Here is a 52,267-nt window from a genome sequence, read left to right on the forward strand (position 1 = left end):
ATTACGGTATACTAATGGTTTCAGATGAAGTTCAAGCTGGCATGGGTAGAACTGGGAAGTGGTTTGCAATAGAGAATTGGAATGTAACCCCAGACCTTATCACGGTGGCTAAGGGGATTGCCGCTGGGCTTCCACTTGGAGCTGTGATCGGTAGAGCTGATGTTATGTCTCTGCCGAGAGGTAGTCATGCATCCACATTTGGAGGTAATCCAGTTTCATGTGCTGCTGCATCAGCTGTTATTGATGTTATTGAGGAGGAGAAGTTGATGGAGAATGCCATTAAAGTTGGGGATTACACCATGAAGAGGTTTAGGGAGATGGCTGAGAAGATCGAGCTTATAGGTGATGTTAGGGGTAAGGGGCTTATGATAGGTGTTGAGCTGGTTAGGAATAGGAAGAGTAAGGAGCCAGCTGTTAAGGAGCTTGAATCATTCCTAATGAATTGCTTTAAACGTGGTGTTGCAGTTATAAGTTGCGGTATTTCATCGATTAGAATAGCTCCACCACTGAACATATCCATTGAATTAATGGATAAAGCTTTGAACATTATGGAAGAAGTTTTGTTGGAGATTGATAAGAGCCGTTTAAAGTAGCTCTTCAATTCTACTCTTAACTTCACTTATTTTTCTTGAAATCGTTTTCCCATCGATCTTCTTTGAATCCATAACTATCCCCACAACCTCCCTCCCCCTCTCCATCCCCTTTGGAAGTCCATATAATTCTAGGAAGGCATCTTTCAATATGCTTAGAGCCATGAGCATCCTCCTCTTCACCTTCCCCTCCAATTCATACTTCTTCATTTTATTATACCCATATTCTATTCCATCTATCAGGCTCTCTGTGAATTCCTCGTATATGTTTTCAGGTCTATAGTATCCCCCATGAAGGCTCACTATTTCATTGAAGGCTTGAAACCCTTCCCACGTATGCATTTGTGAAATTACTTCCGGAGCATTCAGTATCGTTGTACGTTTTATCTGTGAAATTATGAATTTCTCCGCTGATGGTAGTGGGTTCATGATATGCCATAAGGCATAGTATTCTTCCATCTTCATCCTCTCAAATTCCTTTCCACCCATTTTCCTCGTTAAATGGAAGTCTGTTATGTATGTTTCCTCCAGCCCCACTACATGGTTTGCCAAATGGGAGTTTGTATATATGCCCAATCCACTTGCATCAAACACCGTTCCATGTATTATACCATTTTCGTGGAGTAATCTTAGATTATATCCGCATGATGATCCAAGCCATTTAAGATATGCTTTAACCTCCTTAACGTTAATTATCTTCTCCACTTTTGGCATTAATAGTCCGTATAGTATTTCATCTGCTCTCACATCACTTACATTCCTATAGAATATGCATGCCCCACGCTGCTCCCATGCGCTTTCCTCAAGCATCTTTATGAGTTCCCCACGTCCACCACTCATAATCTTGTTTGTAAGTTCATATCTATCCTTAATCTTCAGCAGTTTTATCCTCTCATAGTATCCTAATCCTATGGGTTCTGGAACTGGGATTCTCAGTTCCCTTAACATTATCATATTGTTTAATTCCTCTTCAGCCTCCTTGGGGGTCATGAATCCCCACATTAACTGTCCAGTTCCAATATATTCGTTTGTGAAGTAGTATGTGTATATGGTGTTGTTCTTGTATATTGGTTTGACATCTTTGAAGGGTATTCCTATCCCCTTCAATTTTACCACATACCCATCCTCCAAAACTTTTATGATGGATCTAAATCCACTTACATACCCCTTATATGTTGGGAGATCCTCTTCGGTTTCGCATAGTATTGGCACTTTATCTTTGCCATGTGGATATAGTTCCGGTTTTATAAGTTTTGTTTCTCCGTCAATGATGTAGTATTCCCTAGGCTCTCCTCTAAGCAATCTAACAATTCTTTCAGGGATCATACAAACTTAAATTCTCAAAAGCCCCATTTAAATAATTGTTTGGTGACCCCCTTTGGGTAGGGTGAGGGTTAGGGATATTGGATTAAGGATAGGTGTATTTGATACTGGAGCTAGTGATTCGATAGTTGATGTTAAGGGGGTTATGGTTGGACATTACACCATCATTGAGGGTGAGGGGAAGCTTATTCCAGGTAAGGGTCCAATTAGGACTGGTGTAACCGTGATATTCCCACATGAAGATAGGAATGTTTTTAAGAGTAAGGTTGTAGCAAGTTCATTTGTAATTAATGGTTTTGGTAAACCCATTGGTTTAATTCAATTGAATGAGCTTGGACAATTGGAAACACCAATAGCTTTAACCAACACATTGAATGTGGGTATAGTGGCTGATGCAATCATAGAGTATATGTTAAGTTTAAATCCAGATATAGGTGTTAGTACTGGCACTGTTAATCCAGTTGTATTGGAGTGTAATGATGGATTCTTGAATGACATTAGGGGGAGACATGTTAAGCATGAACACGTCTTTAAAGCTATTGAAAATGCTTCCTCAAACCCCGTTGTTGAGGGTAATGTTGGGGCTGGAACTGGTATGTCATGTTTCGAGTTTAAGGGTGGAATAGGCTCTGCTTCGAGGGTGCTACCCAAGGAGGCTGGAGGATACGTTGTGGGTGTACTGGTTTTATCCAATTTTGGTCGTAGGGAGGATTTAACTATAGCTGGAATTCCCGTTGGGTTGAAGTTGAAGGATTACGGTGTTAGGGGTGGTGATGGAAGTGGATCTATAGTGGTTATAGTGGCTACAGATGCACCTTTAACTGCCAGGCAACTTCATAGATTAGCTAAACGTGCAACTCATGGTATTGCGAGGACCGGTGGATACTCATCCCATGGTAGTGGCGATTTTGTTGTGGCATTCTCCACAGCTAATAGGATACCACATTATGAGGAATCTCCAACCCGTGAACTTCAAGTGTTAAGTGAGGGGTATATGTCGTACTTGTTTAAAGCTACTGTGGAGGCCGTTGAAGAAGCCATTTTGAACTCAATGTTTATGGCTGAAACGATGGTGGGTAGGGATAATCATGTTAGGTATGCTCTTCCAATAGATTTAGTTGTCGATTTACTGGAGAAGCATGGCATCATTAAAGGTTAACTTAAATTTCAACACTCCATTTTTCAGATATCCTTTTAAGGTTTCTGAAAGCCATCCTCTTTTCCTCCTCATCCCTCCTTATAGCTTCCACTATGTTCCTCAATTCCAATATTACTTCATCGTAATGCTTCTTGGATATCGGATATGGAATTCCATCTTTACCTCCAACTGTATAAGACCACTTCACTGGATCATATATGTGTGTTACTGGATCCCTCTTTGATGGTGGCTCATTATATATGAGCTCTGAGATTAATGATAAAGCTCTAATGGTCTTTGGACCTATGCCTGGATGTAGCAAGAGGTTCTTGAAGTCTTCCACCTTAACGCTATATATTTCCTCAAGTTTACGCCAATCAATCCTCTTCTCATCTATTGGTTTATATATTATGTAATCCTCACTGCTAATCCTTCTATTGGTCGTTATGGATTTGTTTATCCATTTATCGATCCCTTCACTTCTGCATAGTATTCTATTTGCTTCAGCTAAGTATCTCCTTATCTTCGTAGGCCCCTCATTAGCTATGTCCACTATGGTTTTCCTAGCCTCCGCACTCTCCCTATCCACTAGATTTAACACTCTTTCCATCTTTATTTGACATGATATTGCTTTATGTGGTTCTTCAACCATATCCCTTATATCCTCTGAGAACCAGTGGTATCTCCTTGCATATTTTAGGTTGATGTTCATTCCTTGCTGTATTACGCACCATTTCCCTTCTCTAGATATTAGCATTGCATGATGGTATATTGTGAATCCATCTTGTAATGCTACATTATCCACCTTTGCAGTTAATCTACTATTCTCCTCAAGTTTGGCTGTATCCTCCTCATTTAACCCGAACTTGTTAGATATGCTTTTTATGTCGTTTATGGTTTCAAGGCTCTTCCTACCTTTACCCCCAGCTAATGCTAAATTTATTTCCACTTTGTTTAGTGCTTCCCTTAAAACTCCACATGTCACTGTAGTTGACCCTGAAGAATGCCAATCAAATCCTAGAACATTGCTGAATGCTTGAAACCATATTGGATTGCTTAACCTCTCCATTATCTTCAATTCCCCAAATTCATTGTACATTATTTCAAGCATTTCAGATGCCAATTTTACCATTCTCTGGAAGAGCCATCTTGGGGCTTTACCATAATGTAATGGTAATTCCGCTATTCCAGATATCCCCATAGTGTATCAATTCCAAATTTTACATTACAAACTGATGTAATTTTAACTTAAATTTCTTCTTCCAATAATCCAATCAACTCTTCTATTCTCCTCCTGTTCTCTTCCAACATAGCCTTCCTAAGCCTATCCTTTAGAGTTCTCTCAACCTTTAAGCTACTACCTTCAAGTATTCTTTCTATCTTCTTATTCAGCTCCTCCCCCTCCTCATCGAAATCTGTGAGTATTGCAACTTTAAGTCCCATGTACTTCATGTTTAGATCTTCTATTAATGTTAGTAGTGGTTTATGTGTGTCTCCTAGAGCTATTATGTTGGTTTTGCATCCAAGCTTCCTCAAAACATACCTATCCCTTTTACCCTCCACTATTATTAGATCGACATTTTCATCCAACTTTTTAAGTGCTTCAATTATTTCCATTCTTCTTTCGATAATCTTCCTCTTACCCTTCATCTATTTCCTCCTCGCATGGAATATTATGTGGCGTAATTCTGGTAGTAGCAGTTTTTCTAAGGCTATGGGTATGGCGTTTGGAGATCCAGGTATTGCAACAAGTAATCTCCCATTTAGAATTCCAGCTGTGGCTCTTGACATTATTGCTGCAGACCCTATCTCCCTATAACTTAGCATCCTAAATATCTCTCCAAAACCCTCCATCTCCTTTTCCAAAATTTCCATTATAGCTTCATATGTTAAGTCTGTTTTGCTTAATCCTGTTCCACCTATGAATATTATTGCATCATCCCCCTCCTCAATCCTCTTCTTTGCCCACATTTGTATAATCCCCTTATCGTCTGGCACTATCTCCTTACATGTAACCGTATATCCATATTTCTCAATTATCTTCTTAGCTATTTCTCCGGATTCATCTTCAAATGGTTCTCCCCGAATCTTCTTCTCATATCTCGATGTGCTCACAACTATTATTGCAACTTTTACTTCCTTAGCCTCCTTCAATGCCTCCTCCTTATGTTTTACGCTCAAATTCTTACCCCCTATAAATTCTTGTTCCAGTTTTCCCCTCCAATGCTTCTGCAGCCTTCTCCAATGATGTTATTATTGCCATTTCTCCACCCCACTCTATAAATCTTATGCAGGCTTGTATTTTTGGTCCCATACTTCCAGGTGGGAAATGTCCTTCCTCATAATACTTCTTAGCTTCCTCCACAGTCATTTTGTCAATGTCCACTTCGTTTGGTTTCCCAAAATTCAATTTAACCTTTTCCACATCGGTTAGTATTAGGAGTATGTCTGCATTTATTATCTCTGCAAGTTTTTCACCCGCCAAATCTTTGTCTATGACCGCTTCCACGCCAGTGTATTCATCATTTTCTAAGGTTACAGGTATCCCTCCTCCCCCGGATGCTATCACTATTACTCCTTCATCCACAAGTCTCTTTATAACTTTACCTTCAAGTATCCTTATTGGTTCTGGTGATGGAACAACCCTCCTATAAGTTTTCCCCACTCCAATTTTAACCTTCTTTATAGTCATTCCCATACGAATCTTCTCTTCAGCTTCCTTTTCATCGTAGAATGGTCCTATGGGTTTTGTTGGATTTTTGAATGCTGGATCATCTTTATCTACTTCCACTTGCGTTATTATCGTTGCAACCTCCCTCTTTATCCCCCTCTTCATGAGTATATTCTTTAAAGTTCTCTGAATGAGGTATCCTATGTGTCCTTGTGTCATAGCTCCTAAAACGTCTAAAGGTTGAGGAGGTACCTCCTTTGCTGCTGCTTCTTGTTGTATTAATAGATTTCCAACTTGCGGCCCATTTCCATGCGTTATCACTATATCATATCCCATCTCTATTAACTTTACAAGCTCTACGCATGTCTTATAAACGTTCTTCAATTGTTCTTCATATGTACCCAGCTCATCAGCTTTCTTTATTGCATTTCCACCAAGTGCCACCAGTATTCTCTTATGCATTCCGCATTCACCTCGTTGTTGAGACAAATCATTTATCTTGATTTCTAGTTATATATATTGTTGGTTTGGTGGTTTTACTTGCAAAAAGTTAGTTACGGCTTCGCTGCCTTCATAATAGCTTTAATTTATTTTGGGGTTATCTTCATAATGTTTTACCTTGGATTTCATATTGGACTGCTGGATATGTTCTCCGGCTTCCTCTTAGCCTTATCTCTTTGGACTCTAACATATGGTTTGAAGTTTGCGTCTAGGGATAGTTTCTGGATTGTTAATGGTTTCATTTTGATGTTTTTCTCTGCCAGCATGCTGGCTTTCTCTCTTACTGGTTCAGGTTTGCTGTCCATTGGGGTTTTATTGCTTTGTCTTGGAATACTTGGACTTCTTATGATTTTAAGGTGATCACATTAATTCAATAATCTTCTTCACGACGTCTTCAACTTCTTTCAAAATTTTCCTTTTCAATGTCAAGTAGTTTATGATTCTGCTTTTCCATGATAGCTTCATTCTGAAGCCACATGCGAAGGGGTGTCCTCCACCACCAAATTCCTCTGCTATCTTTAATAGGTTTATATTCTTTGACTTGTTCCCTATGTATAGTGAGATTGCATCATCCTTCCTCCAGACCAGTGTGAAGTCTAGGTTGAATTTTTCTGAGACTCTCTTAGCAAGCCAGCTTTTAGGCGTCTTAGCCCCCCTTAAATCAATTAATCCAAACTTTAATCCGCTTTTCGTTTCATATACTCTTGTTTTATTGTATGCTTCATTAACGTCACGTTCAGTCCTCCTCTTTATTTTTTCAGCTTCCCTTGCTATTTCCTCATCCCAGAATATTCCATTTGAGAATTTTATTAGAAGCTTCTCTTTCCACCCATTTTTGAAGCTTAATGCTCTTAGTATGAAGCTTTCATTGAATTTGTCTGTTAATGCATCGATGTCATCTGCGTATTCAGCTATCTTCCTGGATACCTCATCTTCCTTCATGAATTTCTCGTAGACTATTCTTGCGGCACTTGGAGTCTTTTCCACTATTATTGAATCTACTGACTTCATTACTTCATTTATATCTTCAGCGCTCCATTGATGATGATCCATCCATACTATTCTTTTCCCTTCACTACTAAGCTTTTTAATTATGCCCTTAGTATTCTCAGAGTTTTTTACGTTTATGGATATGTCTGTTATGTATATTTTTTTCACATTTTTATTGTTCATTAGCTCTTTAAGCTTTTCTGGTAGTGCTGATGGACCTGTGAATTCTACCTCTATATCATTATCTTTTATGTTCATCTTTACTTTTAGGTATCTTAGCAATATGGCTGCGGAGGCTATTCCATCTATGTCGCCATGGGTTAATATTACGGTATCCCTCATTTTCATCCCTTACTTCATTGAACATTGCATGTTTTAATTAATAGTTGGATATCCTTAATTTATACTCTTCTTCTAATCCCCCTCATCATTGAGCTTACTCCAATTATAAGTATGCTGGCTCCACCTATTATCACTAGAGCTATCCCTATGTCTTGTTCTAGGGTTAACAGTATTATTCCAAGGAATAGTATTAGTATGGATATTGCTGGCAATATTGTTCTTTCACTCATACATATTCCTCCATAATGTTTTCCAATTCAATACTTTTCACTGCATCCACTATTTTCCTCATTTTATCATATATCTTTTTCAGTGCTTGTAGATCGTCGTAGCAGTGTTCTATTATGAGTTTCATGGCTTCTTGATCTCCAGCTATTGCCTTCATATAGTATGGTGGCATATCCCTCCCCTTCAATTCAACCTTCTTTGGTATTCCCATATACTTTGCCACCGCATCTAGGCTGTATTCGCTTAGTCTGAGTAGCTTCTTTGCATACCTGTATAGATCTACGTGCTCTTTTAGAATTATTGGTGTTGGATCAATGTTGTGTATTATGGCTCTAGCTATGAGCATTGGAATGTCGAATGCCAATCCATTCCATGTCACTATTGTTGTGGCATTTGATAGTTCATTGATGCTCTTCCTTATGAGTTCAGCTTCTCCCTCTATGACGCTTCCCTTCAGGAATTCATGGCTCCATTTTTCATCATCCCACATTATTCCAATTCCAACTATGAATCCACTATCTGCTGTTAATGATGTTGATTCAATGTCTAGAAATGCTATTCTACCCTTTTCACTCATGTCTAAAATTATGCCTCTTCCTGTTTATCTTGTTTTCCATTATTCATATTTCATGTTCAAAGTACTTTTGTAGCTTGTTGATGTTTTCCATGCGCTTCCTATTGTGCTCTTCCATGTATCTAATTAATGTTTTTGTTAGCATATTCTTGCATTCTCCGCAGAGTATCTCCCCCCTTCTGCATTTCCAGTAATGTTCCTCGATATCCTTTACGTCTTTAAAGTGGAATATTGAGAGCCATTCGTAGACCACGCATTTCTCAGCTTCACCTCCAAGCTTCCTCTGCTCTTCCACGGTTGCTCTTCCACCGGTGAATGCTGCCCAAACCTTGCTTCTTATGGTTTGTGGTGTGTCTGTTATGAATATTGATGTTTCTGGTTTTGATGCTGACATGGGTTCCCCTGTTAATCCTCTTATGAATTTTATGTATAGTGATGCTGGTTTGAATACCCTTAATTTGCCAGCTATGTCTCTACTTAGTCTCATGTATGGGTCTTGATCCATACCTATTGGAACTACCACCGGGTATCCATACATGATTGTTGGTCCAAGTATATGTGCTGCTTGTGTTGCTGCATAGAATATTTCACCTATATTTACTTCATCGGTGAATCCGAATGTCGCTTTCACAGTATTGTATGTTAAGTGTTTTGAGAAGCTTACTGCAAGTCTATAAACCCATCCACTTCTAGTTGATATGTATAGTTTTGTATCCTCCTCTTTGAATCCCAGTGATATTATGCTTAGTGCATTGCTTAAAGCGTACTTGTATGCTACGTCTAAGCTTTCCACCTTTTGGAAGACGTATTTCTCATCATCTGATAATGGTATGAAAACTTTTGCATTCAATTCCTCTTGTAGATACTTTATGAATTCGAATAGGACTAGGTGGCCCATATGAAGCTCTTCCGATGGCCCTCTACCTGAAACTATGGCTAGAGTTTTACCCGTCCCCCCTTCTTCTAGGTATTTGTCGAAATCTCTATGTGCAAACACCATTTTGAGTTGTATGAATTTGTGTTTGTTTTTGAATTTTCCAGCTAATTCCTCATTAAATTCTTTTGCTCCGAATACCTCTATAAGCTTCTCATAGTCTGAGCTCTTCTCAATACTCTTCGGTGTGCCAAACGCTATCCCTCATACTCATCATGGATATTTATATCTAAATGTAAACTTTTATACTTTATTTTTGGTGGCATATGTTTGAGGGTTGCATATGCCTTTTCACCAGCATCTATATCCAGCTTCTTCTCCCCACATATTGTTGATAATCCATTGGAGTGTGGAGCTATTGGTGGGGGTTTCCCCCTAAATGTTGGGGTTAGGGTTAGAGTGGGGGTTGAAGATTCCAGTAATGGCTTTTCCCTAGTATCTAGGGTTAATGGTAGATTTTTTGACTCATTTATTGTGGGTAAGGTTTTGGAGCTTCTTGGGGTGGTTGGTGCAAATTATCATGTTGAGGTGGATCAATTTATTGATGTGCCTGTGGGGTGCGGTTATGGGACTAGTGGTGCCAGCGCTATCGCTGTAACTATGGCTTTATGTAAGGCTTTGGGGTTTAAGAAGACTTTCATCGAGATGGCTAGGATAGCGCATCTCGTGGACTATTACTGTGGCACTGGATTGGGAACTGTTAGTGGGGTTTGTGGTGGTGTTGGTGGAGTGAGAATTATTGTTAAGCCTGGGGGTCCTGGATATGCTATTGTGGATAGGATATTCATACCAAATGATTGCTATATAGTTTCAGTAGCCTTCAATCCAATTGATAAAAGAAGGTTTCTTAGGGATAGAAGTTTCCTCAGTTTTATAGAAGTTCTCGGTAGACGTGTGCTTGATGAGGTTTTGAGGGATCCATCTGTGGAAGTCTTCTTTAAATGTTGTAGGGATTTTGCTTTGAAATCTGGTTTCATGACTGCGAGGTTGAAGTATTTGTTGGATGTTTTGGATTCTGCTGGATTCAATTTAGCCACTCAAAACATGATTGGTGAAGCTATTCACATCCTCGTATATAAGGAGGATTTAGATAGAGTTAAAGATATACTTAAGTTTCACTTAAGTGATGATGGTATTGTGGTTATTGCTGGAGTTGATGATCGAGGCCCAAGATACTTGGATGGATTGATGGTGTCGTAGCCTTGAGTTTAGGAATCGGCTCAAGATTCCTTAATTTGAAGGTTAATGAAACTCTTTGGATAGCTGGTCCAGCTAAGATAGTTGTGGATAGTGGGATTGTTGAAGTTTTTGGAGCTAGGATTGTTAAAGGTGAATCCATAATTGTTAAGCGTTGTAAATCCATTTATTTGAAGGCTTTAAGTGACTGTAGAATTGGGGTTTCCAGTGGAGCTTATGTCATGGCCGTTGAGGATGATGGCATTCCAGATGATTGGCGTAAGTTGGTTTCAGAGATATCTAATGTTAAGGGTAAAGTTATGGTTTTAGGTGGTTTGGATTCTGGTAAGAACACACTTGTAACATTCCTCTCTAATAATCTCTTCAATAATGGTTTTAAGGTTGGAGTTTTGGATGCTGATGTTGGTCAGAATGAGTTGGGTCCACCAACAACTATGGCTCTCGGCCTTGTTAAACGTCCAGTTTCCTCATTGGATCAGTTGGATGCTGTTGGATATGTTTTTGTGGGGTCCACATCCCCAGCTAATGTTCGTGATAGGGTTTTTAATGGTTTAAGGAAGCTTATGGATTTATCCAGTAAGTTTGAGTTGGATTACCTCATAATAAATACCACTGGATGGATATCCAATGGTGGAGTTGACTTCAAGATAGAGAAGATTAAACTCGTTAAACCTGAAGTGCTTATAGGGATTGAGCGTAGTGGTGAGCTTGAACCAATATTTTCATCAATTAAAATGGATTGCAAAATTTTTAGGGTTCCATCTTCCAAGAGGGTTAGGGCTAGAGATAGGTTTGATAGGAAGATTATTAGGCAAATGAATTACGTTAAGTGGTTTGAGGATGCTTCAAACAAGAAGTTTTCAATCGACGAGTTCATTGGATTTGAACCAAACATATTTCAAGGCACTCCAATGGGTAATGGTGAAATCGATTTAATCGGTAAGATTTTGGGAGTTAAAGTTGCTTGTTCAATACGTAGGGGCGATGATATAATAGTATTCCCGTATTCGGATCTAGATTTCAATGAGGATGTTAAGGAAAGGGTTATTGAAGAATTTAATGCTAGGAGATGTTTAATAATCCCCTTCACACATCTAATTCCACTCCTCGTTGCCTTTGAAGATTCAAATGGGGTTTTTATGGGTTTAGGAATATTGACTAACATCGACTTTAAGAATAGAGTCCTCCAATTTTACACAAAGGTAAATATTGGAGGGGGAGTTAAAGTCGTTTTGGGTTTAATCAGAATTAACCCAGTCAATTTTGATGAAATTGGTTATTCCAAAATACCATTAAACTGATATGCATTTATCTTTAATGGTTAGCTTTTTATCTGAATTTCCACAATTTTATCTTGATCTAAATGACCATCAAACTCTATCTTGAAGATTCATATATCAAAAGTTTTAGAGCTAAAGTTTTGAGTTTAGAGGAAACTGATGGTTCATTTAACCTATGTTTGGATAGAACTGCATTCTATCCGATTAGTGGTGGTCAGGATCATGATACCGGGGTTATAAGGGGTGTTAATGGATCCTTTAAGGTTTTGCGTGTGGATGAGCTTGATGATGGTAGTGTGGTTCATAGTGGTTTTCTTGAGGGGGTCATCAAAGTTGGGGATGATGTTGAAGGTGTTATAGATTGGGATAGGAGGTATAGGTTGATGAGGATGCATACAGCCGCCCACATATTGATTCAATCCGTTAGGAGCATTTATGGTTTAAATGTGAAATGTGTTAGTGCGAGTAAGAGGGTTGATGGTGGACACATGGACTTCTCCACTTCAATACAGAGGGATATGCTTAACAAAATTGAGGCTTTAGCTAACAGTATTGTTAATGAGGATAGGCCTGTAATCATTCGCTATATGGGTTTAGAAGAGGCTGAATCATATGTGTCGAGGTTTGGTGAATCCTTAGAATTGTATTTGAGAAAGCATGATGTTGGGGAATCAATTAGGATCGTTGAGGTTAAGGATTGGATAGCTATCCCCTGTGGTGGAACTCATGTTCATAGCACTGGTGAGATTGGCTCTATAAAAATTTTGAAGAGGGAGAGTAAGGGTAAGGGGGTTACGAGGATATACTTTGATGTGGCTTAGTTTGAATTTCTGAGAAGAGTTTTATCTTTTCAAGAAGGCTTTTCATTGAGTATCTTAGTGAGAAGTGTAGCTCTGGATTATAGTATCTTGTGTTTAGTTTCCTATCCAGGTATCTCCTAGATATCTCCTCCAACCCTAATCCCAATACATCCACTTTATCTGAAGCATATGTGAATGTCCATTCTCCACCATATGCTGGTACATAGCTGGCATATATGCCTACATACTTGAATATTTCCTTCAATATTTCCTGGATTTCCAGTATCTTTCTCCCATACATTTCATATCCTGATGATTGTAGGAGTAGTATGCCATCCTCCTTCAGTATCCTCTTAATTTCTTTGAAGAATTCTTTCCCATATAATTGTATGGATGGTCCTGATGGTTCTGGGTCTGTTAAATCCATTAGTATAATGTCGAACTTCTCTTTAGTTTCCTCCACATATTTCTTCCCATCTTCAATCACTATTTCCACTCTTGGGTCTTCAAATGCGCCTCTAGGTATGTTTGGCATATATTCCTTAACGGCCTTAATCACCTCTTCATCTATTTCCACCATTATAACCTTCTTCACACATTCATGTTTTAGCACTTCCCTTAATACTCCACCATCTCCTCCACCTAGTATGAGCACCTTCTCCGGGTTTTCATGGCTTATTAATGTGGGGTGTACGTGCATTTCATGGTATAAATGTTCATCTAGTTCTGATAATTGTATTAGATCGTCTAGTACTAGGCATCTTCCATACTCCTCGAAATCCATTACCTCTATCTTTTGATATTTCGATTGCTTTGAATACACCTTATTCTTAATTTTTAGCATTTTATATGTTGTTGGCGATGTTTTCTCCATGTAATATCCATTTATGTATGGATTTTTGAAGCTTGAACCACTCATAATGGTCAATTTGAATTTAATGGATTAATTCAAATATAACTGTTACCATAGTTTTATTGGTGTAATCTTTGAGGGAATTCCTATTTGAAGGTAGGGATATGCTTGTGGGGGATGTTCTTAGGGTTTTAGGTTTCTGTATGGGTAGACTTTGGTTTAGTGAGCTTGTGGCTGAGGTTAATGCATTTAGGTCTACATTGGGTGATGCATGTGTTGATGATGATAGTGTTAGAGATGCTTTGAGGGTTTTGGAATCTTCTGGTGTGGTTGTTTGTGAAGAGAGGTTGAGGAGTCAGTTGATTGGTGATAGTGTTCCCGACATCTTAATATCCATAGTTGATTATGGTTCTTTGATGGATTTATTGAAGCTTGATAGGAGATATAACGAGTATATTTATAGGTACCGTTCATCCATTACATGATTTCCATAACCTCTATACTGTCATGAGACTCCTCTTCCTTTCCAAAATTAAGCTCCTAATATGGTCTGGGTTTGGAGATCCAAGATTCTTCTTCAGCTTTAAATATTCTTGAACTCTCACTGGTACGTTTATATTTACACCCAATTCCTTTTTGAGGATGCTTAAAGCTTCTTGTATGTCGTTGTCCGTTTCCCTTAATGCTTTAGCCATCATTTGATGGACTTTCCTATATGGTATTCCACATTTCACAGATATTAATTCAGCTATTTCGGCTGCTATTACTGGGTTGTTCTCCACATCTTGCCTTGTTCTTCTATCGTTTACCTTCATTCTTCTTATGGCGTCTTCAATAACTCTTATTGAATCTTTAACCATTTTTGTTATATTCCATAGGTGTTTAGTTACTTCTTGTAGGTCTAGGTTGTATCCTGATGGTACCCCCTTAATTATCGCCATTATGGCTGTGTTTTCCCCAATGGTTTCTCCTGCTTGTGCTCTTAATACTTCCATGGTTACTGGATTCTTCTTGTGGGGCATTATGCTACTTGTTGCGAGATGGCTTTCTGGGAGTTGTATGTAGTTGAATTGGTTGGTTGACCATATTACGAAGTCTTCTGCTATTCTACTCAATGTTACTTGTAGTGCTGTTAGTATTGATGATGTGATCATAATGAAGCTCCTACTACCAGTGGCTCTAATGGTGTTTACTATGGTTTTACTCATTCCAAGCTTTTTCGTCATCCTATCTCTATCTATAGTCACTATGCTTCCAGCTATGGCTCCTGCCCCCAGTGGGGATTCATCTATCACTTTGCTGTTAATGTAGTTTAGGAGATCCTCATATCCCTCCATTTCTTCCTCTATGTATAATAGGTAGTGTGCCAGTGTTGTGGGCTGGGCGGATTGTAGGTGTGTGAAGCTTGGCATTATCATATCTACGTATTCTTCAGCTCTTTCTATTAACGTCTTCCTGAATTTCCTAATCTCTTCTATTATTTCAGAGATCTCCCTTTTCAAATGTAGTCTTATTGCTGTGGCTACATGGTCGTTTCTACTTTTTCCAAGGCCTATCAATTTGGCTTCTTCTCCAATCTCCCTTTCTAATGCAATTTCTATTGCTTCATGAATGTCTTCTGCATAATCTTTTAGATCAAATATTTTTTGCGGGTTCTTCATTATTTCGTCTAGTGCTTTTATTATTCTATCCCCCTGCTCCTTACCAATTAAATTCTGCTCCATTAATTCTTCCACATGAACTTTTAGGGCTGTGATTACTTCTAATGTTATTTCAGCATCTTCTTCCATTGAGCTTTCATATTTCATCAGCCATTCTTCATGTTTTCCAAGGAGCCCCCTTCTATACATTCTGCTCTATGAACCTCCATGAATCTTTAACTTTTTATTTGCAATTACTGTTTGCATGCCCCAAATCTCTATGAACCCTTCAGCCATTTTCTGGTTGAATTTGCTCCAAGCTTCATATGTTGCCAGTTCCTTGCTGTATATGCTGTACTCTGATCTTCTACCTACACATATCATTCCACCCTTGTATAGCTTCACTTTAACTTCTCCATTCACCCTTTTCTGTGTCTCGTTTATGAAGGCTTCCAGAGCTTTTCTGAGGGGGTTCATCCATAATCCAGCGTATACTAGGTTTGTCCATTCATCATCAACCAACTTTTTGAATTGTAGTTCTTGTGTTGTTAGGGTCATCTTTTCAAGGTCTTTGTGGGCTTCTATCGCTATTAGTGCTGCTGGTGCTTCGTATACCTCCCTAGACTTTAACCCCACAACTCTATCTTCTATGTGATCTATCCTACCAACACCATGTCTTCCACCAATCTCATTTAATTTCATTATTAGTTCCTTTGGTTTCATGGTTTCCCCATTTATCTTTGTGGGTATTCCATTGTTGAATGTTATCTCTATTATTTCCGGGTTTTCTGGGGCGTTCTTTGGGTTTACTGTTATTTTGAATATTTCTTCTGGTGGTTCTTGGTATGGGTCTTCGAGTACTCCGCATTCTATGCTTCTACCCCATAGGTTTTCATCTATGCTGTATGGGCTTTCGCTAATCTTTACTGGTAGCCCCTTCTTTTTTGCATATTCTATTTCCCAATCCCTCGTCAGCCCCAGCTCCCTTACTGGAGCTATTACCTTTATGTTTGGGTTTATGGCTTTTATTGTTACATCAAATCTTACTTGATCATTCCCTTTACCTGTGCATCCATGGGCTACGGCATCAGCCCCCTCCCTTTCCGCTACTTCCACAAGCTTCTTTGCTATTAGTGGTCTTGATATTGCGCTTGATACTGGATACTTCTGTTGGTATAGTGCATTTGCCTTTAATGCTGGTAGTACATAATCATTTACGAATTCATCTCTTGCATCTATATTGTAATGTTTTATTGAACCAGCTTTCAGTGCTCTTTCCTCTATTTCCTCATAATCCTTTTCTTGTCCAAGGTTTAGTGTTAACGTTATTACTTCGGCATTATACTTTTCTTGTAATATTTTTAGTAGTACTGTGGTGTCCAATCCCCCTGAATATGCGAGTACAACTTTCATTTATGATTCGTTTTAGGGGGTTTATTTTCCATATTTTATATGTTTTGTATTTTTTGAATCATTTTTGCCCTTCTTGTGTTATGTTTGTTCTATGCTTTATTATCATGTCTTCTATTATGTTATATGCTTTTTGAGCATCTTTCCTGTCAACTATTAGTATGGTGTCTTCGTGGCATGATATTATTTGTGTTATGTTTATTCCATTCCAAGCCAATTGAGTTGTTACGTATGAAACAAATCCCGGTATTTCTATGACTTCCATTGGGCTTACTATTATTATGGCTGATTGATCATCTATCATCTTCTCCACATTCTTCTCGCCGCCAATTTCCTTTATGACTTCATCTACGACTTTTTTGTCACAGCTTATTGTAAAGGTTCTTGTGCCTTGTGTTAATTGGAAGAATCTGGATTTTGATGCTATCCTCATTAATTCCCCAAGCTTATCTACGAGTAATGCTTGTTTAACTGTTACAACTACTATGTCGCTTTTCAATTCCACTGTGCTCTTCTTTAGTAGCCAGCTTATCCTCCCCTCCATTAACTTCCACTTTTCAGATATTTCTTGTGAGAATCTTATCAGTGCAACTTTTATGGCTTCTTCTCTAACCTTCTTCCCCTTTAATACATTTTCAACTTCACTTTTTATTAGGGTTGCCAGTGATGAATAGTTTAGTATGTCCATCTTCATGCAGTCAATTATGCTTGGATGCTGTAATATTATGCTTTTTGTCACTTCAGCTATTGATGGTTGATTATCTCTTTGCATTTTCAGTTTACCCCATTTGGTTACGTAGTTTAGTTTTAAGTTTAATAAATGTTGTGTGGTTTATGTTTTATCCTGGCAGTATTGCTATTGCCTCCACATTATCCTTTCCAATCCTCTTTATCCCTTGTTTTACGTTTGGTGGGACTAATATTATGTCTCCAGGTTTCACGTCCTTCTCCCATCCTTCGAAGACTACTTTTCCCTCCCCTTTTAAGACTATTATTATTTCTCCATGTGGGTGTGAGTGGGGGGTTACATCTCCCTCTATAACCACATATCTGACTATTGCTGGTATCCCCATTTCCATGTTTGCTAATGTTTTCCTCCTACCATATTCCGTCTTCTCCCATTCCAATATGTTCATGCTCTTTACACTCAAATTAATCCCCTCTAAACTCTCTTTTAACTTCTTCTAGTAGGTTTTTGTCTAGTAATAAGTCCATGGCGCTTCCAACTAAAACCTTTGTTGATAGTATTGTCCTCCTCTTCCCCTCTTCAGTCATGGTTGCTTCTGCGAATTCCCTTGAATGTCCTGGTATATTTTGATCTGTTATTGGTATGGATGCTGATATTGCTGGAACCACTTGCGTTACGTTTCCAAAGTCTGTTGAGGCCACAGGCCCCCTCCTCAAATATTCTTCCATTGGCATTACTTTGAATCCATTTTCTTCGAGGTTTTTGTCTACAATGTCTGCAAGTTTATGGTATATCCTCTTCTCCCTGTATAGTGGGCCTACTTCCTCCACCTCATATTTTGCTTCCGTCATTATTGCAGCCCCCCTTATGCAATTGAATACCTTTTCTTTGAGGATGTTTAGGTAATCTATGTCTGCTGCTCTTATACTTATCCTTGCTTCGGCGTAATCTGGGATTACATTTGATGCTTCTCCACCTTTAACTATTATCCCATGTATCCTTGCATCTCTTCTAATGTGCTGTCTGAGGGCATCTATCCCCCTGAACATTATCATAACAGCGTTTAATGCGTTTATCCCCATTTCTGGATTTGCAGCTGCATGTGCTGTTCTCCCTCTAAATACCACTTTGAAGCTTTGTACTGCAAGGGCTTCAGTTCTTGTGGCTGCATATCTACCGGCTGTTGGATGCATCATTAGAACTGCATCTATATCTTTGAATACCCCCTTTTCAACCATGATTATCTTGCTCCCAGCGTATGGTCCATTGCCTTCCTCAGCCGGCGTCCCTATTACCATTATTTCCCCATTAATTTCTGGTATGATTTTTGATATTGCTATGGCGGCTCCCACTGCTGTGGCTGCTATTACATTATGACCGCATCCATGACCTACTCCAGGTAGTGCATCGTATTCAGCTAGGAATGCTATTTTCGGTTTCCCGCTGAGGCCTGTGAATGAAGCTTTAAATGCTGTTTTCATTCCGAGGAGTTCTCCTTCGATTTTGAATCCATGTTTGGCTAGGGTTTGTGTTAGGAGGCTGTATGCTTTGTATTCTTCACTTCCAAGTTCTGGATTTCTATATAGGTATTCGCTTATGTATAGTATTTCATTGCTCAGTTTATCCACCCATGATAATGCTTCCAACTTGTAATTCCTATTGCCACTATTCAACTTGCTTCCACCTTACTATAGACTAATTGATGGTTTTACGATGTATTTAACGTTTATTGTGGGGTGTGCATACAAATTTATTTTCATTTGAACTTAACTTATTGATGTGTCTGTTGTAATTTCCCCTGAGGTTAAGAGTGTCTTTCCAGATATACGTTTATGTTCAGCTTTAATTAGAGGGTTGCATATTGATGAGCATAATTCATCTCTTGATTTGGAGGTTAGGAGGGTTGAGGAGGATTTTAGGCGTAGATTATCCCTTGATGCTCTTAAAGATTACGGTAATGTTAGGGCTTATAGGGATTTCTATTGGCGTATTGGCATAGATCCCACTAAGCAGAGGCCTGCTGCTGAAGCTTTAATTAGGAGGGTTTTGCAGGGGAAGTCTATTCCAAGGATAAATGTGGCTGTTGATTCTATAAATTTGGCTTCAATGATGTTTGTTGTATCTATAGCGGCATATGATTATGATAAAGTTGTGGGTAAAGTTGTTTTGAGATGGTCTAGGGATGGTGAGCTTTTCATGGGTATTGGTGATGTGGAGGCTAAGCCTATCCCTAGACAGCTGGTTTTAGCTGATGATGAGAAGATACTTGGCTTGTATCCGCATAGGGATTCTGAGCTTTCAAAGATAACCCTATCCACTAGGAATGTTCTTCTTATCTCATGTGGTGTGCCTGGGGTTCCATTGGATTCTCTACGTAATGCCATTATCTTCGCTTGGAAGCTTCTTGAAGATTATTGTGGAGGTAAATGTGAATGGTTTGATTGCATTTGATTCCTCCTCATCCAAAGCTCCTTTAATATTGGTATGCTTGAAATCTTCTCTTCCTCCATTAAATCCCAGTATATGCCCTTAGGCTTCTCTCTAACCCTATTCGTTTTAATTATTCTTGTGGGGGTTATTATCATATCCACTGGAACATCGTATGGTTCAACTTTGAACTCGTAATCCACAACTTGTATATCATGTACTGTTGTAACTACAGGTGTATCCTCCGACACTTTACCATACTCCCTCATTAAACCCCACTCTATTTCTGAGTATCCCTCCCCCTTCCCAATTCTATCCCCATTCATATTTACAGCTACGCTTCCAACAACCACCAGATCTATTTTTGGTATGTCTTTTGGATCTGTCTTCAACCCATATTGGAAGCCTCCCTTTATTGTGGATGCATAGTCGTAGAGTCTTTCATCTATCCTCTTAGGGTCTAGTTTTAGGAATCCATTTGAGATTCTCGGTGTTGGCATTATGAGGGTTTTCCCATGCATTAAAGCATATCTTCTCACGGGTCTTTGGGGTGAATCTGGGTTTACCTTTACAACTTCAGCCTTCTTCCATAAATCCAGTTGTATTAGATTTTTTGCAGCTTCCTCTGCTCCTATGAAGTTTGGTATTCTACCATATGCCCCTGGGAATAATGCGATTCCAGTTTCCGTCATCTTCCTCCATATTTCGTTTCTAATTTCCTCTTTCGTTATCTGCTTATCCTTCTTCATTTCAAATTACCCTTAATGATAATTCCACAATTCTTATGGAGTTGTTTAATGCATCTAGAATCTTCTTCCTATCTCTAAGTATCTTTGTTTCCCATAGTCTAACTTCATCACTTCTACCCTTCACTTCCATTATCTTGTTTACGGATTTGTATAGTATTGGTATTGGTTTTCCAGTTAGGTAGTATCCGTATGGATCGTAATCGTATCTTCCAGCTTCCGTCATTATGATGTTTGATAGTTCATGGCTTATCCTCATTAGAGCTTTGTTTACTATTTCAGCTTTAACTTCAACTTTCTCCATGAACCCACTCTCTTCACCTTCCTCCTCAATTTCCCTTGCAGCTTCCTCAAGCTTCCCCACAAGCTTCAACAATGTTTCACATCTCTCTACTGTATCGCCTATACTTATACTAGTCGTCTTCTTAATGGTTTCATCATAATTCTTTAAGTTGGTTAATAGCGTTTTTACAAGTTCTCCTTCATTGTATGGTATTATCAGTTTATTGCATAATCTTAGTATTAGTTTTATGTAGAATTTCATGTGCATTTGGTAGAGTTCTGGGTCTAACTTGTCTATGGTGTCTGCTTCACTATGTATCCATGGACTTAAACTTGCATAATTCAGTTCCCTCAACTTTTCCTCAGTGTATTCTGTGCTGAATGATATGTATGGTACTCCAATCCCCATGAAGGATTCATCTCCACCCATGTATGGTTGTTTCCAAACCCCACTCCTACCCCAAACTTCTTCAACTATTTTCAATGTGAAGTCTTTTAATTCAATTGAGCATCTGACCGTTGGGATTTCAGTTCCAATTATTCCGGGGTTATCTATGTTTACGTATGCAATGCAGTTTTCATCTATCATGTTCCAGTATGTGTCAACAAACCATGCGGATCCAGCTGCTTCAGCTATTTCATGTCCATCCCAGAATCCAAATATTATATTCCTCCTCAAATCCCCCTTACGTTTAGCTAGTACTCTGGCTATTTCCATCATCATCGCGTTTCCACTTGAATTGCATATTGCAGTTTTACCCCAAGCCTCCAAGTGTCCCCCAACAACTATGAAATCCTTCTTCTGCAAGCCTAGATCAGCCATGGGTTGTGTTGCCATTACCCATAGGTTTTCTGAAGCGCCTCTAAGCCAAACCTTCACTTTCCCATGTTCCTTCAATAGCTTTTTTAGGTATTCCCCTGCAGCTCTAGTTATGCTTATGACCGTTATCTTGGGTATCCTCTCCCATCCTTCTGGTGTGGGGTTCCCCCAAACTGATTTCACAGCCCCCTTCTGTATTACTGGGTTGTCCATGGAGCCCCAATTCATTATTACAAGTGCTTTTGCCCCCTTTTCATATGCTATTCTGGCTTTTTCAGGTCTTGGTGGACTCCAACTCATTTCCACTAGTACTATCTTCCCCCTAACATCTATTCCCTCGTAATCTTCGTATCCTCCAGCCCCCGCATATATTAGTTCTCCAGTTATTCCCTCCATTAGGGTTGACATTATATGTCCACATGGCTTTGCCTCTATAACCCTTTGTTCGGGTTCTATCACCCTCATTAATGCATCTTTTGGGTAGCTGTGATATATTGGGAATTTATCGATCCAAGTTTTCAAGCCGTACTCGGATAGTTTCTCAATTATGTATTTTGCCGCCCTTTCAATTTCCATACTTCCAGCAATTCTCTCACCAACTTCTTCAACTAGGAATTTTATGTGTTCGAAAGCCTTTTCTATAGAGGCTTCCCCAATTATTTCCTCTTCCAGTTTCTTCATTTCTTCATTCCACATACACATTAACTTCTATGAATAGCTTCATATAATGATTACCACAGATGTTTATGTGGTGTCAGCATGTCTCATAGCGAATTGGTTAAAGCTATAGATGAATCTTCTTCGGAAATAGTTTCCTTCCTTAGATCCATAATTAGGTTTAATACTGTTAATCCACCTGGAAATGAGCTCCCCCTAGCTCAGTATATATGTGATTACATGTCCCGTGAGGGGGTTGAGTGTGAGGTTATTGAGTCTGGGGATGGTAGGGGGAATGTGATTGCAAGACTTCCCGGTGAAGATGATTCTAAACGCCTCCTATACCTTTCACATTTGGATGTTGTCCCAGCAGTTAATGCTTCACTTTGGAGTCATGATCCATTCTCCGGTGATGTTGAGGGTGATTGGATATATGGTAGGGGTGCATTGGATTGCAAGAGCCTTGTTACCGCTGAAGCCTTCTCCCTAATAATGCTTAAACGTTTGGGGATTAAGCCGAAATACACGTTGATATTTGCTTCCACAGCGGATGAAGAGGCTGGTGGCTGGAGGGGGGTTGGGTGGATTGTATCGAAATTTCCGGAGAAGGTTAAGGCTGATTATGTGATAAATGAGGGTGGTGGTTTAGCCATTAGGGGGAGGGGTGGTAGGATCATCTATTTGGTGGATGTATGTGAGAAGGGGTATTGCAATGTTAAGATTAAGGTTTCAGGTAAGGGTGGGCATTCTTCAACTCCATATACAACTGGGAATGCATTGTACTTGATGGGTCTCATCATTAAGAAGCTTTATGAGTATGAACCCCCAACGTACAAGTTTAGCTTGGTGGAGGAATGCATTAAGAGTGTTTTTGAGGGGATTGCTGGGCTACCTGGATCCATTATTGCACGAATGATATTTTCACCCATGCGTCCATTGGCAATGGCTCTCCTCTCAAAATTTAACCCTAACATCACTAGATTTCTCAAATCACTCATGGGTTTAACTATTGCTCCAACCATTGCTAAGAGTGGTGAGAAGGAGAATGTTATTCCAAGCTATGCTGAGTTGGTGGTGAATTGTAGGCTTCTACCTGGTCAAGATGATAAGTGTGTTTTATCTGTGGTTAGGGATGCATTATCTGGTATTGGTGGATTTGAAATTGAGAGTTTAGGTTGGTTTCCAGCTTCCTATTCCGATATTGATTTGAAATTCTTCAATTCCATGGAGTCCACCTTAAAACTGTTAATGCCAAAAGTTGATGTTAAGTTGGCACCATTCGTAATGCCCGGCTCTTCTGATAGTAGGTTTCTGCGTAGTCTTGGAGCTAAGGTTTATGGCTTTTCACCTATGAATCCAAATCTAAATTATGTTGAGTTGATGAATTTGGCTCATGGAGTTAATGAGAAGATTGATGTTAATAGCTTGTTGCTTTCAACGAAGTTTTTAGCAATCCTCCCCCTAACCATGAACATTTAAGCCTTCACCTTCATTCAGAATTCCCATTAGAATGTTTATTATGTCTTTAACGAATTTCATGCAAAACCTCTCCTTAACTTTTTCCACTCTAAATTTCTCCCTATCTTCAGCTCTACTCAGCTTTAATCCTATGAGTTTTTCGCAATCTATCTCCCCATTCCTATTCTTGAATTCCATTATCAGTTTCTGCACTTTTCCTATGCATTTCTCGTATCTTTCCGTGTCATTTGGGTTTGATCTACCATAAATTAATCCGATAATCATAATTCCCCCACTTATGGCTCCACATACATCCCCCATCCTACCAATTCCTGCGGAGAATCCTGTGGCTATTTTTGGGATGATATTTGTTTCGATCTTTAGGTGTTTGCTCATGGCCAATACAATGGATTCCGAGCATGTGTATCCTAAGCTCATGTTACTTAGCGCTTCTTCCACAACATTCTCCTCATCCCCTTTCATCGTCCCCCCACCATAATGCATGTGTAGTTAACTATAATTAGTTTTAAGGATATATTTTGTTTTGATCTGTTATGTCCCAGTTAAGTGATGTTTTGAGTATTATGGATGAAGCCTTCAAGGGAGGGGTTGAGTCGGATTTCACTGAGATTAGGTTTCATAGGAGGCGTGAATTATCGGTTCTCGTTAGGAATGGGGAGGTGGAGAGGGTTGGTGGAGGATCTATTTCAGGTTTCTGTGCTAGGAGTCTTGTTAATGGTGTGTGGGGCTTTTCATCCACAACGGAAATCTCCAGTAGTGGTGTTAAATCCATCATTGAATCTTCAGTGAAGTCTGCTAAAGCTCTCATTGGGCGTAGTGTTAGGAGGGTTCAATTGAAGGATAGGAAGACTTTTAGGGATACATATATTACGCCGATGAAGAAGGATCCATTGAATTTGAATGTTGAGGATATGGTTAAGGAGTGTCTTGAAGTTCATAAGTTCATTAGAAGCATATCCCCACTAATAACCTTAGACTCCATTAGCATGGGCGTTATCGACGATTACCATGTATACTCCAGTAGTGATGGTTCTTTCATAATTCAGAGGATTGTTAGATGTTCTGGTGGATGTTCCGTTACTGCTAGGGAAGCTGGGAACATTGCCACTGGATATGAGAGTGTTGGAGCTCAATCTGGTATGGAGATATTTGAGGAAACACCATTAATTGGAGCCGCTGAAATTGCAGCTAAACGTGCTGTTAGGTTGGTGAATGCAAAGCTTCCTAAGGGGGGCTTTCATAAGGTAGTCTTAGATAAGGATATAGTTGGTTTATTGGCGCATGAAGCTGTAGGTCATACTGCTGAAGCTGATCTAGTTTATTCTGGAAGCTACCTTTCTGGGAAGATTGGTGTGAAGATAGTTTCCCCACTGATAACATTAGTTGATGATGGTAGGTTTGAGAGGGGGTTTGGAACTATGATGTATGATGATGAAGGTACACCCACGCAGAAAACGGTCATAATTGATAAGGGGGTTTGTAGTGGATACCTGCATTCTAGGGAGACTGCTTATGAAATGGGTTTTGAGCCCACTGGGAATGCTAGGGCTTGGACTTTTGAATATGACCCAATAATTAGGATGAGGAACACGTACATTGAAGCTGGGAATTATGAATTTGAGGAGTTGCTTGAAGATGTAGACTATGGTTATCTACTTATTGGTGGTAGGGGTGGTCAAGCTGATTCGACTGGTGAGTTCATGTTTGGTGTTCAAGAAGTTGTTGAGATAAAGAATGGTGAGCTTGGTGAGCATTATAGGGGGGTTACAATTAGCGGTAATGCCTTTGAAGTTTTAAGTCTCGTTGATGCTGTTGGGAAGGATTTTGCTTTGCGGAGGGGGATGTGTGGTAAGGAGCAACCAAACTTTGTTGGTATGGGTGGACCCAGCCTTAGGACTAAGATAATTGTGGGTGGAGGGAGGTGAATGCAAAATGCCTTCAACCTTTGAGATAGCTGAGAAGGCTGTTAGAATCACTTGTAATATGGGTGCAAATGAAGCTGAAGCCTACGTGGAGCGTAGCAAGGTTTTAGAGGTGTTCTTGGAGCGTAATGACTTCAAAACCGTTAGGGTTAAATGGCATGCTGGTATAGGCATTAGAGCAATATACAATAAGAAGGTTGGCTTCTCATATGCTTCAAGCTTAACATCCTCAAGTGTAGAGGAAGTTTGTAGAGAGGCTTTCAAGAATGCTAAGCTTTCACCTGAATTGAAGGATTGGGTTTCACTGCCAAGTCCAATGCCTCTACCAAAAGTTGAAGGCACCTTCTGCAATGAAATTGCCAATATCTCTGAATCGCAGCTTGTGGATCTCGCCAAGAGGGGGTATGAAGCTATATTTGAAGCTGATAAGAGGGCTAGATGTGATGATGGCAAGATATCTGCAGTTGTTGAGGAGACTGTTATAGCTAATAGTAATGGTATCCTTGTTGGAGAGGAGGGGACTGCGATAAGTGGTTATATTGTTTGTGTGGCTTCTGAAGCTGGTAAAACTTCAAGCTTCGCCACTAGTAGTGGTAATGCTAGGATGTTATCACAATTTAAACCTGAAGATATTGGGCGTGAAGCTGCATTACTTGCAGTTAGATCTCTTAATCCACGTAAAATTGAATCCTTTAAGGGTAAAGTGTTGCTGGAATGGATGCCGGTTACAAGCATAATGCTCCCAGTAATTGGGTTTAGTGTTAATGCTGATATGGTTCAGAGGAAGAGTAGCTTATGGGCTGGGAAGATTGGTGAAAGAGTGTGTTCAAGTAATATTAGTATTGTGGATGATGGAACTCTTCCGGGAGGGATGGCTACATCAAGATTTGATGATGAAGGTGTGGCTAGGAGAGTTACTCCAATAATATCCAATGGTGTTTTGAAGAGTTACCTCTATGACTCATATACTGCATTTAAGGAGTCTAGGGAGAGTACTGGTAATGCTGGTAGAGCATCCTATGCCTCCATGCCATCAATATCATTTTCAAATGTGATTTTCAATGAGGGGGTTAAGAGCATTGATGAACTCATTTCAGAAGTGGATAGAGGCCTACTTGTTGGTAGGTTTAGTGGGAATGTAGAGCCTGCATCTGGAATATTCTCTGGAACTGTTAAGCAGAGTGTATACATTGAGAATGGTGAGGTCAAATTTGCAGTTGAGGAGACCATGATATCTGGGAATATATTCCAACTTTTAAGTGGAAATGTGGTTTTAGGGAAGCCTAGGAGGATGCTGGGAGGTGCACATGTCCCTCCAATATTGCTGGAAGATGTGAACATAATATCTAAAACATAAAATTTTTCTCTCCATTAGTGGGATAGTTAATTGTAGTGTTTAGTCATGTTTACAATACATATTTTGAACGTTAAGGATTGGTTTAACTTCCTAAATGAGTTTACAGCCTTCTTGAAGAGTGATGAATTTCTCAAAGCATCAAGATTTTCAGAGGTTAATTTGAAGATGCGTTTTCATGGTACTTTACTCTTGGATGTTGATGGTGTTAAGAGTGTTGGGGATTTTGAGTATTGGGATATTTATGGTGATGGTGCTCCAATAGGGTATCTTGAAGTTGCATATATGGATCAGCATTTCTTCGCCCTCTCCGTGGAGGCTATAGATGCACTTCTAAGTGATGATGAGTTGAGGGATTTCATGTTGAGTGGGGCTAGTTGGGCTTCACCAGTTGCACCAATATCCCTATCCTTAACATTTGATGTTTCTGATGATGTTAAGAGGTTAATTGGGAATTTCGTTTCAAATTATCGTGACGATTACCCAAACAATATTGCTAGGAAGTTTGTTCCAAGAGCCGTTATATGTTGATTCCACTATATCTTAATCCATTTCAAACCTACCTTTTCAAGGTATCCTATTGTCATATCCCTCTGCTTCTTATTAAGCCCTTTCCAATCTATTAGTGCATATTCCACTTTCTCATCGCTCCTCTCCACAGCCATTTCAATTTCCCTTACAGTTATTTTGTCGTATACGTATTCTGGTACTATGTGTCCAATGGCGTACTCTGTTTCAAGAGTTTTCTTGGTGAATGATGGTGCATAGTGAGGGCCTCCAAACCCAGCGGCTATCTTAAATTCTCCCTTTTCATCAATTTCCCTTGCAACATTCATTATGGCTTCAGATACTATGTATGCTGCAGATTTATCTCTCCAATTCTCCTCCCTACTTCCAAGTTCCACGAATATTGTTGGTGTATTATGTATGCTTGGTCCATGATGGGTTACTTCCAACCCCACCTTATATCCTTCCAGCATCTTTTCATCTTTAAGTTTATTCAGCCATTTCAACATCCTCTTTATTGTTGATGGTGATGATATTGCTATGCTTCTAGGCTTCCCCCCCATACTCGTATCATCAGTCCAGTTTCCCGGAGTGTGGGTTAATAGTGCTGGTATCCCGCTTTCTGAGGAGTGTCTCGATGCAAATATGAATATTTTCGCTTTGAATTTTTCCTCCAAATTCTCTGCGTATATTGAGTCTTCTGGTATGTCTACGATCAATGCATCTATATCCCTATCATGGTATGCATATTCAACTCCAATGCTCTTCTCACTTAACTTATGATTCTCCAGTATTCTCATTTTTATGTTTTGTGCGGCAATATCCATTTTTGATGTGAATATTATGATTTTTGCTTCAACTTTCTGCATTACCAATCAGCTTGCCAATATATTTCGATCTGTAAATTTAAATCATTTTGCCAGTTCTGAATAGTCTTGGAAATGGAACTGCATCTCTTATGTGATCTAATTTGCATATCCACCATGTCAATCTATCTATACCCATTCCAAATCCTGCATGTGGTACGGAGCCATACCTCCTCAAATCCAGGTACCAGTCATAGTTTTCTGGGTTAAACCCTTCCCCCTTTATCCTTTCAATTAGTTTTTCTATGTTGTCTTCCCTCTCCCCTCCAGTGGCCATTTCACCGTAACCTTCTGGTGCAAGTAGGTCTACAGTTGCACCCATACCACTTTTATCCTTTAATTCCTTAACGTAGAATGGCTTATACTTCAATGGGTATCCAACTAGGAATATTGGTTTGTTATGCTTTTTAGTTAGTATGTATTCTTCATCTCCACCTATTTCATCTCCAACATTTATGTTTACCCCCTCCTTTCTAAGTTCTTCTATGGCTTCTTCGTAGCTTATCCTTTTGAATGGTGGCTCTATCCCCAAGAGTTCTTCTGGATTTCTGTTTAGGAGTTTGAGTTCATATGGGCATCTCTCCGCCACTGAGTGGCATATGTATGAGACTAGCTCCTCCTCTAGTTTCATTAATTCATCTAGGTTCATCCATGCTGCTTCAGCTTCTAGGTGCCAGAATTCCGCTAGATGCCTCCTAGTTCTCGATTTTTCAGCTCTGAAGGATGGTGCTAAGCACCAAACTTTCTCATATGTGAATATCATTATTTCCAGGTATAGTTGTGAGCTCTGCGTTAAATATGCTGGTGTGTCGAAGTAATCTATTTTGAATAGTGTTGCCCCTCCCTCACATGCTGTTGTAACTATTATTGGTGGTGAAACCTCTATGTATCCATTGTTCATGAAGTATTCTCTGCTGGCTCTAAGTATTTCGCTTCTAACCCTAAATATTGCTTGATATCTCTGTCCCCTAACGGCTAGATGCCTCTTCTCCATCAATGTTTCTGGGGAGTGCTCCTTCTTCCCAAGTGGGTATGGTGTTTCTGCTAGATGCACTATCTCTATGCCATTAACCACGAATTCCCTACCTTTTGGCGCTCTATCTTCAAGCCTCCATTCCCCCTTAAGTATTATGCTTGATTCTTGAGTTAACTCTTCAGCTTTATTCCAGTCTTCATTACTCACATTTCCTCTTCTAACTACGCATTGCGTTATTCCATCCCTATTCCTCAAGTCTATGAATATTATGTTTCCATGTTCCCTCTTCTTTAAAACCCATCCACGTATAGTCTCCATCTCCTTTCTTCAACTCCAATTAAAAATATAGATTGAATGTGGGTTAATTTAATCTTTTGTATATTTACATGTGCTTTATTCATTTCATATTGAATCTTAACGTATCATTTTCATTATCTTATACATTTTTTACATTGAATTTGAAGATTAGGAAATAAAAAATAATTGTGTAATTTATTTATTTTGCTCCTAACCACATGAGCTATGTTTTATCGCTTGAGTGGGGCATGCTACTACACATGCGCAGCACTGTATGCAGTTATCTATGTTTTCCACCACTGATTTTCCATTCACTATCTTGTATACTGATGTTGGGCATACTCTGACGCATTCTCCTTCGCCAGTGCATTTGTCATGATCTATCTCGATGGTTATTCCCAGTGATGCACTTGTCCACTTCTTTATGTTTGCCATAAACAGTCAATGAGTATTTAGAATAGTACAAATATTTAAGTTTTCCAATTTACGATTATTTTGATGTAAACAATAGGTTTTTAATTGTGTTCTCCATAATTACAATCATAATTTAGGTGAATGGGTTTGGTTGGTGGTAGGGCTGGCCAAATGGTCTACACATTTGATGAGGCAGATCCAAATAATGTTAAGTTGCTTGGAGGTAAGGGTGCGGGGCTTTGTTTAATGATGCAACAGGGGTTGCCGGTTCCTCCAGGGATAATAATAACCACTGAAGTTTGTAGAATGTTTTATGAGGCTGGGGAGAAGCTTCCAGATGGTTTAATGGATGAAGTTAGAGGGAAGATGAAGTATATTGAGGAGAAGACTGGGAAGAGGTTTGGTGATCCTGAGAATCCATTGCTTGTTTCGGTTAGGTCTGGTGCACCTGTATCTATGCCTGGAATGATGGATACAGTTTTGAATCTTGGGATTAATGATGTTATTGTTAAGGGTTTAGCTAAGCAGATGAGGGATGAGCGTGCTGCATATGATGCCTATAGGAGATTCCTTCAAATGTTTGGGAGGATTGTGCTTGGAATTGATGAGAAGCTTTTCAATGAAGTTTTCGAGGAAGTTAAACGTAAGTATGGTGCTAAGACTGATGCTGAACTTGGTGTTGAAGGACTTAGGGAGGTTGTTGAGAAGTTTAAGGGGATTATTAAACGGGAGTATGGTGAGCTAATTGAAGATCCATGGAAACAATTGGAGCTTGCAATAAAAGCTGTATTTAAATCTTGGAATTCTCCGAGGGCAGTCTTCTATAGGAAGGCTAACAATATAACCCCAGATATAGCTGATGGAACTGCAGTTTCCATTGTTGCAATGGTTTTTGGTAATATAGGTGAAACTTCAGGTACTGGTGTTGTCTTCTCGAGGAATCCCGCCACTGGTGAAAATGAGTTGTATGGTGAATTCCTCGAGACTGCTCAAGGTGAGGATGTGGTTGCAGGGATTAGAACTCCTAGACCTGTTAGTGAACTTAAAAAGTTGAATCCAAAACTCTATGAGGAATTGTATGCTGGAGCAAAACTTTTAGAACGTGTTAAGAAGGAGGTTCAAGATATAGAGTTCACTGTGGAGCGTGGAAAGATATACTTCCTACAGACTAGGAATGGCAAGCTTGGACCAATAGCTAGGGTTAAAACCGTTGTGGATATGGTTAAGGAGGGTATACTGACAAAGGAGGAAGCTCTGCTTAGAGTTTCACCCAATCACGTTATACAATTATTGTATCCAAGGATAGATGCTTCAGTTAAAGCTTCACCAATAGCTTCAGGGCTTCCATCATCTCCGGGGGCTGTTTCCGGGATGGTGGTTTTCACAGCTGATGAAGCTGTGGAATGGAGTAAGCAGGGTAAGAGGGTTATATTGGTTAGGGAGGAAACGAAGCCTGATGATGTTCATGGAATGTATGCTTCAGTGGGGATATTGACCAGTAGGGGTGGTATGACTAGTCATGCAGCTGTGGTTGCTAGGGCTATTGGGAAGCCATGTGTGGTTGGATGTGAAGATATAGTTGTGGATTATGATAATAAGCTTTTCAGAGTTAAGGGTAAGGATGTCGTTGTTAGGGAGGGTGAATACATAACCATTGATGGATTTTCTGGGAATGTGTATTTAGGCATCGTTCCAACGGTTGAACCTAAGATTCCACCTGAATTGGAGGAGCTTCTCTCATGGGCTGATGAGTTTAGGAGGCTTGGGGTTAGAGCCAATGCAGATATACCTGAGGATGCTGAGATAGCTAGGAAGTTTGGGGCTGAGGGTATAGGTTTATTGAGAACTGAGAGGATGTTTAGGGCTCCAGATAGACTTGAAGTGTTTAGGAATGTGATATTATCTTCTGATGCTGATGAAAGGAGGAGGAATCTCGAGAAGCTTGTCCCACTATTGAAGAAGGATTTCATTGAAATCCTTAAGGTTATGAATGGCCTTCCAGTAATAATAAGATTATTTGATCCCCCACTACACGAGTTCCTTCCAAAGGAGTCTGAGCTCATGTCTGAGATTATGGATTTAAAGTTGAAGGGAAAGTTTGAGGAGGCTGCTGAGAAGGAGAAGCTTCTTAAGAGAGTTTCAATGTTGACTGAAGCTAACCCAATGATGGGTCATAGGGGAGTTAGGGTTGGAGTTGTTTATCCAGAGATTTATATGGCTCAAGCTAAGGCAATATTTGAAGCTGTTGCAGAGCTAATTAAAGATGGATATGACATTAAAGTTTCAGTAATGATACCGCAGGTTAGCGATGTTAAGGAACTAATATATGTTAAGGAGCACGCTATTGATGTTGCTCATAGGGATGTTGAATCCAAGTATGGAATTAAAGTTCCATATAAGTATGGGACTATGATAGAGGTTGTACGTGCATGTCTAACTGCTGATGAAATTGCCCGTGTAGCGGAATTCTTCAGCTTTGGAACCAACGATCTTACACAAGCAGTATACACATTCAGTAGGGATGATGCTGAAGCAAAGTTTCTGCCAAAGTATCTTGAGCTTGGAATATTGGAGTTCAATCCATTTGAGACCATTGATGTCAAGGGTGTTGGGAAACTCATGAAGATGTGTGTTGAGGAGGCTAGGAAGGTTAGGAAGGATATTGAGATAGGGATTTGCGGTGAGCATGGTGGAGATCCGAAGAGCATAGAATTCTGCCATAAGATCGGCTTGGATTACGTTAGTGCTTCACCATACCGTATACTTGTAGCTAGACTTGCAGCTGCACATGCGGCTTTAAAGGAGAAGGGGCTAAAACTAGCCGAATACTAGCATAGTAAGTCCATAATGTCTGAAATATGTTCAGATAAAATCTTACCATTTTTTGATACTTTTACACCTTCAAATTCCAGTAACCTTTTCTTAAATATAGTTCCTCCAAGTCCACTATATCCACCAAAACTTCCATCACCCTTTACTATCCTATGGCATGGGTAGATTACTGGTTCATCATTCATTTTAACAATCTTCCCAACCATTTTTGGGTTTATTTTTAAAGCTTTAGCTATGCTTCCATATGTTGATACCCTTCCCTCTGGAATTAATTGCATGAGTGCCTTAACGATCTCCACGTAATCCTCTAATTTTGCCCTCCTAATCCTTCCCTTATTGACATCGTATACTAGTATTGTCATCTAAATCGCCTGGGAGTTTTGATAAGTATCTAGCTTTCTTAACCCTACTCCTATCAACTTCTACCTCCTTCCCCCTATATACGACTACGTGTTTCACGTTGAGCGTTTTACCCGTTACCTTTTCAACTTCATCCATCATGAAGTGTAATTGTATGCAGTGTGGTGATCCATCTACTGTTAGCACCACTATTTCCTCTATGGGTACTCTTGCCACTATTGAGGCTAGTTTTAGGCATGCCATGTTGAAGTGTTCCCTTTCCAGACATACTTTTAATGCAACTCTCCCCTCAACGTACTTCTCCACTATTTCCGGATGCTCATATGTTAGGCATGATCCTATGAGTAGTATCCTCCTTTTATCTCTAAGCTCTCTGCTTGCGGAGTTTGTCTCCATTAAATCCCTTAACTCCAATATTTTCATACCTCCACTCACACTATTTCTTGAAGAAGAGCCAATTGTTTTCACCACTCTTATCATACTTTAATAGTACGTATTCCCCCTTAAGCTTCTCCCCATTCAGTTGGAATACTATCTTCCTATCCGTAACTTCTATTGGCTTATATGTCCCCTTATCCCATATTTCCACTTTTCCAGCTCCATAATGCCCCTCAGGTATTACCCCTTGGAAGTTTGCGTATTCCAGTGGGTGGTCTTCAACCATGATAGCCAATCTCTTAACCCCCTTCTCAGTTGGGGGTTCTTTTGGGACAGCCCAGCTCTTTAACACACCATTCATTTCAAGTCTCAGATCCCAATGTAGCCTTCTAGCTTCATGCCTATGAATTACAAATATACGTTCTTCTTCACTCATAGTTCATCAATTCAATATTCTAATGTTCATTGGAATTAAAGGTTGCGTTTACATGGATTATTTGGATGCTAAACCTTAAATATGGTTCTCAAACAAATATTAGTATTGCTAAATGGGATTGGTGTATTTTATGGCTGTGAAATCTCAGATTTGGATTATGAGGGATTATGCCAATTGTAGTGGTTGTAGGCTTTGTGAAGTTGTTTGCAGCTTGGTTCATGAGGGTAAGATATGGCCTGAAGCTTCTAGGATTAGGGTTTTCAAGTTTGTCCCAGGGGTTGAGTTCCCACATTTCTGTTCTCAGTGTGAGGACTATCCATGTGTGGCTGCATGTCCAGTTAAAGCTTTATCCGTTAATGAAAGTACTGGTGCAGTTATTGTTGATGAGAGTAAATGTATAATGTGTGGGAAATGTATAGATGCATGTCCAGGACGTATTCCCCATAAGCATCCAGCTAAGAATCATGTGGTCATATGTGATCTATGTGGTGGGTATCCAAAGTGCGTTGAAATATGTCAGAAGGCTAAGTATAATGTGTTGTGGATTGTGGATAGAAGTGGATTGGGTAAGCAGACTAAGCTTTATGCAAGGACACCTAAGGAGATTTCAGATGAACTTGTAATTAGACTTTATGGTGAATTTGGGAGGCGATTCCTATGATTGGAGGTTATTGTGGTAAAATATTGGAGGTAAATTTGAGTAAAAGCAAAATTCATGTTGCTGATGCCAATGAGGATGTGCTTAGACATTACATTGGCGGTAGAGGTCTTGCAACGAAGATACTATGGGATAGGCTTGGTAGTAGGTGGAGTAAAGTTGACCCATTATCCCCTGAAAACCTATTAATAGTTGCCACGGGACCCCTAACTGGATTCTACCCTGGAGGCAGAATATGCATATCTGGTAAGTCTCCACAAAGCAATGGGATTATAGGCTCTACTGTTGGAGGTGAAGCCGGCATAGATTTGAAATGTGCTGGATATGATGCAATCGTAATTGAAGGTGCATCTAAGGATCCAGTATACTTATGGATTAAAGATGATGAAGTGGAAATTAGGGATGCCTCAAAATATTGGGGTTTAGATGGTAAGGATACAGTTGTAAAGTTGACTAAGGATGCCGTAGATTACTTGAATAGCAAGTATAGACGATTCGGGGAATGGAAAGATCCATCCATCCTATACATAGGTCCTGCTGGTGAGAGGCTGTGTAGGGTTGCTGTGGTTATGGAGAAGTGGACTCATGCTGCTGGTTACGGTGGTTATGGAGCTGTGATGGGTTCCAAGAAGCTTAAAGCCATTGTGATAAAAGGTTCAGGTCCTCTGCCAGAAATACATAATCCAATAAAATTCCACAACCTACTGTACAGGGCATATGATGAATGTATCCGTAGGGATGGTATGCGGAGGTGGGGTACTGGTTCTGGTGGATATAGTGTTGGAGCAATGCAGAGTTCTGAACCTGTGAAGAATTGGCAGGAGGAGTGGCATGATGAGAGGAGTTTCGGTGTAGATGAATTTGAACGTAGGGTTTGGATTAAACGTTATTGGGGTGATTATGGTTGCCCAACAACATGTTTGAAGATTGCGTTAGTTAAATGTGGCCCATACGCTGGATCATTAACGGATAATCCAGATTACGAGTTGCAAGCATATCTCGGCACAAATTTGGGAATATTTACTCCAGAAGAAAATGTTTATGTTGCATCCATTGTTGATGACCTTGGAATATGCGGAATAAATGGTGGTAATGTTCTTGGATTTGCCGCTGAACTATATCAACGTGGAATATTGACGAAGGAAGATCTTGGAGGTTTAGATTTAAGTTGGGGGAATGCAAAGGCCTTTGGTGAACTTGCAAAGATGATAGCATATAGGATTGGCATTGGAGACATACTTGCAGAGGGTACTTATAGAGCTGCTTTAAAGCTTGGTAAAATGAAGGGGGTGGACCTACTCCCATACGCTGTTCAAGTTAAGGGTGTTGCTGTGGGTGCTCATGGTATAAGGAGTAGGATGGATTACCCAACACCCATAGCTTATGCATGTTCAGTTCAAGGTGGAGATCACACTTCAGTGGCCAGACTACCCATAGATTCTAATGGTGGTGAAATTGTTAGGATAATGTGTGATTCCGCTGTGGTCTGCATATTCAACTTCTTCCCAAATCCATCGCTAATGTGGGAATTCTATGAGGCTGTAACTGGAATTAAGATTAATCCACATGATTGGTGCTATAGTGATGGACTTAGAATACTACATATTCAACGTGCAGCTTTACTGCTAGGTGGACCAGACTTCTATTGGGATCCAAAGGTTCATGATGATAATCCACTGAGATTTTACGAACCTCTACCCACTGGCCCATATAAGGGTCAAGCTGCTGATAGGAGTGAAGTTGAGAATTTGAAGAAGCAGTATTACGAAGCCGTTGGGTGGGATGAGTATGGAATACCTAGAAGTGATAAATTGAGGGAGCTTGGACTTGGAGATGTGGATTTAGCTTTAGAGGAGGTTAGGAAGAGGTTAAAGCATAGTTAGATCATCAGCTTCCTATCCAAAACTTCCAAAATCTTTTTATATCCTTCAACAGCTCTATCCATATCCTTTAAACTTATCTTCTCATTTGGTTGATGTGCCATCTTCCAATCTCCAGGTCCGAATCCAAATGTCTTTATATTTGAGTTTGCTATATAGACGCCATCTGTACTGAAATCCCATACCATATACCTTCCACCCATAGCTTTGATAAGTTCTCTAATTCCCATATCCTCCAATTTTTCAATGCTCATTAGCCATGCTGGGAAGAAGTCTTTCACCTTCATTGATGCTCCAGTCCAACATTTAACTTCCTCTTCAACTATTTCCACAAATCCATTCAAAGCTTCTTTACTGCTTATTAGTTCATTAACTAGTTCCATTAGCGGTTTTATGACGCTACTTTCATCTTCACCTATGATCATTCTCCTATCAAAAATTACTTCTGCTTCATCTGGGATTTGTGGTAGCCCTTCAGGTTGACATTTAATTTTTATTGGGGTTATGGTGGCTTTCCCCAGTACTGGATGCATGGGGAGATTCAAATTCAATTTCTCCCTTAACCTTATAATGAATTTTGAAGCGGCTTCTATTGCATTTACCCCTAGATCTGGCATACTTGCATGGGCAGTTTTCCCCATCAATTTAACCCTTATTAGGCTTCTACCCCTATGCCCAATTGCCACATTTAGGTTTGTTGGTTCTATAAGTATTGCAACTTCCGGTTTATCCAATATCCCCTCTTCAATTATCCTCTTTATAGCTTCCCCTTCAACTGTTTCTTCATGAACTACGAATGCCAATTGAATGTTCACTTCAAATTCCCTTTTCAAGGCTTCTTCCATGGCTGTTATTAGTGAAGCTATTGGTCCCTTCATATCTACAGCTCCCCTACCGTAAACTTCATCATTCACAATTTTTGCATTGTATGGTGGATATTTCCATGCATTGATATTTCCAGGTGGAACGTGATCTAAATGTCCTTCAAATAATATGTTTAGATTGCTTTTACCCTTGGCAACAGCTATTACACTTCCATATTTATCTATTTCAACTTTATCGAAGCCTATTTCATTTAGCTTATCCTTTATGATTTCAGCTATTTCCCTCTCGTTTCCAGATGTGCTTGGGGTTGCTATGAGTTTTGATATTAGATTTTCCAGCTTCTCTCTATACTTCATTTGTTCATCGCCGCTAATCTATAATCTGTATCTATAACTTTCATATTCGTTTGTTGTGTGTACGTCTATTATTGTTGGGCCTTTAATGTTTAGAGCTTCTTCTAATATTGCGCTTAAATCTCTTGGATCATCTATTCTAATTCCATTTGCTCCAAAGCTTTTTGCTATTTCATCGAAGTTTGGTGTATGTATGTCCACTTGGAATGGTGGGTATCCATGCCTACTCCTCTGTATATTCTTTATCATGGTGTATTGTCTGTCATTCATGACTATTACTTTTATATTGGACTTTTGCTCTACAGCTGTGGCTATTTCTCCGAGGGTCATTAGCATCCCTCCATCCCCCGTTATTCCGATCACATTGGCTTCTGGTACCACTTTACTTGCAGCTATTGCTGCTGGTAGTGTGAATCCCATATTTCCAAATCTATCTGATGTTAGTAGTGTGTTTGGCTTGTTTTGTCTTAGGTATAGTTCAGCCCATGATGAGCTTCCACCAACATCTATGGTGAATATCACATAATCATTCCTTACAATCTCTTTTATTGTTTGAACGAGGTATGCTGGGTGTATGGGTTTTTGTTTTGAAAATCTGTATGCATGTTCTTTTAAATCTGATTCCACCTTCCCCTTTAATTCCGCTATCCTATTTTCAAGGTTAGTCCATTTACTCCTATAACCATTTACTTCTCCAATTAACTCCTTCAATAATTGTTTTAGGTTTGGGGTGTTTACTTCAATTATCCTACCATTATCTTCAATTATTTCTCCGTATGGTGGCTCCTCTTGGTATATGTGTATAATCCTCTTACTCTTAGATAATTCCATGATATCCCTAGACTCCCTCTCCCCCCTATCTAGCCCCACAGTTATTATTCCATCAGCTTCTTCAAGGAATTTCCTTAAATCTTCCAGTATATTTCCAAATCCCACTATTATGGTGTATCCTATATTCAGTTTATTGTTGAATGGTATTACGTCTCTACTCCTCCTACTTGCCAGTGTCGGTATGTATGTTTTCTCCATTAATTCTTCGATTTCCATGGTTGAATTCTCTCTAAGAACCCCCTTACCAGCAACTATTATTGGCTTCTCTAATTCCATTAACTTTCTAGCTATTCTTTTTGCAACATCCTTTGCCCCGAGTTGCAGTTCACCTTTATATGTATTTAATGTTTTTTGTATGTCTACTTCGAGTATGTCCATGGCTAGTGATATGTGTACAGGCCCCTTCCTCCCACTTGTGGCAATATGGTATGCTTTTTCCATGTGGTATGGTAGTTCCAATGCGTTATCCACTGTTTTACTCCATTTCGTTATGTTTGCAAATATCTTTTCTAGGAAAAGCCAGTCTTCAACTCCATGGTATGGTTGCACCTTCTCCCTACTTGAGCAGTGTCCAGTTATGTGTAGCATTGGTGAAGCTGCTGTATATGCTGCCGCCACCCCCGTAGCTGTGTTTAATGCTCCAGGTCCCGCTGTAACTAGGCATACTCCTGGCTTCAAAGTCAACCTACCCGTTACATCTGCCATTACAGCTGCTGAGTGTTCATGTTTTACCAGCACATGCTCTAGGCTGCTCTTCCTTATAGCTTCATATATTTCCAGTATATTATATCCTGGCAAACCATACACTATTCTTGCATCTTTTTCCTCTAAAAATTTCACTATATACTCTGCTGCCTTCATTTCCCCACACCAAATATTCATTCACTATAGTATGATATTTTGATTTTTAACCCTTTAGTTTGCTACTTTCTTTTTGTTGTTGATACCAGTGTTATTACGTCTCTATCTCTTAGTATGTAGTCTTTTGGTAGCCTTATTCCTGTTCTCACATCTATTCCGTATAGTAGTCCTCTTGCTAAATCGCTATGTATCTCTTTTGCAAGGTCTAGTAGTGTGGCGTTATGTGGCATTAGGAATGCGTCTGGGAGTACATTCCCCTTCTTGTCCGTTAACCTTTCTGGGTCTTCAACTGGGTATACCACGTTCACTCTTAATAATTTGAAGACTGCTATGTTTAATGCCAATTGAACTCCCGTCCTCAATAGTTTATCCATCACCATATGTTTTATGTAGCTTAAAGCCCACCTTTGTCTTGGATTCAATTTGGATTCATCTATTATTTCGAAGCTCTCCATTCCCGGTATATATTTCACTATCCCTTGTTGTTCAGCTCTCCTTAAAGCCAGTTCTGCTTCTGCACTACATGGGACTACTAAGTGTTGTCCGAATTCCTCAACCATCCTCTTATAGTTTTCCTCAGCTATCCCTAAATCCATTTTATTGGCAACTATTAGTGTTGGTTTTGATATTGTTCTAAGCTCCATTGAGAATTTATTGTAGTCTTCCTCCGTCCAAGAATCTATTTTCCTATCTAGGAGTCCTGCCTTCTCCAAGCTTAAATATATCATTCCCCTTGTAACTTTCATTCCAGAAAATATTTGATATAATGCTTCAACCATGGATTGCCTCTTCGAATACTCCCTCTCCACCCTATCCCTATTGGATTTTATAACCTTCTTAAACCACTCCACAAGTTCATATTCAACTTCATAGTAATCTGCTATTGGATTTCCAATTCCAGGTTGACATATCCTCCCCTCCGCATCTATGCTTCCGGATGCATCCACTATGTGTAGTAGTGCATCTGATTGCATAGCTACGCTTAAGAATTGGTCTCCAAGCCCCCTACCCAAATGTGCATCCTTTATTAGCCCTGGTAAGTCTATTAATTCTATTGGTATATATCTCCATCCCTCTATACATTTAGAATTTTGTGGATTATCTTTAACCTTAAACTCCCTGCATACGCAGACTGTTTGAACCGTGGCTGTCCCTATATTTGGTTTCTTTGTTGTGAATGGGTATGTTGATACCTCTTCACTTAGTAGGGTTGCTGCATTGAAGAATGTCGTCTTCCCAGTATTCGTCTTCCCAATCAATCCTATCCTTATCATCTACCCCTCTACCAATCCATCTATTTCTCTAAGCCACTCTTTAAGTTTTTGGAATGCCAATATCTTCGATATGGATTTTGATCCTGGTGGTCCAGGCATTTTCATGTAGAATAAGTTTACTGGGTATACTGCTCCACAAATACCTCTATCTATGCATATCCTCCCAATCCTAACTAGATCCACTAGTAACCCCGCCAGTGCTGGGCTATCATTCATCCTAACATTAATGTATATTTCATCCTTCAAATTGTTGAATGTGTAGTATTCCATATGCATTGCTACAAGCTTCCTATCCCCCAGAGGCTCTAGGTATCCTGTGGGCTTTATATAGTGTGGGACATCATATCCAAGTATATCTTTTATCATGCTACTCTTCGTAACTTCCTTCATCAAATTCCTCTCTGGTAGTGTTAATGCTAGGAAGTCTGTGTTTCCAGCTATGTTGAATTGAACTATGAATTCAACCTTCCTATTCCTAGTGGCCATATGCTCCAATAAATCTGCGGTTAATGGTGTTGCACCAGTAGCTCCATCATCCCCAAATAGTGGTAAGCCATTTTTCTCATACATTTTAACAATGTTTTCATCGTTGGCTACTGGTGTTGGTATGGCATTTACGAATGCCACTTTACGCCTAGTTTCCTCCCTATACTTCAAAGTGGCGTATGCATATACTTGTGTTGCCGCTAATTTTTCAACATCATTTCCATTAATCCTCTCTTCCAATTCGCTTATATCGTTGAGTGGTTTCGCGTTTTCCGTTGTTATTATGTTTACTATTACGTCTGGACTCATCTCCCTCCATTGATCAACAATAATATTTACGGCATCCTTTAAGGTCATCTTCCTCTCCAATCCCAAGACTCCACTTAAAACTCCATTTAAGCTTCTTAAATGCACCCCCTCCCTAACTTCTACTTCCTTCAATTTCTCAGGTATTGGTGATACTTCTCCTATTTCCTTCTTTGCCACTTCATATATTGTTTTCCCAACCTTTTTTGCATCTACATCGTATGATCCCACTATCTCTATTTCCTCTATCTTCCTCCTCAATTTTACATTGGCCAGTGGGACTCCATATGGTGGTATCTCCCCAGCTTTTATCCTTTCCAATCCAACTGCAAAGTAATTTGCAACCATCCCTTGCCCGAGGATTATGGTTCTTATCATGTGGTTACATCACACTTTTCCTTTGATAATTGGTTTAACTAGCTTTTAAGTATTTCTGGCTGTAAATATTACGTAGTGCTTCATATAATTTCATGGAGATTATTGATGTAGCCATTATCCTCTCCAAGTCTTCTATGCTCTTCCTCATTTCATCGAGCTTCTTCCTCAATCCTGGAACTAGTGATCTAGGGTACTCTAGGGATTCTAATGCTTGGAATATTTTGTTCATGAGGTCCATTCTAATCTTCGCGGATTCCACATCCCCCTTTATTAGGCTCGTTATAGTCCTCCTCTTCAATTCTCCAATTAAGTCTGCTAGTCCAAGTATGTATGCTTTTACTGGTACTTTTAGATCGCTTGCCTTCGGTATTCCATGCCCCTCTTCCATTTCAAGTAGTGCTTTTGCTTCAACGTACTCTTGTAGCATTGTGGTGTAGGCTTCACTTAAATCTTCCATAACCTCTTTGTCTTCTAGTTTTCTCAATTCCCCCTCAATCATTTTTTCCGCTGAGGTAAGTTTTGTTTTAGCTTCTTCCATCATTTCTTGTTGTATTAATGATATTGCTTCTCCACATAGTCTCTGTGCTTCCCTAATTTTGAGGTATATCTTCTCCTTTGCTTCATACTTCTCGTAAAGTCCCCTCTTTATCTCTTCAACTTCCTTTAGGAATTCTGTTAAATCCATTTTTATCATGTACCCTCCACTCCTTAGAGTTTTATTCCTAAATCTTTTATCTCATTCTTCTGTTTTTCCGTAATTAATTCCTCAAGTTTATTCATTAACTCCTTATCAATTATGTCTATTACACTCATCAATTGCTTTAATTCTTCCACGTTGTCTAATGGTATTTCAAATGTTACTGCATTATAATCCCCTTCAATCAACACCCCCTTCTCAGCCACCATTTTATAAATTTCGCTGAAATCTTCTTTGTATGCTAAGCTTAATAGGATTCTATCTGACTCTACAATGGCTTTCAGGAATTCCTTAATCTCCTTATTTGATGGTAGTATGGCAATCTTGAATTCCTCTTCAACTCTATATTGTTTGAGCATTACTTCAATGATTACAATTGGGGGTTTTGTATGTATTGCTACAAATCCTTCACTTCTAACTCTAGGCTTGAAGGTTTTGTCGCTATGCAGTATAATGTATGGCGTTCCATCATCATATACCCCATAAACATATATTGTTCTCGCCTCTCTTATTACATCCATGTAGCCTTCCAAACTCAACTCAACATCCAATAATCTTATCTATACACTAATACATTAACATTTGTTTGGTGATTGTATTGAGCGTGCCACCAATAAATTACCCGAAGGACACTATTCTAAGTTTCAGTAAGGATGAGGAGATGTTTAGGGGGGTTGTTAAGGAGTTTTGTGATAGGTATATTGCGCCAGTCTGGGTTAAAGTTGATGAGGAAGCTGCGAAGGATCCCATGAATATACCATTAGACCTCTACTCTAAGATGGGTGAGCAAGGCTTATTTGCAATTCCATGTAGCTCGAAGTTTGGGGGGCAGGATGGAACATACACCATGGCTACAATAGCCACGGAGGAGATAGCTTATGCTGATCCAGCAGTAGCCATTGCCGTATACACACTCCTAAATAATGGTTGGCCCTTCGCTTTACAGGTTTTTGGCAGTGAGGAGGTTTGTCAAGAGATAATACCGGAGGTGGCTAAGGGGAGGGCATTCTTTGGAATATCGACAACAGAGCCTCAGGGAGGCTCAGATATTGCTGGGATAAAGACTACGGCCAGGAAGGAGGGTTCAAAGTACATATTCAATGGTGAAAAAGCCTACATCAGCGGTGTTGGAGAGGTTCAGAAACTTCCATGGGGTGGAGGATGGTTCCTAGTGGCTAGGACTGGTGGTCCTGGTCATAGGGGGTTATCGGCTTTCGCTTTCCTAGCTAGGAGGAATGGCGTGTTAGGTAAAGGGTTTCATCCAACAATATACCATGATATTGGTAGGCACGGCCTCACCACTGGAGGATTTATATTGGAGAACTTTGAGCTTGACGCCAAATACCTCCTCGGCGAGGAGAATAGGGGGTTCTATTATGTGATGGAAGGGTTCAACTTAGCTAGAATACTGGTTTCAGCTGCATGTGTTGGTGCAATGAAGTGGCTTTTGGAGAGGGCTGCTGAATGGTTTAAGCAGAGGAAGCTATTTGAGGGGAGATATATATCATCATTTCAAGGTGTAAGCTTCCCATTCGCCGAACTATATGCAAAGTATGAAGCTGCAAGATACTTCGTTTATAGAGCTGCAAGACTTGCGGATAAAGTTTATTTGGAGAAGGATCCAACCGTGAATCCAAGGGATTTAAATGTTCCAGTTGCTTTAGCTAAGATGTGGGCTCCACTGGCAGTTGCGGATTTAGCTGAGGAAGTTATGAAATGGTATGGGGCTTTCGCATATACCAAGGAATGCCCAGTATATAGAGCTTGGCTCGGCACATTCTCATATGCCATAGGTGCTGAGGGAGCTCAGAACATAATGAAATACATTATAGCCAGAGACCTCCTTGGAAGTGAATATGTTAGGGCTTAAACCACCATAACCTAAATCATCATTTTTCAAATTTTTTAGAGATATTAGTTACAAATATTGCATAAACTTTTTAAATCCTCTACACCTATATAGTATAGGCTCGTTTCCAAAAAACTTGGAAAACGTTATGGAGGGATAAATTGTTGAACCCAACATTTGCTGGGCAAATACTATTTGCAGGGCGTGGAAGCAGCCTAGTGATATTAATACTGCTAGTGGTATTCTTCTACCTTGGTTTGAGACTCGCAAGAATGGGTAGACCTCCAAAGATGAGGCGTCTACCAGCAATGGATGCCATAGATGAAGCCATTGGAAGGGCTGCTGAAATGGGTAAACCAGCACTATACACTCCAGGCCTTACTGGAAGCCTCGATTCTGAGCAGGGGCCTCAAATGGTGGCTTCAATAACCATATTGAGCTATGTGGCTGAGGGGTGTGCAAGATATGATGTGCCGTTGATTGTTGATCTATGTCAAGGTGATGCCATACCATTAATGGATGAAACACTTAGACTTGCATATTTGAAGCAAGGGAAGCCTGAAAAGTATGATCCAAAAATGATAAACTACTTCCCAGGACAATCACCAATGGTTACTGGAATTCTTGGGCATCTTCAACGTTTACGTCCAGCAGCATTCTTCATGATTGGAGGATTATACTATGAGTCTGTGGTTATTGGTGAAGCTGCAAACTTCGTTGGAGCTATGAGTATTGGTGGGACTGCAAATACTCATCAGCTACCATTCATAATTGCAGTATGCGATTACGTTTTGATAGGGGAGGAGATTTACGCTGCAAGCGCGTATCTCTCAAAGGACCCGTATCAAATAGCAACAATTGCCGGTGAGGATTGGATAAAGTTCATATTAATGGCACTGCTAATCTTGGGATTCATACTAGAGCCCCTAGGAATTAATATTATAAGTAGCTTTTTGAGGTGGTGAGGAGGGTATGGGTGCAGTTTGGAGGAGACCTGAAATATTCATGTTCATTGCAGGTGTAGTTATGGGCTTAACACTATTCGGATACTTCTTCAACGTTCCCACAGTGATAGATTGGGTTACATGGTTACAGACCTTCGCAACCCACATAAGCTACTTCGCCACATGGCTAGGCTTCTTGACAGCTGCTAGAGTACACATATACAATATTCAGCGTAGAACTCCTGGAGTATGGTACTTCAGCATAGTAATGTTCGCATCATGTTTGATACCATTCCTAGCGGCACTACCAGAAATTGCCAACCCCTCAATCACAAATCCAATATATACTTGGCCATTCAACTGGGTTTACACACCTCTTGGAGCAGCACTCTACGCCACCACAGGATTCTACATATTCTCAGCCGCCTATAGGGCTTTCAGAGCTAGAAGCCTTGAAGCTACAATACTCCTAGTTGCAGGATGCCTCGTAATGCTTGGGAATGCACCAATAGGAGAGCTAATATGGAATAAGATTCCAGATATAAACAATTGGCTTCAAATGACTGGTCAAACTCCTGGTATGCGTGCATTAAACATTACAGCTGCACTTGGAATAGTGTACTTTGGATTACGGGTTGCCGTAGGCGCTGAGAAGAGGGTCACAACCCTTGGTACTGGAGGTGGATGAAAATGGGTGGAACTCAAACTATTTGGGAGAAGCTTGGAGCCATAGACAAGAGGATCCTATACTGGGTACTGTTCATATCTCTGGCTATACCATACATCAAACCCCTAGGTTTACCAGTATCCATAGCTGAAACCAGTTATGCACTCTACAATTACATTAACACCCTTGGCCCTAACGATGTAGTTGTTATGGCAATAGAGTTCGGCGTTTCTGCATGGTCTGAATGCTTACCCGGCTTTGTTGCTGTATCTAAGCATCTCATACAGCGTGGTGTAAAGATAATTTATTGGTGTGTTGGATACACCGATTGTGATTTAACCATGGAGGCCGTTATGGCGAGAATTCCACAACTTAAGGGTCCAGGTCAGCCTGCAGGGCCTGGAGACTACAAATATGGTGTTGACTGGGTTTACTTTGGATACATTGCTGGTGGCGAGACTACCGTGGCTCAGTTGGCTGATAATATACGTAATGTTCTCAGAACTGATAAGTATGGAACACCAATAGATCAGATACCTCTAATGAAGAATGTGAATTCAGCTAAGGATATCAAGCTTGTAGTTGACTCCACGACTGGTGATTATGGAGATTACTATGTTAGGCAGTGGAGGATGAGGTATGGAACTGCCGTGGCTGAGATCGGCATAGCCATGAACTATTCAACATTCATACCATATTATCAAGCAGGTTTAGCTGTGGGTGCACTTAAAGGTATTAGGGGTGCAGCTGAGTATGAGAAGCTCATTGGCCAACTTGGTGAAGCGACGACAAGCTTAGATGCATTAAACATATCACATCTACTAGTGATAATAGCGATAATCTTCGCCAATATAAGCTACTTCATGACTAGACGTAAGGGAGGTGGAAGGTAATGCCATACCCCTCAACAATTGATGGAATAATTGGAGCTTGGGTTGGAGCCTTCCTCACACTGGCAATATACAGCTACATCCTCTATAAGGAGACTAAGGTCTACAGGTTTGCAGAGTATCTGTATGTTGGAAGCGCATTCGCAGTTGCATTAACTATTTCAACAACACAGATATATAAGCAGATAATATTGCGTATAGCCAGTGGCCAGTACATCTACATTGTAGGCGTAATATTGGGGTTGATGCTTCTCACATTGCCATTTAAGAGTGTTAGGTGGATAAGTAGGTATACTGTAATGTTCCTAATGGGTTTAGGTTTCGGAGTTACCATTAGAGGTGCACTTACAGCAAATATAATAGCTCAAATTAGGGGGTCTATAACTCCTCCTGGTGCAACTGCAACTGCATTGGATTGGTTCAACTTTGCATGGATATGTCTTGGAACCCTTCTAGTGATATCATACTTTACATTCACAGTTGAGCATACTGGATGGTACTTCTATCCAACGAAGCTCGGTAGATATATACTGCTGGTAGGTCTTGGAGCATATTATGGCAATACTGTCCAATTCAGGATGACAATGCTTGCAGGGAGAGTTCAGTACCTACTGCAAGTGTTTAAGATAATTCCATGGCCATAAACGTAAAATAACAACTTTTTTTAACTTTTATATTAGACCTATAGTTTAGTTTATTGTATGGTTAAGGTTGAAATATGTTTTGGTATTGGTGATCACTACAGCATTCCCGTTAAAGATAGGGTTGTAGTTGTAATTGATGTTTTGAGGGCATCTTCAACTATAACTACGGCTTTGGCTAATGGTGCTTTGAAAGTTTACGTTTTTAGGGAGGTTGAGGATGCCATTAATTTCCATAGGAGAACGCCAAATTGCATTTTGGCTGGTGAGCGTGGTGGTTTGAGGATTGAGGGGTTCCATTTAGGTAATTCTCCAAGGGAGTTTTCCCGTGAATCCGTTTTTGGGAAATATATATCTTTTACGAGTAGTAATTGTGCTAGGATTGTTGATTCTCTTAGGGATGCTGAGCACATGGTTTTAGCATGCTTCCTAAACATTTCTTCAGTATGCAATTATATTAGGCATTTATCATTGAAATATGGTTTGGATGTTGTTTTGGCTTGTGCTGGTAGGTATGGGTCTCCTTGTTCTGAGGATTTGTTGTGTGCTGAGGTTTTACGTGATATGATTTTGGGATCCATAGATAAACCCCCTACAAATGATTTTTCCCAATTCTTGAAATTGACATCTTCTGGTAGGAATTTAATTAGGTTGGGCTTTAATCAGGATGTTGAGTATTGTGGTGCTGTAGATGTTTTTGATGTGATACCAGTATGGGATGGTGAAGGATTCATAGCTTTCAGATTTAAAACATAAGCTTCATATTCACATTTAAAAACATATATTTTGTGATCCAATTTGGATTATCTTGGCTTGCTGTATAAGTTCATGTACATATTCATATTGAATTTGATTGTTAAAGAGCTTTCTCTACAATTCTTCCTTGGGAAGCTTGCAAGGAACTTTAAATTCGTAGTTGGTGTTTTGATATTGTCTTTAGCTTCTTCCAGCTTCCTATTTATAGTTATGAATGTTGTATCCACATATTTTAGGTATGCTCTAATTTACCTATACTTTTCAAGTTTACTTGGATATCTAGGTTTATTCATAGCGTTGTACATAGGTTCCAATTTATTGGTGGAAGTTCCATTGTATGGGTACACTCTTCTTAGGGGTAAATTGGATTTTGGAGGTATTGTGAGTTTGTTATTGATGATTAACATGTTTGCATATTTCATAGCCTATCTACTTGGATTTGTAGATCCATTGGCTTGGATTTAGCAATAATCAACCTTAAATATACTTCATTATTAAACTGGTTTGGGGTAATCTGGCTTGTGGGCTGATGTGACTGTTTTATCTGAGAAGGCTAATGTTGAGCTTGTTAAGAGGCTCAAAAATTTCCCCTCAATCGTGGATCCATATGCATGTTTACAGTGTGGTAAATGCACTAGCGGTTGCACTGTTATGGTTTTGATGGAGAATTTCCCACATAGGGTTGTGGATATGGTTAGACTTGGCTTAGTACCTGAACTTTTGAAGTCTGATGTTATTTGGGCTTGCACTCAATGTCAGAAGTGTAGGGATGCATGTCCACAGAAGGTTAATCCATCTGAGATATTCATTGTACTTAGGAATCTCAGTATAATTGAGGGTGGAAGTGTTCCAGATGCATATTCAAATATGCTTTCAAAGGTTTTGGAATCCGGGTTTATACAAGATGCTATTGGAGTTGTGGGTTCTGATGGTTTAACATATGATCGATTGAAGCTCAGCCTACCACAACTTAGTGGCCCCAAGAATGTGGATGTATTTCAAGCCAATTGTATGGATGCATTTCAGAGGGGTGTATAGCATTGAGATACATACTTTACCCAGGCTGTTTAAGCTCCACCGATCAGTATCAATATGAGCTTTCAGCTGTAAATGTATTGAAGAGTTTAAATGTGGATTTCAGTTATGCTGAAAATGTTAATTGTTGCGGTCTGCCACTGAGGAGTGTTAACTCCTATGGTTGGGTATATCTGTCAGCAAGATTGATGTCTGTTCTTGAGAGTTATGGTAAGCCATGCATACTCCTCTGCAATTGGTGTCATGCATCATTAACATATGTGAAGAAGCTTCTCGATGAAGATGAAGCTTTGAGGTCTTGGGTTAACAGTTTACTTGCAAGGGAGGGGTTGAAGTATAAGGGTGATTTAAATTTCAAACACATAATTCAATTGCTATATGAGGATATTGGGCTTGAGAAATTGAGGAGTAACGTTAAGAGGGGGTTTAAGGGCTTCAAATTCTCAATACATCCAGGATGCCTCTATTTTAGGCCTAATGATATTGGTCGCCCCGACGATTCCCATGAGCCACATATGCTTATGGATCTCGTTAAAATTCTTGGAGCTGATGCTGAGTTATGCTTAGATTGTTGTGGATGGTCAATATACAACACTAATGCCAATACGGGATTGACTTTGGCTGGGAGTAGACTTAAACTTGCATCGAAAACTGATGGCATTGTAATAGCGTGTCCTCATGGTGGTGTAATGATGGATAAGAATTATGAGGAGGCATGTAAGGTTTCAGGGTTTAAGGGGGATGTTCCAGTACTATACTATACGCAGTTGCTTGGGTTGGCTATTGGTTTAAGTCCAAGGGATGTGGCTCTCAATTTAAATAAGTCTCCAGTCAATTTGCTTATAGGTAGATTTGGAATTTAACTCTCTTCATTTGGCTAGTATGGCATCTATTGCTGCAATTATCGATTCATCTGTGAATCTCCTCTGTTTTATGGCTTTTGATGGGCATGCAGATGCGCAAATTCCACATCCCATACATGCTCCAACATTTACTTCAGCCACTTTCTTCTCAACATTCATTTTTATTGCTTTATATGGGCATGCCGATGCACATATTCCGCATCCACTACATTTACTCTCATCAACCTCTGCAATGTATGGTTCAGCTTCAGCTTCACCTCTAATTAGCAATTTTATTGCTTCGGTAGCTGCTGCGGATGCTTGAGCTATACTTGATGGTATATCCTTCAATCCCTGTGCACATCCACATATGTATATTCCACGTGATGGTGCACTTACAGGTCTCAGTTTTGGATGTGCCTCTAAGAGGAATCCATCAACACCTCTTGGAATCTTAAGTTTAGATGCAAGGTCTATGGAGGATGGGTTTGGTATGAGTCCAGTTTCAAGTATAATCATGTCAACCCTAAACTTATATAATTCATTCAAATTCATGTTGAAAACTTCGAATGTCAATTTTCCATCTTCAAATCTAACTTCCATGGGTTTCCCCCTAATGAAGTGTACATTGCCCAATTCCCTAATTCTCCTATAGAATTCCTCATATCCCTTACCATATGTTCTTATGTCAGTGTAGAATATGTATGTCTTTATTTCAGGGTTTGATGATGCAATGTAGTATGCATGTTTCAATCCAGCCATGCATCCCACATTACAACAGTATGGTAGATGCCTCTCATCCCTAGATCCTACACATAATACTATTGCTACTTCCCTGGGCTCTTTACCATCACTCAACTTAACTATCTTCCCCTTGGTCGGCCCCTCCGCCGAATATATTCTCTCGAATTCCAATCCAGTTACAACATCCCTAAACTTCCCATAACCATACTCCACAAGCTCCTTTGGATTCATAAGTTCATATCCAGTTGCAATAATTATTGCCCCAACTTCCACTTCCATTTCCACATCTTTATCATTGAAGTTTATGGCTTTAGCTGGGCAGACTCTCTCACACACTCCACATATCCCCCTAGTTATCTTTAAGCAATGGTTCGAATCTATTATGTATGCATTTGGTATGGCTTGAGGGTATGGCTTATATATCGCCCTCCTAACACTCAAACCACAATTGTACTCATCTGGTATTCCGCTCACTGGGCACTTCTCACTACACATTCCACATGCAACACATTTTTCAACGTCAACGTATCTTGCCTTCCTCTTGATTTTCACTTGGAATGATCCAACCCGCCCCCCAACATCCACAACCTCCGAGTTTGTTAGTAATTTTATGTTTCTATGCTTTGAAACTTCATTCATTAGTGGTGTGAGTATGCATAGTGAGCAGTCCAGTGTGGGGAATGTTTTATCCAATTGCGCCATCTTACCCCCTATGGATGGAGACTTCTCCACCAAGTATACTTCTATACCTGCATCAGCTATGTCCAGTGCGGCTCTAATTCCAGCTATTCCCCCACCTATAACTAAAGCCCTCTTAACTACGGGTAGTTTCCCCCTTTCAAATGGCTCATATTTTGAAACCCTCTTCACAGCCGCCTTAACTATGTCTATTGCCTTCTCAGTTGCAGCTTCTGGATCGTTGTAGTGAACCCATGAGCATTGCTCCCTAATGTTTGCCATTTCAAACATGAATCTGTTAAGTCCTGCTTCCTCCAATGCCCTCATGAATGTTTCTTCATGCATTGTTGGTGAGCATGCTGCCACAACAACCCTATCCACCCTTCCAGCCTTTATATCATCAATTATTAATTGTTGACCTGTCTTAGAGCACATGAACATGTAATCTTTAGCCACTGAAACTTCATTCAATTTCCTAATTTCCTCCACAACCCTCTTGACATCGATTACTCCGGCAATATTCTTACCGCAGTGGCATACGTAGACTCCAACTTTAACCATTCCACTCAACCACGAATACAGTATTTCATGGAATATTTAAAAATAAGGTTTGAATTTTACTTTACACTAGTAGCTTTAAGTTTCTCTATGAGTTTTGGTATGAATTCGTAGAGGTCTGCGACCACACCATAATCAGCGGATTTTATCATTGGAGCTTCTGCATCCTTATTTACTGCAACAACTATTTTTGCCCCCTGTA

Annotated in this window: 55 protein-coding genes and 1 pseudogene; 24 read left to right on the forward strand and 32 right to left on the reverse strand. The window is 39.8% G+C overall.

Translation table 11 applies throughout. The annotated features are described in order from the left end of the window. The coding region (locus MRT15_RS01355; protein WP_304327188.1) for an aminotransferase class III-fold pyridoxal phosphate-dependent enzyme at positions 1-593 on the forward strand (593 nt) is incomplete at its 5' end. On the opposite strand, the gene MRT15_RS01360 is transcribed toward MRT15_RS01355, so the two are convergent. Next, positions 585-1,916 (reverse strand): hypothetical protein, encoded by a 1,332-nt coding sequence (locus MRT15_RS01360; RefSeq protein ID WP_304327190.1) that lies wholly within the window; start codon positions 1,914-1,916, stop codon positions 585-587. The two genes, MRT15_RS01355 and MRT15_RS01360, sit on opposite strands and share 9 nt — an antisense overlap. Positions 1,917-1,977: 61 nt before the next feature. Between MRT15_RS01360 and MRT15_RS01365 the strand changes: the two genes are divergently transcribed. Beyond that, positions 1,978-3,072 (forward strand): P1 family peptidase, encoded by a 1,095-nt coding sequence (locus MRT15_RS01365; RefSeq protein ID WP_304327282.1) that lies wholly within the window; start codon positions 1,978-1,980, stop codon positions 3,070-3,072. 1 nt (position 3,073) lies between these two features. Here MRT15_RS01365 and MRT15_RS01370 read toward each other — a convergent pair whose 3' ends face one another. The 4 genes from MRT15_RS01370 to arcC are packed head-to-tail and all read right to left on the reverse strand — an operon-like array spanning position 3,074 to position 6,184. Next, on the reverse strand, positions 3,074-4,252 hold the full coding sequence (locus MRT15_RS01370) for a DUF763 domain-containing protein (protein ID WP_304327192.1): 1,179 nt from the start codon (positions 4,250-4,252) through the stop codon (positions 3,074-3,076). A 47-nt stretch (positions 4,253-4,299) separates the two neighbouring features. Beyond that, positions 4,300-4,701 carry a toprim domain-containing protein gene (locus MRT15_RS01375; RefSeq protein ID WP_304327194.1) on the reverse strand — a complete coding sequence of 134 codons (402 nt, stop codon included), beginning with the start codon at positions 4,699-4,701 and terminating at the stop codon, positions 4,300-4,302. Then, positions 4,702-5,232, reverse strand: coding sequence for a molybdenum cofactor biosynthesis protein B (locus tag MRT15_RS01380; protein ID WP_304327196.1), 531 nt, complete (start codon positions 5,230-5,232; stop codon positions 4,702-4,704). A gap of 4 nt (positions 5,233-5,236) precedes the next feature. Next, positions 5,237-6,184 (reverse strand): carbamate kinase, encoded by a 948-nt coding sequence (arcC, locus tag MRT15_RS01385; RefSeq protein ID WP_304327198.1) that lies wholly within the window; start codon positions 6,182-6,184, stop codon positions 5,237-5,239. 78 nt (positions 6,185-6,262) lie between these two features. Here arcC and MRT15_RS01390 point away from each other — a divergent pair, with 78 nt between their 5' ends. After that, the gene (locus tag MRT15_RS01390) at positions 6,263-6,583 is read left to right on the forward strand and encodes a hypothetical protein (RefSeq protein ID WP_304327199.1); all 321 of its coding nucleotides are present in this window, start codon (positions 6,263-6,265) and stop codon (positions 6,581-6,583) included. Here the strand turns inward: MRT15_RS01390 and MRT15_RS01395 are convergent, their stop codons facing one another. The 4 genes from MRT15_RS01395 to trpS are packed head-to-tail and all read right to left on the reverse strand — an operon-like array spanning position 6,584 to position 9,357. After that, on the reverse strand, positions 6,584-7,555 hold the full coding sequence (locus tag MRT15_RS01395; RefSeq protein WP_304327200.1) for a DHH family phosphoesterase: 972 nt from the start codon (positions 7,553-7,555) through the stop codon (positions 6,584-6,586). Between the two features lie 59 nt (positions 7,556-7,614). After that, on the reverse strand, positions 7,615-7,785 hold the full coding sequence (locus MRT15_RS01400; RefSeq protein ID WP_304327202.1) for a hypothetical protein: 171 nt from the start codon (positions 7,783-7,785) through the stop codon (positions 7,615-7,617). Beyond that, the gene (locus MRT15_RS01405) at positions 7,782-8,360 is read right to left on the reverse strand and encodes a ribonuclease H-like domain-containing protein (RefSeq protein ID WP_304327204.1); all 579 of its coding nucleotides are present in this window, start codon (positions 8,358-8,360) and stop codon (positions 7,782-7,784) included. The genes MRT15_RS01400 and MRT15_RS01405 overlap by 4 nt, the downstream gene beginning before the upstream one ends. Positions 8,361-8,403: 43 nt before the next feature. Next, a complete protein-coding gene (gene trpS, locus MRT15_RS01410; protein WP_304327206.1) occupies positions 8,404-9,357 on the reverse strand; it encodes a tryptophan--tRNA ligase in 954 nt (317 codons plus the stop codon). Between the two features lie 204 nt (positions 9,358-9,561). Between trpS and MRT15_RS01415 the strand changes: the two genes are divergently transcribed. The 3 genes from MRT15_RS01415 (at position 9,562) to MRT15_RS01425 (ending at position 12,589) form a co-directional block, all read left to right on the forward strand. Next, positions 9,562-10,491: a hypothetical protein gene (locus MRT15_RS01415; RefSeq protein WP_304327208.1), complete on the forward strand. Its 930-nt coding sequence runs from the start codon at positions 9,562-9,564 to the stop codon at positions 10,489-10,491. Positions 10,492-10,493: 2 nt separating this feature from the next. After that, entirely contained in the window at positions 10,494-11,789 is a 1,296-nt protein-coding gene (locus tag MRT15_RS01420) for a Clp1/GlmU family protein (RefSeq protein WP_304327210.1), read from the forward strand. Between the two features lie 62 nt (positions 11,790-11,851). Beyond that, on the forward strand, positions 11,852-12,589 hold the full coding sequence (locus MRT15_RS01425; protein WP_304327211.1) for an alanyl-tRNA editing protein: 738 nt from the start codon (positions 11,852-11,854) through the stop codon (positions 12,587-12,589). Here MRT15_RS01425 and speE read toward each other — a convergent pair. Continuing rightward, a complete protein-coding gene (speE, locus tag MRT15_RS01430) occupies positions 12,561-13,487 on the reverse strand; it encodes a polyamine aminopropyltransferase (RefSeq protein WP_304327213.1) in 927 nt (308 codons plus the stop codon). The two genes, MRT15_RS01425 and speE, sit on opposite strands and share 29 nt — an antisense overlap. 68 nt (positions 13,488-13,555) lie before the next feature. Here speE and MRT15_RS01435 point away from each other — a divergent pair, with 68 nt between their 5' ends. After that, the gene (locus tag MRT15_RS01435) at positions 13,556-13,906 is read left to right on the forward strand and encodes a hypothetical protein (protein WP_304327215.1); all 351 of its coding nucleotides are present in this window, start codon (positions 13,556-13,558) and stop codon (positions 13,904-13,906) included. A 12-nt stretch (positions 13,907-13,918) separates the two neighbouring features. Here MRT15_RS01435 and argH read toward each other — a convergent pair whose 3' ends face one another. The 5 genes from argH to MRT15_RS01460 form a co-directional block, all read right to left on the reverse strand. Beyond that, positions 13,919-15,271 carry an argininosuccinate lyase gene (argH, locus tag MRT15_RS01440; RefSeq protein ID WP_304327216.1) on the reverse strand — a complete coding sequence of 451 codons (1,353 nt, stop codon included), beginning with the start codon at positions 15,269-15,271 and terminating at the stop codon, positions 13,919-13,921. Positions 15,272-15,277: 6 nt separating this feature from the next. Then, positions 15,278-16,474 carry an argininosuccinate synthase gene (locus MRT15_RS01445; RefSeq protein WP_304327218.1) on the reverse strand — a complete coding sequence of 399 codons (1,197 nt, stop codon included), beginning with the start codon at positions 16,472-16,474 and terminating at the stop codon, positions 15,278-15,280. Positions 16,475-16,532: 58 nt separating this feature from the next. Further along, a complete protein-coding gene (locus MRT15_RS01450) occupies positions 16,533-17,243 on the reverse strand; it encodes an ACT domain-containing protein (RefSeq protein ID WP_304327220.1) in 711 nt (236 codons plus the stop codon). Between the two features lie 67 nt (positions 17,244-17,310). After that, complete coding sequence (locus MRT15_RS01455; protein ID WP_304327222.1) at positions 17,311-17,622, reverse strand: cupin domain-containing protein; 312 nt, start codon at positions 17,620-17,622, stop codon at positions 17,311-17,313. A 1-nt stretch (position 17,623) separates the two neighbouring features. Continuing rightward, positions 17,624-18,832: a M20 family metallopeptidase gene (locus MRT15_RS01460; RefSeq protein ID WP_304327224.1), complete on the reverse strand. Its 1,209-nt coding sequence runs from the start codon at positions 18,830-18,832 to the stop codon at positions 17,624-17,626. Positions 18,833-18,938: 106 nt separating this feature from the next. Between MRT15_RS01460 and MRT15_RS01465 the strand changes: the two genes are divergently transcribed. Next, the gene (locus tag MRT15_RS01465) at positions 18,939-19,610 is read left to right on the forward strand and encodes a B3/4 domain-containing protein (protein WP_304327226.1); all 672 of its coding nucleotides are present in this window, start codon (positions 18,939-18,941) and stop codon (positions 19,608-19,610) included. Here the strand turns inward: MRT15_RS01465 and MRT15_RS01470 are convergent. Both MRT15_RS01470 and MRT15_RS01475 read right to left on the reverse strand, forming a co-directional pair. Continuing rightward, positions 19,571-20,335, reverse strand: a complete 765-nt coding sequence (locus tag MRT15_RS01470; protein ID WP_304327228.1) for a 5-formyltetrahydrofolate cyclo-ligase — start codon at positions 20,333-20,335, stop codon at positions 19,571-19,573. The two genes, MRT15_RS01465 and MRT15_RS01470, sit on opposite strands and share 40 nt — an antisense overlap. 1 nt (position 20,336) lies before the next feature. Further along, positions 20,337-22,115 carry a M28 family peptidase gene (locus tag MRT15_RS01475; RefSeq protein WP_304327230.1) on the reverse strand — a complete coding sequence of 593 codons (1,779 nt, stop codon included), beginning with the start codon at positions 22,113-22,115 and terminating at the stop codon, positions 20,337-20,339. A 78-nt stretch (positions 22,116-22,193) separates the two neighbouring features. On the opposite strand from MRT15_RS01475, the gene MRT15_RS01480 reads away from it, so the two are divergent. Beyond that, positions 22,194-23,570, forward strand: coding sequence for a M20/M25/M40 family metallo-hydrolase (locus tag MRT15_RS01480; protein ID WP_304327232.1), 1,377 nt, complete (start codon positions 22,194-22,196; stop codon positions 23,568-23,570). Here MRT15_RS01480 and MRT15_RS01485 read toward each other — a convergent pair. Then, positions 23,553-24,032, reverse strand: a complete 480-nt coding sequence (locus tag MRT15_RS01485; RefSeq protein WP_304327234.1) for a C-GCAxxG-C-C family protein — start codon at positions 24,030-24,032, stop codon at positions 23,553-23,555. The two genes, MRT15_RS01480 and MRT15_RS01485, sit on opposite strands and share 18 nt — an antisense overlap. Before the next feature lie 71 nt (positions 24,033-24,103). Here MRT15_RS01485 and MRT15_RS01490 point away from each other — a divergent pair, with 71 nt between their 5' ends. The 3 genes from MRT15_RS01490 to MRT15_RS01500 are packed head-to-tail and all read left to right on the forward strand — an operon-like array spanning position 24,104 to position 27,377. Continuing rightward, complete coding sequence (locus MRT15_RS01490; protein ID WP_304327235.1) at positions 24,104-25,495, forward strand: TldD/PmbA family protein; 1,392 nt, start codon at positions 24,104-24,106, stop codon at positions 25,493-25,495. 7 nt (positions 25,496-25,502) lie between these two features. Continuing rightward, entirely contained in the window at positions 25,503-26,849 is a 1,347-nt protein-coding gene (locus MRT15_RS01495; RefSeq protein ID WP_304327236.1) for a TldD/PmbA family protein, read from the forward strand. Positions 26,850-26,894: 45 nt separating this feature from the next. Then, the gene (locus MRT15_RS01500; RefSeq protein WP_304327238.1) at positions 26,895-27,377 is read left to right on the forward strand and encodes a hypothetical protein; all 483 of its coding nucleotides are present in this window, start codon (positions 26,895-26,897) and stop codon (positions 27,375-27,377) included. A gap of 5 nt (positions 27,378-27,382) precedes the next feature. On the opposite strand, the gene MRT15_RS01505 is transcribed toward MRT15_RS01500, so the two are convergent. The 3 genes from MRT15_RS01505 to MRT15_RS12515 form a co-directional block, all read right to left on the reverse strand. Next, positions 27,383-28,222: a D-aminoacyl-tRNA deacylase gene (locus tag MRT15_RS01505; protein WP_304327240.1), complete on the reverse strand. Its 840-nt coding sequence runs from the start codon at positions 28,220-28,222 to the stop codon at positions 27,383-27,385. A gap of 37 nt (positions 28,223-28,259) precedes the next feature. Continuing rightward, complete coding sequence (gene asnS / locus MRT15_RS01510) at positions 28,260-29,513, reverse strand: asparagine--tRNA ligase (protein WP_304327242.1); 1,254 nt, start codon at positions 29,511-29,513, stop codon at positions 28,260-28,262. 189 nt (positions 29,514-29,702) lie between these two features. Beyond that, entirely contained in the window at positions 29,703-29,927 is a 225-nt protein-coding gene (locus tag MRT15_RS12515) for an ATP-binding protein (protein WP_369684933.1), read from the reverse strand. A 150-nt stretch (positions 29,928-30,077) separates the two neighbouring features. Between MRT15_RS12515 and ppdK the strand changes: the two genes are divergently transcribed. After that, positions 30,078-32,738, forward strand: coding sequence for a pyruvate, phosphate dikinase (gene ppdK / locus MRT15_RS01515; RefSeq protein WP_369684934.1), 2,661 nt, complete (start codon positions 30,078-30,080; stop codon positions 32,736-32,738). Here ppdK and MRT15_RS01520 read toward each other — a convergent pair. Genes MRT15_RS01520 through MRT15_RS01530 form a run of 3 tightly spaced genes read right to left on the reverse strand, consistent with a single transcriptional unit; the run spans position 32,735 to position 33,912 of the window. After that, entirely contained in the window at positions 32,735-33,100 is a 366-nt protein-coding gene (locus tag MRT15_RS01520) for an MGMT family protein (protein WP_304327246.1), read from the reverse strand. The two genes, ppdK and MRT15_RS01520, sit on opposite strands and share 4 nt — an antisense overlap. Then, positions 33,072-33,569, reverse strand: a complete 498-nt coding sequence (locus MRT15_RS01525) for a hypothetical protein (RefSeq protein ID WP_304327248.1) — start codon at positions 33,567-33,569, stop codon at positions 33,072-33,074. Before MRT15_RS01525 ends, MRT15_RS01520 begins: the two co-directional genes overlap by 29 nt. Beyond that, entirely contained in the window at positions 33,535-33,912 is a 378-nt protein-coding gene (locus tag MRT15_RS01530; protein ID WP_304327250.1) for a DNA polymerase ligase N-terminal domain-containing protein, read from the reverse strand. The genes MRT15_RS01525 and MRT15_RS01530 overlap by 35 nt, the downstream gene beginning before the upstream one ends. A 130-nt stretch (positions 33,913-34,042) precedes the next feature. Here MRT15_RS01530 and MRT15_RS01535 point away from each other — a divergent pair, with 130 nt between their 5' ends. Both MRT15_RS01535 and MRT15_RS01540 read left to right on the forward strand, forming a co-directional pair. Next, the gene (locus MRT15_RS01535; RefSeq protein ID WP_304327252.1) at positions 34,043-34,573 is read left to right on the forward strand and encodes a 4Fe-4S dicluster domain-containing protein; all 531 of its coding nucleotides are present in this window, start codon (positions 34,043-34,045) and stop codon (positions 34,571-34,573) included. After that, positions 34,570-36,453 (forward strand): aldehyde ferredoxin oxidoreductase family protein, encoded by a 1,884-nt coding sequence (locus tag MRT15_RS01540; protein ID WP_304327254.1) that lies wholly within the window; start codon positions 34,570-34,572, stop codon positions 36,451-36,453. Before MRT15_RS01535 ends, MRT15_RS01540 begins: the two co-directional genes overlap by 4 nt. On the opposite strand, the gene MRT15_RS01545 is transcribed toward MRT15_RS01540, so the two are convergent. From MRT15_RS01545 to MRT15_RS01570, 6 genes are all read right to left on the reverse strand, one after another. After that, entirely contained in the window at positions 36,450-37,631 is a 1,182-nt protein-coding gene (locus tag MRT15_RS01545; protein ID WP_304327256.1) for a YgeY family selenium metabolism-linked hydrolase, read from the reverse strand. The two genes, MRT15_RS01540 and MRT15_RS01545, sit on opposite strands and share 4 nt — an antisense overlap. An 18-nt stretch (positions 37,632-37,649) precedes the next feature. Next, complete coding sequence (locus tag MRT15_RS01550; RefSeq protein ID WP_304327258.1) at positions 37,650-39,320, reverse strand: thiamine pyrophosphate-binding protein; 1,671 nt, start codon at positions 39,318-39,320, stop codon at positions 37,650-37,652. A gap of 62 nt (positions 39,321-39,382) precedes the next feature. Further along, positions 39,383-40,594: a redox-regulated ATPase YchF gene (locus MRT15_RS01555; RefSeq protein ID WP_304327260.1), complete on the reverse strand. Its 1,212-nt coding sequence runs from the start codon at positions 40,592-40,594 to the stop codon at positions 39,383-39,385. Then, the gene (locus MRT15_RS01560; protein WP_304327262.1) at positions 40,595-41,764 is read right to left on the reverse strand and encodes an inositol-3-phosphate synthase; all 1,170 of its coding nucleotides are present in this window, start codon (positions 41,762-41,764) and stop codon (positions 40,595-40,597) included. A gap of 34 nt (positions 41,765-41,798) precedes the next feature. Continuing rightward, positions 41,799-42,458 carry a hypothetical protein gene (locus MRT15_RS01565; RefSeq protein ID WP_304327263.1) on the reverse strand — a complete coding sequence of 220 codons (660 nt, stop codon included), beginning with the start codon at positions 42,456-42,458 and terminating at the stop codon, positions 41,799-41,801. Positions 42,459-42,472: 14 nt separating this feature from the next. Next, positions 42,473-43,012: a hypothetical protein gene (locus MRT15_RS01570; protein WP_304327265.1), complete on the reverse strand. Its 540-nt coding sequence runs from the start codon at positions 43,010-43,012 to the stop codon at positions 42,473-42,475. A 53-nt stretch (positions 43,013-43,065) separates the two neighbouring features. Between MRT15_RS01570 and MRT15_RS01575 the strand changes: the two genes are divergently transcribed. The 9 genes from MRT15_RS01575 to MRT15_RS01615 all read left to right on the forward strand — a co-directional run bounded on the left by MRT15_RS01575 (position 43,066) and on the right by MRT15_RS01615 (position 50,106). Then, entirely contained in the window at positions 43,066-44,331 is a 1,266-nt protein-coding gene (locus tag MRT15_RS01575) for an acyl-CoA dehydrogenase family protein (protein WP_304327284.1), read from the forward strand. A 140-nt stretch (positions 44,332-44,471) separates the two neighbouring features. Further along, positions 44,472-45,275, forward strand: coding sequence for a DUF6754 domain-containing protein (locus MRT15_RS01580; RefSeq protein WP_304327266.1), 804 nt, complete (start codon positions 44,472-44,474; stop codon positions 45,273-45,275). A gap of 7 nt (positions 45,276-45,282) precedes the next feature. Continuing rightward, complete coding sequence (locus tag MRT15_RS01585; RefSeq protein ID WP_304327268.1) at positions 45,283-45,942, forward strand: hypothetical protein; 660 nt, start codon at positions 45,283-45,285, stop codon at positions 45,940-45,942. A gap of 2 nt (positions 45,943-45,944) precedes the next feature. Then, positions 45,945-46,814: a hypothetical protein gene (locus MRT15_RS01590; protein ID WP_304327270.1), complete on the forward strand. Its 870-nt coding sequence runs from the start codon at positions 45,945-45,947 to the stop codon at positions 46,812-46,814. Continuing rightward, entirely contained in the window at positions 46,814-47,455 is a 642-nt protein-coding gene (locus MRT15_RS01595) for a hypothetical protein (protein ID WP_304327272.1), read from the forward strand. The genes MRT15_RS01590 and MRT15_RS01595 overlap by 1 nt, the downstream gene beginning before the upstream one ends. A 57-nt stretch (positions 47,456-47,512) precedes the next feature. After that, on the forward strand, positions 47,513-48,208 hold the full coding sequence (locus tag MRT15_RS01600) for a 2-phosphosulfolactate phosphatase (protein WP_304327273.1): 696 nt from the start codon (positions 47,513-47,515) through the stop codon (positions 48,206-48,208). Positions 48,209-48,250: 42 nt separating this feature from the next. Further along, positions 48,251-48,673, forward strand: a complete 423-nt coding sequence (locus tag MRT15_RS01605; protein WP_304327275.1) for a hypothetical protein — start codon at positions 48,251-48,253, stop codon at positions 48,671-48,673. A gap of 54 nt (positions 48,674-48,727) precedes the next feature. Further along, on the forward strand, positions 48,728-49,246 hold the full coding sequence (locus MRT15_RS01610; RefSeq protein ID WP_304327277.1) for a 4Fe-4S dicluster domain-containing protein: 519 nt from the start codon (positions 48,728-48,730) through the stop codon (positions 49,244-49,246). 2 nt (positions 49,247-49,248) lie between these two features. Continuing rightward, on the forward strand, positions 49,249-50,106 hold the full coding sequence (locus tag MRT15_RS01615; RefSeq protein ID WP_304327279.1) for a CoB--CoM heterodisulfide reductase iron-sulfur subunit B family protein: 858 nt from the start codon (positions 49,249-49,251) through the stop codon (positions 50,104-50,106). Positions 50,107-50,112: 6 nt separating this feature from the next. Here the strand turns inward: MRT15_RS01615 and MRT15_RS01620 are convergent, their stop codons facing one another. After that, positions 50,113-52,068 carry a CoB--CoM heterodisulfide reductase iron-sulfur subunit A family protein gene (locus MRT15_RS01620; RefSeq protein WP_304327280.1) on the reverse strand — a complete coding sequence of 652 codons (1,956 nt, stop codon included), beginning with the start codon at positions 52,066-52,068 and terminating at the stop codon, positions 50,113-50,115. Between the two features lie 56 nt (positions 52,069-52,124). Further along, positions 52,125-52,267 (reverse strand): annotated as a pseudogene (locus tag MRT15_RS12520) (electron transfer flavoprotein subunit alpha/FixB family protein); the annotation flags it as partial.

The organism is Candidatus Culexarchaeum yellowstonense (genome assembly GCF_024707025.1).
In the GTDB taxonomy this organism is placed as follows: domain Archaea; phylum Thermoproteota; class Methanomethylicia; order Culexarchaeales; family Culexarchaeaceae; genus Culexarchaeum.

Coding starts and splice junctions, on each gene's coding strand:
- MRT15_RS01360 (WP_304327190.1), bottom strand. CDS start 1,916: ATGATCCCTGAAAGAATTGTTAGATTGCTTAGAGGAGAGCCTAGGGAA.
- MRT15_RS01370 (WP_304327192.1), bottom strand. CDS start 4,252: ATGGGGATATCTGGAATAGCGGAATTACCATTACATTATGGTAAAGCC.
- MRT15_RS01375 (WP_304327194.1), bottom strand. CDS start 4,701: ATGAAGGGTAAGAGGAAGATTATCGAAAGAAGAATGGAAATAATTGAA.
- arcC (WP_304327198.1), bottom strand. CDS start 6,184: ATGCATAAGAGAATACTGGTGGCACTTGGTGGAAATGCAATAAAGAAA.
- MRT15_RS01395 (WP_304327200.1), bottom strand. CDS start 7,555: ATGAGGGATACCGTAATATTAACCCATGGCGACATAGATGGAATAGCC.
- MRT15_RS01400 (WP_304327202.1), bottom strand. CDS start 7,785: ATGAGTGAAAGAACAATATTGCCAGCAATATCCATACTAATACTATTC.
- MRT15_RS01405 (WP_304327204.1), bottom strand. CDS start 8,360: ATGAGTGAAAAGGGTAGAATAGCATTTCTAGACATTGAATCAACATCA.
- trpS (WP_304327206.1), bottom strand. CDS start 9,357: ATGGTGTTTGCACATAGAGATTTCGACAAATACCTAGAAGAAGGGGGG.
- MRT15_RS01425 (WP_304327211.1), top strand. CDS start 11,852: ATGACCATCAAACTCTATCTTGAAGATTCATATATCAAAAGTTTTAGA.
- speE (WP_304327213.1), bottom strand. CDS start 13,487: ATGAGTGGTTCAAGCTTCAAAAATCCATACATAAATGGATATTACATG.
- argH (WP_304327216.1), bottom strand. CDS start 15,271: ATGTATAGAAGGGGGCTCCTTGGAAAACATGAAGAATGGCTGATGAAA.
- MRT15_RS01445 (WP_304327218.1), bottom strand. CDS start 16,474: ATGAAAGTTGTACTCGCATATTCAGGGGGATTGGACACCACAGTACTA.
- MRT15_RS01450 (WP_304327220.1), bottom strand. CDS start 17,243: ATGCAAAGAGATAATCAACCATCAATAGCTGAAGTGACAAAAAGCATA.
- MRT15_RS01470 (WP_304327228.1), bottom strand. CDS start 20,335: ATGAAGAAGGATAAGCAGATAACGAAAGAGGAAATTAGAAACGAAATA.
- MRT15_RS01475 (WP_304327230.1), bottom strand. CDS start 22,115: ATGAAGAAACTGGAAGAGGAAATAATTGGGGAAGCCTCTATAGAAAAG.
- MRT15_RS01480 (WP_304327232.1), top strand. CDS start 22,194: ATGTCTCATAGCGAATTGGTTAAAGCTATAGATGAATCTTCTTCGGAA.
- MRT15_RS01485 (WP_304327234.1), bottom strand. CDS start 24,032: ATGAAAGGGGATGAGGAGAATGTTGTGGAAGAAGCGCTAAGTAACATG.
- MRT15_RS01490 (WP_304327235.1), top strand. CDS start 24,104: ATGTCCCAGTTAAGTGATGTTTTGAGTATTATGGATGAAGCCTTCAAG.
- MRT15_RS01495 (WP_304327236.1), top strand. CDS start 25,503: ATGCCTTCAACCTTTGAGATAGCTGAGAAGGCTGTTAGAATCACTTGT.
- MRT15_RS01500 (WP_304327238.1), top strand. CDS start 26,895: ATGTTTACAATACATATTTTGAACGTTAAGGATTGGTTTAACTTCCTA.
- MRT15_RS01505 (WP_304327240.1), bottom strand. CDS start 28,222: ATGCAGAAAGTTGAAGCAAAAATCATAATATTCACATCAAAAATGGAT.
- asnS (WP_304327242.1), bottom strand. CDS start 29,513: ATGGAGACTATACGTGGATGGGTTTTAAAGAAGAGGGAACATGGAAAC.
- MRT15_RS12515 (WP_369684933.1), bottom strand. CDS start 29,927: ATGGCAAACATAAAGAAGTGGACAAGTGCATCACTGGGAATAACCATC.
- ppdK (WP_369684934.1), top strand. CDS start 30,078: ATGGTCTACACATTTGATGAGGCAGATCCAAATAATGTTAAGTTGCTT.
- MRT15_RS01520 (WP_304327246.1), bottom strand. CDS start 33,100: ATGACAATACTAGTATACGATGTCAATAAGGGAAGGATTAGGAGGGCA.
- MRT15_RS01530 (WP_304327250.1), bottom strand. CDS start 33,912: ATGAGTGAAGAAGAACGTATATTTGTAATTCATAGGCATGAAGCTAGA.
- MRT15_RS01535 (WP_304327252.1), top strand. CDS start 34,043: ATGGCTGTGAAATCTCAGATTTGGATTATGAGGGATTATGCCAATTGT.
- MRT15_RS01540 (WP_304327254.1), top strand. CDS start 34,570: ATGATTGGAGGTTATTGTGGTAAAATATTGGAGGTAAATTTGAGTAAA.
- MRT15_RS01545 (WP_304327256.1), bottom strand. CDS start 37,631: ATGAAGTATAGAGAGAAGCTGGAAAATCTAATATCAAAACTCATAGCA.
- MRT15_RS01550 (WP_304327258.1), bottom strand. CDS start 39,320: ATGAAGGCAGCAGAGTATATAGTGAAATTTTTAGAGGAAAAAGATGCA.
- MRT15_RS01555 (WP_304327260.1), bottom strand. CDS start 40,594: ATGATAAGGATAGGATTGATTGGGAAGACGAATACTGGGAAGACGACA.
- MRT15_RS01560 (WP_304327262.1), bottom strand. CDS start 41,764: ATGATAAGAACCATAATCCTCGGGCAAGGGATGGTTGCAAATTACTTT.
- MRT15_RS01565 (WP_304327263.1), bottom strand. CDS start 42,458: ATGATAAAAATGGATTTAACAGAATTCCTAAAGGAAGTTGAAGAGATA.
- MRT15_RS01585 (WP_304327268.1), top strand. CDS start 45,283: ATGGGTGCAGTTTGGAGGAGACCTGAAATATTCATGTTCATTGCAGGT.
- MRT15_RS01590 (WP_304327270.1), top strand. CDS start 45,945: ATGGGTGGAACTCAAACTATTTGGGAGAAGCTTGGAGCCATAGACAAG.
- MRT15_RS01595 (WP_304327272.1), top strand. CDS start 46,814: ATGCCATACCCCTCAACAATTGATGGAATAATTGGAGCTTGGGTTGGA.
- MRT15_RS01600 (WP_304327273.1), top strand. CDS start 47,513: ATGGTTAAGGTTGAAATATGTTTTGGTATTGGTGATCACTACAGCATT.
- MRT15_RS01620 (WP_304327280.1), bottom strand. CDS start 52,068: ATGGTTAAAGTTGGAGTCTACGTATGCCACTGCGGTAAGAATATTGCC.